The sequence below is a fragment of the Williamsia soli genome (genome assembly GCF_017377795.1).
Taxonomy (GTDB): domain Bacteria; phylum Actinomycetota; class Actinomycetes; order Mycobacteriales; family Mycobacteriaceae; genus Williamsia; species Williamsia soli.
Window position 1 is genome coordinate 515,576 of the sequence record NZ_JAFRDR010000001.1, and the last position, 57,671, is coordinate 573,246.

Sequence of the window (57,671 nt, forward strand, 5' to 3'; positions counted from 1 at the left end):
AGCGCGTCGGTCGGCTGCCCGTGGTCGCGCTGCGGTCTGCTCCTCTGCGGCAGTCGCTCGGCAGGCATGACGCGGACTGGTCGACGAATCCCGATGGCGGCGCGATCGCCCCGAATCGGCGCGCGCGGTTCTACCTGCCCGCCCCTGCGGCGCCCGATCCGGAAGAAACCAGAAAGATTCAGACGCAGAACAGGAAGGTGCTTGCAGGCGCGGTGGCTGCGGCACTCATCGCGATCGGCGGTGCAGCTGCTTGGGCGGCGCCATGGCAAGATGCGGAACACGTCGAATCGCGGCCGCTGAGCATCGAGCGAGTCCTCGAGGGACCGGCCGATCGGCCGTCACCGACAACCCCTGCGCCGCAGACACCTTCACCAAGCCGGATAATTCCGGGGGCGCCGGTCGATCCGCCGACCACTGCGATTCCGCCGATCGACACCGCCAGGGCCCTGGCACCCGCGGTGCAATACGAGGCACCCGTTCCTCCGCCGACGACCCCGCCGTCGGTGACACAGGCACCGCCTCCGCCGCGGCAGGGTCCGCCCGCTCCGGCGCCGAGAACTCTGCCCATTCCGATCCCGGGTCTGCCGCCGATCCTGCTGCCGTAGGGCACGGTGTCAGTGCAGGTGGGTCAGGGAAGGTCCGCCGGATCGACGTCGGCGCGTTCGAGGTAGTCCTTGAGCTGATGCGCGAGATCGCGGTCGAGGGCACGGTCGAGCGCGCTGTGTGCCGAGATGGTCGCGGTGCGCCGCATCTCACTTAGCAGTTCAGCAAGCCAGTCGGTTTCGGAACCGCTCGCCGGCACCCAGCCGTCACCGTGTTCGGCAGCCACCACCGAACGGCCAGCGGAGATCAGAGTTGTCGCGACGGCCGCCATTTCCCGCTCGACGTGCCCGTGCACATCGAGAATCGTGCTGAGCGAGAGCCCGAGCTTGGTCAACCGACCGAAGGCATAGACCGTTTCGCGATCGAGCAACACGTAATCGTCACCGTCGGGCTCGATCAATCCGAACTCTTCGAGCTTGAGATAGTGAGACGGGTTGCCGGAGTTCAGCAAAGACTTGAGGGCTTCGGCCGAGAGGGTCTCGGACTTGGCCTTCGACCAGGGTTCGGTGACCACCTCGCGAATACCCAGCACGTCGGCCAGATCATCGCCTCGCTGGATCCCGAGCAGAAAATCGGCGATGTGCCGGATGGTGAACCCGCGATGCAGCAGGTCGTTGATGACCTTCAGGCGGGCGAGGTGGGTGTCGGTGTAGATGGCGATGCGACCGCGACGTGTGGGCCTGGGCAGCAGTCCGCGGTCCTGATAGCCGCGAACGTTGCGGGTGGTGGTTCCCGCCGCCCGTGCCAGATCGTCGATCCGGTATTCGGTCATCGCTCGCCTTCGCCTTACGCCGTTGCTGGTGGTAGCAGCCGATTCTAGCGAATCGAAATGCGACCTTAATCAATGTCACATTGAGCAGTGATATTCAGAAATCTGCGGAACTCAGTGTGAAGGGGCCGGCGCTGTGGTCGTACGGGGCCGGCAACGAATTCGCACCGCAACCGCGACACCCGTGCGGTGTCAGGGCAGAATGACCCCGATGTACGGGGAATCGGGCAGGTCACGGACGCCGAGTCGCGTGATCTGGTTGGAAGAATCTCTGCTGCGCGACGTTCGTGAGTTGCTCATGGCCACGGTTGGTCACGTCGGTCCGGCGTTCACCCTCATCGATCTGGACGAGAACGGCCTGCGCGGCGCGGCCGTAGACGCCGCGACTGGTCAGTGCCTGATCGAGCTGAACGATCACACCCTCCAGGCGACGGCATTCGATCGGGCGATCGCCGACTACCTGGTGAGGGTCGGCAAGGCTCAGATGCCCGAGACGGCCGAGTGGGCGCGGGAGCTGCTCGATCTCGTGCCCCAGGCCAGGATGTTGCTGAGTACATCGCCGGGCACGTTCGTGATGGGGCAGCAGTACGTAGGCCTGCTTCGTGTGACGCGCGCCGACCTCGACGAGGCGCTGGGGGCGTCGATCGTTCGAGCCGTCAGCGTGGCTCGTTCGGTGTCCATCGCCTCGCCGCTGCCGGTGACGGCCGCGGTGGTCATGCCCAACCACGTCGAGTGGCCTGGACTCCTGGATGGTCTCGGGGTGGCGTTGTCGGGCGCCGTGCCGCCGACCATGGCCGTCGCACCCCTGAAGAACCCCCACTCGACGGTGCGGCCGAGCAGGCACGCTCGGGCTGTGGACGGGGAGGCTGCGGCCGCCGTGCCGCTCCCGGCGACACAGCTTCCGTTTCCACCTCCGCCACCGTCACCGCCGCCTGCCTCCGTCCCGGCACCCGCCATCGAACCGGCGGTAACGGCAGATCGCCGAAAGCAGAACCGTCTGGTTCTCGTCGGTGCAGCGTTGTTGTCGGTCCTGATCTTGGTCGGCGGCACGACCCTGGTGACCACCCCGTGGCGCGACGACGCCACCCAGCCGCAGTCGCAGCGCTATCTCACGACGCCGGACCCGACAGGCGCGACCATCACGACCACCACGGCGCCGAGCTCGACCCCTGCGGTTCCGCCGATCAACACCGCGGCTGCCCTCGCGCCGGTGGTCAAATACACCACGCCGCCACCACCCCCGCCGACCACGAGGCGCCCCGCCCCGCGACCGCGACAGAACACGATCCCGAATCCGATTCCCGGACAACCACCGATCGTCCTGCCCTAGGGGGTCAGGGAGCCACGCCGCGGCTGATGAGATCGAGGGTCTGCTGATAGATGAAGGACCAGTGCGTTTCGGTGCCCGGAGGTCCACTGCTGTCGAGTTCGAGGCTGACGGCTCCGTGCACGCACGCCCACACCTGCAGTGTGAGGTCGAAGGGTTCACCCGCCCGGATGGTTCCGGCCGCCTGGCCGTATCGGATGATCTCGGTGAGTGAACCGAGCGCACTGTCCGCGACGTCGCTTTCGGGTGTGCATTGGCCGGAGAACATCATCCGGTAGAGGGTCGGGGAGCGCAGGGCGAATGCGCGGTAGGCGACGCCCGCCTGCTGGAGTCGTACGTGCGAATCGGTGTCGACGACAGCGGCAACTGCGTTGCGGAGCTGGGCGAAGCCCTCGGTGACCAACGCGGTCATCAACCCGGTCTTGCCGTCGAAATGGTTGTACACACCCATCGGCGCGACGTTGGCCGCGGTCGCGACAGCGCGAACCGTGAGGCCCTTCTCCCCGTTCTCGTCGAGGACGCGCAGGGCCGCTGCCAGCAGCAACCCGCGTACATCTCCGGCCGGAGTGCGGGTTGCCGTACCTGCAGGCTTCGATGCCACGACGTCGATCCTTTCACACGCCTCGGGGATATCCCTTGACATCTTTGTAGCACACTGTTCTTCTTGAATAGAACGTCGTACTACAACAGTGGGACGACATCCTATTCGAGGAGTATCGATGAGAACGACACATCGGATCGAACCCGGCGGCACGTCATCGCCGGACAAAACCCCAGCCGACCGGCGCTGGTGGGCCCTCGTCGCGCTGTGCGGCGCAGTCCTGCTGGTGATGATCGACAACACGATCGTCAACGTGGCGCTGCCGACCATCAGTCGCGATCTCGCGGCGAGCAACTCCGGACTGCAGTGGGTTGTCGACGCCTACACCCTCACGTTCGCGGGCTTGCTCCTCACCGCAGGACACTTTGCCGACCGTTTCGGGCGCCGCAGGCTCTTGGTCATCGGCGTGGTGGGATTCGCTGCGGTGTCCGTTCTTGCCGCGGAGTCGTCGACTCTCGGTCAGCTGATCGCCACCAGGGCCGGCCTGGGCCTCTTTGCCGCGATGGTCTTCCCGGCGACCCTCGCCATTCTGATCGGGTTGTTCCCCGACCTGAAGGAACGGGCGATCGCCGTGGGTATCTGGGCAGGTACGTCGGGCATCTCCGTGGCTGTCGGCCCGGTCCTCGGCGGCTGGTTGCTCGAGCACTACTCCTGGTCGTCCGTGTTCTGGGTCAATCTTCCCATCGCAGCTGCCGTGCTCGCCGGGATCGCTGCCGTGGTGCCCAGTGGCGGGAAAGCCCAGCCGGGACCGTTCGATCTGGTCGGAGCGGTGACGTCGATCGCGGGTGTTTCGCTGCTCGTCTACACCCTGATCGAAGGGCCCAACCACGGCTGGGGGTCGATGCGGACGATTGTGGGATTCGTCGGCGCCGCAGTGATTCTCGCGGTCTTCGTGCTGCGAGAGCTCCGTTCGGCGCATCCGATCCTGAACGTGCGGTTGTTCAAGAATCGTCCGTTCGCCGTCGCGTCGGGCCTGATCGCGGTCGCGTTCTTCAGCCTGTTCGGCTTCATCTTCCTGATCACCCAGTACTTCCAGGCCGTGAAGGGATACGGACCGCTCGACGCGGGCCTGCACACGTTGCCGTTCGCAATCGTGATGGCCGTGTTCTCCCCACTGGCGATGATCCTTGCCCGGACGCTCGGGCCCGGACGGGTGGCCGCACTCGGATCAGCCGTCATGGCATCGGGATTCGCGCTGGTGCTCCTCGCGGGCCGCGACGCCTCGTACTGGGGGTTGATCGTCTGGTCGATGAGCCTGATGGCCATGGGTCTCGCGTTCGTACAGGGCCCGGCGACCAACATCATCATGAACTCCCTTGCGCCGCACGAAGCCGGTGCCGGATCAGCGGTCAACGACGTGACCCGCGAACTCGGCGGAACGCTCGGAGTCGCGGTGCTGGGCTCGGTGCTCTCGTCGGTCTACACCACACAGATCGGCGACCAACTCGATCGCAGCGGCCTACCTGCAGAGGCGGTAGAGGCATCCAAGAACTCGGTGATGGCGGGCGTCCAGGTGGCGACAGGAATACCGGGACCGGACGGGCGGCAGATGCTGATCACCATCCAGGACGCCTTCGTCGACGGCCTGCACAGCTCGGTCATCGTCGCAATCGTCGCGGCCGGACTGGCCGCACCCATTGCCTGGATCACTCTGCGTAACAGGCAACTAGGGGACCCCGTCGTCGCCGAGCCCGAACTCGTCCAGCAAAAAGCTTGACGACAGATGCACACCGTTCAGCCATTTGCACACGTTCAAACGTATGCACATGACTCAACGGTGTGCATCTGCCTTTGTCCACAGTGTGACGCGTGATCCACAAGCACGGCGTCAACAGGGGTTTGCGGTCTGGTCGGTCCTATCGGGCCGGTCAAGATCGGGTCCACGGACTTCACGCCAGATCCCGAGGACGGTCTCGTCCGTCGAAAAGAATTCGTTCACAATGGTGGTGATGCCGCCCAACTTCGGCGTGACCACCGTCGAGGAAGGTTGGTACGCGTCACTCGTGGTGTGTACCGGACGGTCGACCCCGACGAGGACACCGCAGAACCGGTCTACGACGAGGCCTACCGGCAACTCGTGATCGCCATTGCCGGCCGATCCACGGAACGGGTGGTCAGCCATTCGTCAGCTGCGGTGATGCACGGGCTGAACCAGCTGGATCCGGATCAGAGGCGGGTTCACTTCTACGTTCGGGCCGGTGGGCGCCGGGGCCGTGAGGTGCATCTCCACACTGGTTCTCTGACGAGGTCCGATGTGACCGTGGTCGACGGGGTCCTGTTGACAAAGCTGGGGATCACGGCATGCGATGTGGCTCGGCAGGGGTCTTTTCCGCAGGCAGTTGTGGTCCTCGACCACGCGCTGCGTTTGGGGGTCGATAAAGCAGAGCTGACGTCGATCGTCGGGCGATCAGCAAAGAGTTCCGGCATTGCTGTGTTGCGTCGGGCAATGGACGTTGCCGACCGAAACTCGGAGTCGGTGGGTGAGTCGTTGAGCCGAAGCCTGTTCATCGAATGGGCCGACATTCCATTGCCGACGCTGCAGACGGAGTTTCACGACGAGAAGGGAATCCTGATCGCACGAGTGGACTTCGACTGGGAAGGAAAGGTGGTGGGTGAGTTCGACGGCAAGGTGAAGTACGAGAAGCACCGGTGGCCAGGCGAATCCATGTCAGATGCGGTGATCCGGGAGAAACGTCGAGAGGACCGGTTGCGCGAGGAGGGGATCATGGTCATCAGGTGGGTGTGGGACGACGTCAGGACTCCGCAGTTGTTGCGCAGTCGAATTCGGAAGGTGCTCCATGGCGCCGGGGTGATCTGACACAGATGCACACCGTCGAGTCATTTACACACGTTCAAACGTGTGCATTTGACTCAACGGTGTGCTTTTGTGGCATCGGGGTCAGGCGGAGTACTCGTAGCCACTCTTGAGGGCTTTGCGCAGCGAGATGATGGACTCGACGCGGCTCGACGGGCGAAGGTACGGCGAATCACCCTGGGCGTTGATGTAGTAGGTGTTCGAACCGGCGCAGCGCGGGCTCGCAAAGACCGTGCTGCGCACCCTTTTACGCATCTTCTCGACGAACTCGTCCGTCTGTTCGTCGGTGGCGCTCACCCGGTTCGACCCGGCGGCAACCGCCTTGGCCACCACCTGCACGGCGTGCGTGACACACAATTCGATGGTGTCGAACCAGGAGAAGCCGATGACGCCGTACGGTCCCGGTGCCAGGAACAGGTTGGGGAAGTTCGGCACCGTGATCCCCTCGTAGGCGTGCATCCGCTCCGAATCCCACGTCCGCCCCAGATCTTGCCCGCCGACCCCTCGAATCTCGTACGGCAGGTCGAAGATCTTGAAACCGGTGGCGAGGATCAGCGCATCCAGTTCCAGATCGTGGCCATCGGCGAACTCGATTCCGGTGGCGGTGATCTGGGCGATGGGGGAGGTCTCCAGGTCCACGTTGTCCCGGTTGAAGGTGGGGAAGTAGTCGTTCGAGAACGACGGACGCTTGCAGGCGTAGCCGTAGTGCGGCGTGAGCTTCTCGCGGGTCTCGGCGTCCTTGACCTGAGCCCGCAGGTGACGCAGACACAGCTTCTCCATGCCGCGGGTGATCGCGGGAAGTTGCTTGTTGTAGACCACGCCGAGCGTTTCGGCGATCTCGAACGTCGAGTCGATCAGGAAGCGCGGCAGTAGTTGCAGTTTCGGGATCCGGCGGTACACCGACCGGAGGAATCCGGGGACGACGGCGTTCGGCTTGGGCAGCACCCAGATCGCAGTGCGCTGGATGACAGTGAGCTGCTCGACGTCGGGCGCTATGGTGGGGATGATCTGGATACCGGTGGCGCCGGTGCCGACGATGGCGACCTTCTTGCCGGTCAGATCGTAGTCGTGGTCCCAGGACGCCGATCGCAACACCTTGCCGGAGAAGTTCTCCAGGCCGGGCAGGTTCGGGGTGGCAGGCGTCGACAACGCGCCATGGCACGAGATCAGGAACCGGGCGGTCACCGTGTCACCGGCGGCGGTGGTGATGGTCCACACATCCGCGTCGTCATCGAAATCCGCGGCGACGACGGCCGTGCCGAACCGGATGTGTTCGCGGATGCCGTACCGCTCGGCGATGTCGCGGGCATACTGCAGCAGCTCAGAACCCGGGGCGAAAATCTGCGACCACTCGGGATTCAAGGCGAACTTGTACGAATACGTGACCGAGGGGATGTCGACCTCGACTCCGGGGTACCGGTTGGCGAGCCACGTTCCGCCCACGTCGTCGTTGCGGTCGAAGATGACGTAATCGTCGATTCCGCGTTCTTGCAGTTTGATTCCGGCGGCGAGGCCGCCGAAGCCCGCGCCGACGATGGCGACGGTGTGGTCAGGGTTGGTGGCGGTTGACGCCATGGGGTGCTCCTTGGGCTGGGGGCAGTGTGGGCGGAGAACGCTCTAGAGGTCGAGGCGGAGGTGATCGCCCTCGGCCCGGGAGACACAGGTGAGCATCACTCCGGCGTCACGTTCGGGTTCGGTCAGAATGTTGTCGCGATGCTCGACAGCACCCGCGAGGACGCGGACCTTGCACGTGCCGCAGAATCCCTGCTGGCATGAGTACGGCACCGACGGCAGGTCGCGGCGGATCGCGGCGAGTGCTGATTCCGTTGCGCTGACCGGAACCTGCGTTCCGGACGACGCGAGGGTGACGGTGAACGGTCGGCCGTCCTCCACCGGCGGTGGGCTGAACCGCTCGAAGTGCAGTTCCACATCCGCGCGGCCGACCAGCGCGATGCGAATGCCCCCGAGCATCGGGACCGGGCCACAGCAGTAGACAGCGGTCCCGGAGGCCATGGGGCCCAGGAGATCTGCCGGGGTGGGGAGTCCGTGCTCGTCGTCGGTGCGGATCGTGATCTTGTCGCCGTAGCGGGACAGCTCATCGAGGAAAGGCAGGGAATCGGTACTCCGGCCGGTGTAGACCATCGTCCAGTCCAGACCCAGTCGGTCGGCGGCCGCGAGCATCGGCAGGATCGGTGTGATCCCGATGCCGCCTGCGATGAAACGCAGGCTGCGGGCAGGCGATCCGTACCCGGGCAGGGCCAATGGGAACGCGTTGCGAGGACCCTTGATCCGCAGGACGTCGCCCTCGTTGAGGTCGTCGTGGACCTCGATCGAACCGCCTCCGCCGCCGGGGATCCGGCGGACCGCGATGCGGTAGTGGTGGCGATCGGCGGGATCACCGCAGAGTGAGTACTCCCGCATTCGGCCAGACGGCAGCAGCAGGTCGAGATGGGCTCCGGCGTACCACGGCGTGAGCTCTCCGCCGTCGAGTGCGCCGAGCGTGAGTGCCACCACGTTGTCGTCACTGGCAACGACATCGCGCCGGACGATTTTGACCGCGGTGACGCGGCTGATCTGGTCGGGCAGATCGAGGTGGGTCAGTTTGCCCCACAACGGAAACCAGACCTTGCCGATCACACTGGCCAGGCGCATCGCCGGGTCGTGCCGGTACCGGCCCCACAGGTGCGGAGGCGGCGCCGTCATGGTGGTGGTGTGGGGATGGTGACGGTGATCAGAGTGGGTCGGGGAATTCACTTGTGCGCGGCCCTTGCTGCCGGCGACGACGCGAGATACGCCACCGCCTGGGACGTCGACCCGACCTGGCTGGGCCGGAACGACGGCTTGAAGTAGGTGAACGTCGCGAAGATGATGGACCGCATGGTGGGCAGCAGACCTTTGCGGGCACCTCGGAAGTATCCGAACCACTGTCCGACGTAACCGGTCCGGCCGGCAGGGTCGTTGAGTGCGATGAAGCGGGTTCCGCGGTTGATCACGAAGAGCAGGGCGGGAAGCACCGCGAGCATGGCCCGCCCGCGCTTTAGGTAGCTGTCACCGAAATAGCTCGCCACGTCGTGCGCGACCTCCCGGTGTTCGACTTCTTCGGCGCCGTGCCACCGGAACAGATCGGTCATCGCGGGGTCGGCATCGTGTTCGGACCACGTGTTGTTCAGAGCGAAATCACCGAGGACCGCCGTGTAGTGCTCGATGGCGGCGATCAGCCACAGCCGTTCGACGAGGTGCTTGTGCCGCACAGTGGGGTCCGGGTGGTTCGACGGCCCGAGGACCTTGCGGAACACCCATTCCATCTGTCGCTGGAAGGGCGTCGGATCGACTCCGTTGTTCTTCAGGAATTCCCACAGCACCCGGTCGTGGGTCTCCGCGTGCATCGCTTCCTGACCGATGAATCCGCGCATGGCCGAGGCGAGTTCCTCGTCCTTGACCAGCGGCAAGGTCTCGTTGTAGGTCTGCACAAACCAGCGCTCGCCCTCTGGCAGGAGCAGGTTGAGCATGCTGATCACGTTGGACGAGACCGGATGATTCGGGATCCAGTGCAGCGGCGTGTCTTCCCATTCGAACTCCACATTGCGGGCGTGCAGTTCGACAGGACCCGGGTCGAAGTCGTCTGATTCGTGGTGCGCGTAGGCGGCGTTGGACATCGTCGTCCTCCCTAGAACAGTTTGGTGCGCGCCATTCGGCGCGACAGGCCGGGTACGAAGCGGTAGATGCGGTAACCGACCTTCGCTTCGACGGTGACCGGGACGACCGGCGCGTTGGACTCGATCGCGTCGACGATGGCGGCAGCGACGCGGTCGGGCGTGAAGTTCCGCTTGTGGTACATGCCGCTCATCTTGTCCTGCAACTGTTTCTGGCCATCGGCGGAAGCCCCGGCGAACTCCGTTGCCGCCACGATGTTCGTGTCGACGATGCCCGGACAGATCGCGGAGACCCCGATGCGGTGCTCGGCCAGTTCGGCCCGCAGCGATTCGCTGAACATCAGCACGCCCGCCTTGGTCGCGGAGTAGCCACCGAGGCCCTGTTGGGGTGTGAAGGCAGCCGCAGAGGCGAGATTGACGATCTGGCCGCCCAATCCGCGCTCCACCATCTTGCGGCCGAACACCCGGCTACCCGTCATCACACCCATGAGGTTGATGTCGACGAGTCGGCGAATCTGCTCATCGGTGGCGTCGAGGACGTGCCCGGCGAGTCCGATGCCCGCATTGTTGATGACGATGTCGGCGACCCCGTGTCTCTTCGTCACCTCCTCGGCGAATGCTCCGAAGCCGTCGGTGTCGGCGACGTCGAGACGGTAGGCGTGTGCGCTACCTCCACCGGAAGTGATTGTTGCGGCGGTCGTCTCGGCGGCGTCGAGGTTGATGTCGGCGAGAATCACCTCGGCGCCCTGTGCCGAGAGCAGGTAGGCGGTCTCGCGGCCGATCCCGCTTCCTGCACCGGTGATCACGGCCAGTTTGCCGGACTGCGGCTGGTGCGCACCGCGTTGGCGAGCCCGATCGATGATCGGTGATGAATCGGCTCCGCGGATCGACTCGATGAACTGTGTCGCGATGTCCGCCAGGTAGCCCGGATTCGTATAGGGCAGCCAGTGGCCGGTCGGGGTGTCGATACGCCAGAGGAGGTCGGTGTACTCGTGTGTGTTCGCGAAGATCGCCTTCCTCAGTGCGATGTCGCGAGTGTTGACGACCTCGAACACGGGAACCTTAGTGCTGCGCGGGTTCGGAGTGCCGAGGCGTTCACGGATGTTGGCGCGGTAGTAGCGCAGCCCCGACACCGCGTCGGCGCGGAAGGTGGGCGCGAACTCGAGGTTTTTCGGGTCGGTGCCCTCGAGGGTGGTGAGGAACTGTCGCCAGATCGCTGGCCGCATACCGGCGGCGAACAGCACCTTCGGGACAACCGGGAGCTGGAAAACCGCGGTGTATGCCGAGGACAGGGCTTGGGACAGCGCCTGCGCGAGAGCCTTCGGCGTCGGACGTCGCAACTGCCGGCGGGTCCAGGCGCCGAGATGATCGAGGTTGGGCCCCGACACCGACACGAACGACGCGATGCGGTCTTCGGCGCCAGGGGTGGTGACGGCCTCCCAGGTCTGCACCGATCCCCAGTCGTGCGCGACCACGTGGACCGGTTCGTCGGGACTGACCGCATCGGCGACCGCGAAGAGGTCTGCGGCCAACTCGGGCAGCCGGTAGGGCGCATCGCCGTTCGGGGCGTCGCTCTCGCCGTAGCCGCGGGTGTCGTAGGCCACGAGGTGGTAGCGGGATGCGATGGCGTCGGCAACAGGTGCCCACAGCGCGTGGGTATCGGGCCAGCCGTGGACGAGCAGAACGGTCGGACGATCCGCGGCGGGCTCGCCGAGTTCGAAGACGGCGAGCCGGACGCCGTCGCGTTCAACCGTGCGCCGGCGCCACCCGATCTGTGGCTTGTGATCGATTGCGGTCATCAACTCCCCTTTGAGCTCGTGATGGACTAGACGTTACCAGCCGTCACACTTAAATCAAGGGGCGCTGAACTGCGAAAACCCACCCGGAGCGACCTCGCAGGTGGGTTCGGTGGTGAATCGCAGGTACTACTGCTTGTAGCTCGACAAGAAATTGCCCATCCGTTCCACAGCGTCGGACAGATCCCGGGCCCACGGCAGTGTCACGACCCGGAAATGATCAGGGCTCGGCCAGTTGAAGCCCGTGCCCTGCACGACGAGGATCTTCTCGCGCAGCAGCAGATCGGTCACGAACTTCTCGTCGTTGTGTATCTCGTGGACCTCGGGGTCGAGTCGGGGGAAGGCGTACAGCGCGCCCATCGGCTTCACGCAGCTGACCCCGGGAATCTCGTTGAGCTTCTCCCACGTAACGTTGCGCTGCTCGAGCAACCTGCCGCCGGGAAGGACCAGCGCATCGATGCTCTGATAACCGCCGAGGGCGACCTGGATGGCGTGCTGTCCGGGCACGTTCGAGCACAATCGGGTGGATGCCAGCATCTTCATACCGTCGACGAACCCGCGGGCGTGGTCCTGAGGCCCGGTGATCGCGACCCAGCCGGCCCGGTACCCGCATACCCGGTAGGCCTTCGACAGGCCGTTGAAGGTGAGGCACAGCAGGTCCGGCGCGAGCGAGGCCAGGTTGATGTGCTTGGCGTCGTCGTAGAGGATCTTGTCGTAGATCTCGTCCGCGAGCAGCAGCAGCGAGTGCTTGCGTGCCAGTTCGACGATCTGCGTGAGGATCTCGCGCGAATAGACCGCGCCGGTGGGGTTGTTCGGATTGATCACGAGCAACGCCTTGGTCCGAGGCGTGATCTTGGACTCGATGTCGGCGATGTCGGGATTCCAGTCGTTCGCCTCGTCGCACATGTAGTGGATGGCCTTGCCGCCGGACAGGGCCGTCATCGCGGTCCACAGCGGGTAGTCCGGCGACGGGATGAGGACCTCGTCACCGTCGTCGAGCAATGCCTGCATCGTCATGGTGATGAGCTCGGACACGCCGTTGCCGAGGATCACGTCATCGACGTCGAAGTAAGGGAAGTCGGGAAGCAGTTCATACCGGGTGACCACTGCCCGGCGAGCCGGCAGGACACCCATGGATTCGCTGTATCCCTGTGAGTACGGCAGGGCGTGGATCATGTCGCGCATGATGACGTCCGGGGCCTCGAAGCCGAACTGGGCGGGATTGCCGATGTTCAGCTTGAGGATCCGGTGGCCCTCGGCCTCGAGTCGCGCGGCCTGGGCGGTCACCGGGCCGCGGATCTCATAGGCGACGTTGCGAAGCTTCGCCGATTGCTCGAGGGGTTTGAGGTCGCTGTGCACATGCGAAACGTGGGGTCTGCTCACGCCTCTTATGGTGCCAGCACTGGGCAAGTAGGTTTTGGTCCACGGCATTATTGGTAACGAAAAGGGTCCCGCGGACCGCTTTCGTGTCAGGAATTGTCTTTACTTCAAACCTGGGTCACTATAGAAAATCGGCGGATGAGCGGGTCGGGGTCCCAGTTGTCATCAGCACTATTGGAAGCACCACGAGGTCCGATGCCGAACCGTTTTGACGATCTGCAGCGCGAGCAGCGGCATGTCCTCAATCAGATTCGCGTTCGCGAGCGTCTCATCCGCTACAGCATTGCGGCGTTCGTGCCGGTCTTCGGTGCCGTCGCGGTGCTGGCCATGTTCGCCGACGACGGCGAGGCGTCGACACTCCGGATCGTGATCGTGTCCGTGACAGCGCTGTCGACCCTTCCCATGGCCGTGCTCATGAGTCGCGTCGACCTGGGTCCGGTGTGGTGGTCGAAGCAGGCTTCGATCCCGGGCATCAACACGGCCTTTCTCGCCTATGCGGACATCGGCGTCACCGTCATCCTGATCACGTTCGTCAACCCGTCGGTGGCACTGCACGGCACCGCACTGTTCGCGATCATCGGTTGTTACGCGGCGCATTTCGTGACGCACCGGGTGCGCATCGTCCACATGGTCTTCACCAGCGTCGTCGTCTGCGCTCTCGGCCTCGAGATGTGGTTGATCGGGGACGATCTCGGCGGGGCCTGCTACCGGGTCGCGGTGTCGTTGCTGGCGATCAACGGAACCGTCTTCCTGCTCAGCATCTATACGGACGACTTTCAGCACGCCCTTCGCACGCAGTTGAAGTTGGCGAACACCGATTCGCTGACGGGCCTGTTCAACCGCCGTGGCTTCGAGTACTGGGCCGGCTCGATGGTTGTACCCGCGACCCGCAACTTCGGCGTGGTGGTCGCTGACATCGACAACTACAAACTGCTCAACGATCGGTTCGGACACGACGTCGGCGACCAGATCCTCCGGCGAATCGCCGACAGCCTTCGCGGCGTGACCGGAGAGTATGCCGTGTTGGCGCGCGTGGGCGGCGACGAGTTCGCGTTCGCCACCGACCTCGACCGCGATGCGCTCGTGGCACTCGCCGAGCGGATGCGTATGCGGTCCTCGAGTTCTTGGCACGGACAACCGGTCACCATCAGTGTCGGTGTCGCTTCCTGCCTGCTGCAGGGCGCCACCACGCGTACGGACGCGCGGAAGGTCCTCGACGTCGCGATCAACGCCGCGGACGAGGCTCTCTACGTGGCAAAACAGGCCGGCCGCAACCATGTCCGTGTGGTGGACGTGGATGCGGCCGGAAATCCTGCCTGACCTTCGACCTCAGCGTTTGCCGGGACGCTTCTTACCCGCCGCGATTCCGAAGCCCTTTGCCTTACTGGCGCCGGTCTCCGTGAGCGTCGCGGCGTCAGCCGGACCTGAGCCATTGGTGGTCGGCTCCTCGGGTGCAGGCTCGGGCGCTGCTTCGGCTTCAGCCTCGGGCTGGGCCTCCGGTTCTGCAGGCGTGGCCGGCTCTGGCTCCGGCTCTGGGTCGGCCTGCGCCTCAGGCTCGGGCTCGGGCTCGGGCTTCGATTCTGCCTTCGCCGCGGCCTTGGGAGCGCCCGGACGCTTCGCCCTGCCACCCATTGCCAGGCCCTTGACCGGCACTGCCGGCTCCGCTGCAGGCTCGGGTTCGGCAGCCGCCTCCGGTGCACCAGCGCTCGATTCCGGGGTGGCCTGGGCCGCCTCGGGCTCAGACTCGGCGGCCGGCGCCGTTGCCTTCGCGCCGGGCTTGGGAGCTCCCGGACGCTTCGCCTTGCCGCCGATGGCGAGTCCCTTGACCGGGACCGCAGGCTTGTCGTCGACCTGTGCCTCCTCGGTGGCGGGGGCCTGTTCGGTGACTGTGGCGTCTTCGGTGACCGGCGCTTCGTCGGTCGCCGGTCCCGAATCGGCTTCTGGTGCAGCTTTCTTGGCTGCCGCACCCGGCTTCTTCGCCGCGCCTCCCGGTTTCGGTGCTCCAGGACGCTTCGCGCCGCCACCGATGGCGAGACCCTTCACCGGTGCGGCCGGCTTCTCGGCGGCTTCCTCGGTTGCGGTGTCGCTCGCCGCCGCGGTGGCCTCTGTGGTCTCGGTGTCCGCAGGCTTGGCCTCTGCGGCCGGCTTGGCTCCGCCAGGCTTCTTCGCCGCACCACCGGGTTTCGGTGCTCCGGGACGCTTGGCGCCGCCGCCGATCGACAGTCCCTTCGCCGGTGCTGCTGCCTTCTCTTCGGCTGCGGGGGCTTCGGGTTCTGCTACCTTCGCGGCACCAGGCTTCGGGGCTCCGCCGCCGGGCTTTTTCGCTGCGCCACCCGGTTTGGGGGCTCCGCCGCCGGGCTTCTTGGCGCCGCCACCGATGCCGAGACCGCCGCCGACCTTCGGCTTGTCGGCTGCAGGCTTCTCTTCAGTGATCGTCGCCGTAGGCGCTGATGCCTTCGCGGGCTCGGGAGCCTTCTCCGCGGGAGCGGCTTCGGGCTCGATTGTCGGAGCCGACAGGCCCAGCGAGGCTGCGCCGAGGAATCGTCCGCCACGCTTGATCTCGGGGGCGCCGCGCTTGACGGCCTCGAGGATCAACTGGGAGACGTCGACGACCTCGACCTTGCCTTCCTGCTCGGTGCCCGAGGTCTGCGCGGTCACGCCGTCGCTCAACATCACCTTGCAGAACGGGCAACCGGTGGCGACCTTCTTGGGATTGGTGCTCAGCGCTTCATCGACCCGGTCGATGTTGATGCGCTTGCCGATGCTCTCTTCCATCCACATGCGAGCACCGCCGGCGCCACAGCACATGGACCGCTCGCCGTGGCGAGGCATTTCCTTGAGCTTCGCGCCCGACGCCGCCATCAGTTCACGAGGCGCGTCATAGACCTTGTTGTGCCGGCCCAGGAAGCAGGGGTCGTGGTAGGTGATGTCCTCGTTCACCTCGGCGACCGGGATCAGTCGCTTGTCGCGGATCAGCCGGTTCAGCAGCTGCGTGTGGTGCACGACCTCGTACTTGCCGCCGACCTGCGGGTACTCGTTGCCCAGGGCGTTGAAGCAGTGGGCGCAGGTAACGACGATCTTCTTCTTCTGCTGCGGTGCTGTCGCGAACACTTCGCCGAGCATCTCGATGTTCTGTTGCGCGAGCATCTGGAACAGGAACTCGTTGCCCGCGCGGCGAGCGGAGTCACCGGTACAGGTCTCGCCTTCGCCGAGGACGAGGAAGTCGACGGCTGCGATGTCGAGGAGCTCGGCGACAGCCTTGGTGGTCTTCTTCGCACGGTCTTCGTAGGCGCCGGCGCAGCCGACCCAGAACAGGTACTCGAAGCCTTCGAAGCTCTCGACGTCCTGACCGAAGACCGGGATCTCGATGTCCATCTCATCGATCCACTTGGTGCGGTCCTTCGAGTTCTGGCCCCAGGGGTTGCCCTTGTTCTCGAGGTTCTTGAACAGCCCGGCGAGCTCGGACGGGAAGTCCGACTCGATCAGCACCTGGTAGCGGCGCATGTCGATGATGTGGTCGACGTGCTCGATGTCGACGGGGCACTGCTCCACGCAGGCACCACACGACGTGCAACTCCACAGCGTCTCGTTGTCGATGACGGCACCGGTGGCACCTTCGCTCTCGCCGACGAGCTTGCGCTCGGCCTCGAGACGGGCGGCCTCGGGGATGGCGTCGAGCTTGTCCTGGAGGACGTTGCCGTCGGCGTCGACGAGGCCTACCTCGTCACCGCCCAGGTCTTTCTTGCCGCCGGCGAGCAGGTACGGGGCCTTGGCCTGACCGTGGTCACGCAACGACATGATGAGCAGCTTGGGAGAGAGCGGCTTACCGGTGTTCCACGCCGGGCACTGGCTCTGGCAGCGGCCGCACTCGGTGCAGGTGGAGAAGTCGAGCCAGCCCTTCCACGAGAAATCCTCGATCTTGCCTGCGCCGAATGCGTCGACGTCGGGGTCGGCGCTCTCCATGTCGAGGACCTTGCCCGCCGACATCATCGGCTTGGCCGCGCCGAGAGCGACACCGCCGTCTGCCTCACGCTTGAAGTAGATGTTGAAGAAAGCGGAGAACCGGTGCCAGGCGACGCCCCAGTTGATGTTCTGTCCGACGACCGCGAGCCAGATCATGCCGGACATCAGCTTGATCAGCGCGAAGATCGAGACCATGATCGCGCTCGCCGGCAGGAGCTTGGCGACCTGCATCGTGAAGAAGTCGGATCCGGCATTGGCGTGGCCGTACGTGGCGATCTTGCCGGCCTTCACGAAGACCATGCCGAGGCCCTCGAGCAGCACCACGATCTCGACGAAGTACGCCGCGCCGAAGTTGGAGCCGCTGAAGCGCGACAGCCGCTCGGGCACCCGGGGGTGATTGAGCTGGCGGATCACGATGAGGGCCAGGACGCCGATGACGGTGCCGAGTCCCAGGATCTCGTCCAGTAGGTGCCAGGCGAAGGTGTCGCCGAACAGCGGCCAGTGGAACTCAGGATCGAACACCTGACCGTAGGCCTCGAACCACAGCAGCGCGCCGAGGAGGAAGCCGACCATCACCAGCCAGTGCGCCCAGCCGACCGTCCGGAATTTGGCCATACGCGTGTGAGCGATGAACTCGATCATCATCTGCTTGAAACGGGGCCAGATCGGGAAAATCCTGGTGGTGTCCTTCTGCCCCTGGGCGATGGTGCGGATCATTCTCCACACCCCACCGAAGAACAGGGCCCAGCACACCAGGCTGGCCAGGGCGGCAATGGTGCCGATGGTGATCGTCGCGGTCGTCACGGCGTCACGGCCTTTCTCTATGGAACTTCACGGCCAGTGGTACGGCTCTTTCGCACACGGCCGTTCGTTCACCCGGATGGCAGAACACGGCTTGCGCAGTGTTCTCCACTAGGTACGTTAAGGCTTGTCTTCGCAGCACTATTGCGCAGGTTGGCCTAAGTTACTAATCGGTAAGATCGTTTGTGATGTCCGCCATAACTCGCACAAGAATTCTACTGCTGATCGGCGCTTCGATGGCGACCGTCCAGTTCGCGATCGCGAGCGCTGCAACGTGGATCTATGTCATGGCATTTGATCGCGAGTTCGACGTTGCCGATGCCCCCACGGTGCCGGTCGCGCTGGTGCTCGGCTCCAAGGTTTCCGATGGTGAACCCGGGTCGTACGTACGCGGCAGGCTGGATTCGGCGCTCGAGCTGTACCGGGAGGGGCGGGTCCAGCAGATCTTGAACTCGGGTAACGGAGACCGTGCTGCGGGGGACGAACCGCAGGTCATGCGTAGTTACCTGGAGCAGCGTGGCGTTCCCGCAGGCGCGATCATCGACGACCCCGAGGGGTTCGACACTGCAGAAAGTTGTCGGCGCGCCCGCGATGTCTACGACGTCGAGGCGGTGCTGATCGTCACGCAGGACTTCCATCTCGCTCGGGCGATCGGATTGTGCCGGGACATCGGGATCGATGCGCGGGGCGTCTACGCCGAGTGCGAGTGCGCACCGTGGACGGTCGCCCGCAACCACATTCGCGAGACCGTGCTGGCGGGGCCTCGTGCGCTGCTCACCTCACTGACGAACTGAGCTGGGCTCTTCGATCTCGGTGACGACGTCGTCGTCCTGGGTCTCGGCAGTTGTGGGGCGCTCACGCTTCTTCTTCAGTGGCAGGCGGGGGCGGCCGGTCAGGTAGGACGAGCCCGGGAGGCGGCGAAGGATCTCGACGAGAAACAGCGAGCAGGCGATCGTGCCGACGTACATCAGGATGGTCGCCCAGGGTGCGCCGAGGGTGTTGATCCAGGGCTCACCGTTCTTCTGCGGGTACAGGATGAAGAAGATGAAGATGGCGTGGCACAAAAAGACGCTGAAAGACCGGTTGGAGGCGTACTTGACCACGCGGTCGAAACGCGGGGTGCTCTCTCGGTGGCTGTCGGCCCAGTGCTGGCCGATCGCGTAGAGGCACCCGATCGCGACGACGATGAACGGGATCAGCGTCGGCTGGAATGCTGCGCTCGCGTAAATTGCGCGCTCGCCGTCCGCGACCCGCATCAGGTAGGTGACCTGGGCAAACGCGCCGGTCACGACCAACGCGGCGAACAGCCACCAGCCTTTGCCTCGGAGCCAGAGCCGGATTGCTTCTCGGTGCACGGCGACGACGGCGCCGAGGAAGATCATGAACTGATACGGCACGAATGTCGCGTAGTAGTGCCACCAGATTCCCGCGATGCTCGCCGGCGGCTGCCAGTAGGTGATGACCGATGTGACGGCGATGTGGACGCCCAGGCTGGCCGCGAGCAGCGCGACGTGGTGGTTACGCGTTTTTCGGAGAACCCACAGCACCACTGGGAACAGCAGGTAGACCTGGAGCATCACGAACAGGAAGTACATGTGGAAGCCCGACAGGCCCCACTTGAGCAGGTCCCAGAACTCGTCGAGGCTTCCCGGGATGTCGGTTGTACGTCCGTGGGCCCACATGTCCTCGACCGCCCAGTAGACGAACGACCAGATCAGGTACGGGAAGATCACCAGCTTCATGCGGCGGCGCCAGAAGTCCGTCGACCGGAAATCGACCTTGTCGAAGTTCTGGTGCATGAGCACAAAACCAGTCAGCGCAAAAAAGGTGTTGCGGGTGAAATGCAGCAGCAGAGTCGTCGAATTGACGGGGACGCTGTCCCACTCATCCGTCGTCGCAGTCAGGCAGTGCACGAAGATGACCAGTGAAAACGTGGTGGCCCGGATCAGATCCACGTGGTGAAGATAAGTTCGCTTATCAGATTTTCGGGGGGTTCGTGCGACAGATCCTGCGTCACAGGTGCGGGCGGAGGTCGAGGCAGTCATCGCGGTACAGCATGCCGTATAACCCTGAGTTTTCGCTGGGCGGGAGGGGTTCCTCACATCAGGTGGTTACCGTGACCCAGTGCGTTGTGACGGATGTGCCCGATGATCCCTGACTGGGATGTTCTGGTTCTGCTGCTTGCCGCTGCGGGCGTCGCCGGGTGGATCGACGCGGTGATCGGCGGCGGTGGGCTGGTGCTCATTCCTGCGCTGCTGATCGCCTTTCCCGGAGCGCCGCCCGCGAGTGCACTGGGGACCAACAAACTCGCGGCGATCTGGGGGACAGGTGCCGCGGCCATCGCCTACTCACGTGTCACGGCCATCCCGCGCCGACTGGCGCTGATCTCTGTGCCGATCGCGTTCGTGTGTTCGGCGGCCGGCGCGCTGTCGGCGAAAGCGGTGTCGACCGAGATCATCCGACCGGTCGTGATCGTGCTGATGCTCGCGGTGGGCATCTTCGTCGCAGTTCGCCCGTCGTTCGGGAGCAACACCGGCGAGAGCCCGCCCCTCACGCGGAAACAGACCGTTGCAGGATGTGTCGCCTTCGCTGTGATCGGTTACTACGACGGCATTTTCGGACCCGGCACCGGCATGTTCCTGATCATCGCGCTGACGGCGCTGCTGTCTCGGAACTTCATCGAGAGTGCCGCGCTGGCGAAGATTGCCAACACCGCCACGAACCTGGGTGCGCTCGTCGTGTTCTCGATCGGCGGAAATATCTGGTGGGCACTGGGTTTCATGCTCGCGGTCGCCAACACCGGCGGTTCGCTGCTCGGATCACGGACGGTACTGAACCGCGGCACCGGCGTGATCCGAGTCGCGTTGCTCGTGGTCGTGGTGGTGATGTCCGCGAAACTCGCCTGGGATCAGTGGGGCTGACCTGCCGACCGTGCCGAACCAACCGCCGACCGTGCCGAACCAAACCGCCGACCGTGCCGAACCGGCCGTCGATCGTGCCGAACCAGCCGCCGACCGTGCCGAACCAAACCGCCGACCGTGCCGAACCAGCCGTCGATCGTGCCGAAACTCGCTCCGAATGTGCTCTTTTCCCGTTCCGGGGCGCTCGTGGGACCGAGTGGACCGCCGCTACCCGGCTGCTCCGCGCTCCCACATGAGAGGGCAGTATTTCCACGTCCCTGCCTCGCGAACGAAGTTCCAGGTGAAGTTGATATGTTCGGCGTCCGAAGCCGATTCGCCTGGCGCACTGTGGAGGGTCTCTGCGTCGACGCGTGCGTTGGCACCCTCAATCGTGATCACTCGAACGTCGACCACGGTGGTGGTCCTCGGTTCAGGCGGAATCGAAGGTGCCAATTCGCAGGAGAGCGCCTCGATCGTCTGCGTCTCCCCTCTGTTCATTGCGTCGATGAAGGCCGTGAACGCACGGCGTACCTCCTCGCTCCCCGGCGCCGACGAAGCTCGGCTGTCGTCGGTGTTCAGCCTTTCGTCAGGTGAGCAACCCACCAAGAAGGACGCGGTAACAATCGCGACACCCGTCATCGCTCCGAGTGGTGTATCCCTCATGACCTGAAGTCTCTCATCAGATCGCGATCAGCTGGTCGATTCTGGCGTCGCCTGATTGTCGGAGGGTGCTGATAGAAATATCTCATGAGCACGGGCATGGCTGATCTGATCGGCCGCATCGAGGGCATGGCTCTCGACGCGTTGGAGATCGTTGCTGTCCGTGAGGTGTTGTCGCGCAAATTGATCGACGTCCCATTGGCAATGATGTCGGACAAAGAAGCCGTGGAGTTGGCGCAGACCGTCGAGATGCAGACCCGCCGTGACGAGGCCGTCAAGATGAGGCTGTCGGCCGAGCTGACGGAGCGCAGGGTTGCTGCCAAGTTAGGACACAAGCACAACAATTTCCTGCGATTGGTGCTACGCATCTCAGCTGCACAGGCGTCCGCCAGATCGAAGCGGGCTGAGCGAACAGGGATCTGGCACAGCATCACCGGTGAAGTAACCGAACCGAGGTACCCCCACACCGCCAAAGCCCTGCGGGACGGTGCTATTGGCCTCGCGCACGAGAAGGTCATCTTCGAGACGATGACCGCGCTGCCGGCGAGTATTCGCAGCGATCTCGGGTTGTGGGCGAAGGGCGAGAGGTCGATGGCCGATGCTGCCCGGACCATGGACCCTGACGAGCTGAAAAAGGTCGGATTGCACCTCCACGCGTATCTGAATCCCGACGGAACGTTCGACGATGTCGACCGCAAGCAGAAGCGAGAATTGAACACCTCCAAGCAGGGTGCCGATCACATGGCGGGGATCAAGGGCAACCTCGATCCGGCGACGAAGGCGTTGTGGGACATGGTCGCTGAGAAATGGGCGGCGAAAGGCATGAACAATCCGGAGGACCCGCAGTCGCCGAGCGGAAATGTCGACAAGGCCGACCCGCAAGCCATCAAAGAAGCTGCAGCGCGCGACAGTCGCAGCCAGGGGCAACGCAACCACGATGCGTTCCGCCGATTGCTGGAAATGGTCGTCGGGCAAGGAAAACTCGGTCAGCACCGCGGATTGCCCGCTCGGGTGATCGTGACCATGACCCTCGAGCAACTCGAATCCGAAACCGGCCTCGCTACCACTGCGTCCGGAGGCGTGATCCCCGTTCGCGATGCGCTCGCTCTGGCTGGGGTGACGCGCAAGTTCTTGGCGCTGCTCGACAACAAACATCGTCCGCTGTTCCTGGGCCGCCAAGCCAGGCTGGCGTCAGCCGACCAGCGGCTGGCATTGATCGCCGCCGACCGCGGGTGCAGCCGCCCGGGGTGTGACCAACCCGCCACCCGAACAGCGGTTCATCACCTCACGGAATGGTCCAAGGGCGGACGGACCGACATCACGGCGCTCGCCCTGGTCTGCGACGGCGACCACGCACAAGTTCACGACGGGGATGATGGCTGGCTCACCGAGATCATCACCAACCGCACTGGACCACCGGGCTGGCAAGGCCGGATCGGATGGCGCCAACGCGGCACAGCCGATCCGCCGCGTCCCAACAACACACACTTCTCGGAGCTGTTCTTCACGCATCCGGAGATGTGGAATCCCGACGGTGAAGACGATGTCGCATGGTTCAAAGAACGCGCGCGTGAGGCTTTCGGAGCACCACGGTTGGAACCACGCATTCGCACCGTCGACTACGGATGGCGACGGCCGCTGGCTGCCTGAACATGGCGGTACGAGCAATAGACTCGCCCCATGGCGATGAGCCCTGGGGAAGATCAGAACCGGCGGCTGCTCCGCGCCCGCGACACGATGGACCGCGACTATGCGCAGGAACTCGACATCCCGAAGCTGGCCGCCATCGCGTACATGTCACCGGCGCACTTCACCAGGACGTTCCGCGCCACCTTCGGGGAGACGCCCCATCGTCATCTGCAGCGGCGCCGGATCGAACGTGCGATGGCATTGCTGCGAGGGACGGACACCTCGGTCACCGACGTCGCGCGCCTGGTCGGGTTCGAAAGCCTCGGAACCTTCAGCCGCACGTTCAGGGCGGTCACCGGTAGTTCGCCCAGCGAGTTTCGGCGCGGGACCGAGGCAGTGAATGTGCCGGTGTGCTTCGTGAAGAGCTGGTCGAAGCCGAGCAGTTTCGGAGAAGCCTCATCGACGCACAGCAACTAGCGTCAGCGGCATGTTCAACAAGATCACCATTCACTCCATCCAGGTACTCGACCAGGACGAAGCGCTCGACTTCTATGTGGACAAACTCGGCTTCGAGATCGCCGACGACGTCGACATGGGCTTCATGCGCTGGCTGACCATTGCACTGCCCTCTGATCCGGACCGGCAGATTCTTCTCGAAGTCCCGGGACCTCCCGCGCTGACGGAAGAGGTGGCCGCGCAGGTGCGCGACCTGGTGACCAAGGGTGCGCTCGGGGCCGCCGCGATCCTCACCACCGACGACTGCCGGAAGACCTTCCAGGAGCTGTCGACGAAGGGCGTCGAATTCACAGAGGAGCCCGTCGAGCAGCCCTACGGCATCGACTGCGCACTACGAGATCCCTTCGGCAACCACATTCGGATCACGCAGCCCGCGACAGGTCCGGTCGAGATCACCGACGCCGACAAGGCCAGGTGGGCGGGCGAGAACGCCTGACGCCGTCACCACCATTCGGACAAGGTGTCTCGCATGCTCTCCTCCAGCGCCGGCACGAGCGTGCGCATGAAGCTGGTCGTCAGGTGGTGGAAGTCGTGCCACACCAGCACGTTCCCGACGATCGCGGGGCACGTTGTGTCATCGCACATGGCGTCTGTGAAGTCGAGGAAGGTCATGTTCGGGAAGTCGGCTGTCACCTCCGCTGTGGGGTCGGCGGGGGACAGTGCGTGCTCTCTGTCGACACCGCACTCGGACGCGGACCGACCTTCCGCGAGGCACTCCGGCGGAGTGAGCGTCGGCCCGAGGGCCCACGGGGTGTCGCGTACCGCGATGACCTGCTGGCCGCGGTCGCGGAACTCGGCGAAGATCTCGAGGTAGTCGCCGGGGATGTGGTCGCCGGACCCGTCTCCCTCGGTCGGTCGGGTGCTCGTGGTGAAGACGACGTCCGGCCGATCGATGGACAAGCGGTCCATCACGTCCCGCGACCACACGTTGCACTCCGGATACGGGGTGCCGATGGGCGCCAGGATCGTGGTGGTGATCAGTGGGCAGCCGGCCTTCAAGTAGGTCTTGACCTGGAAGCCGCGGTCGCGTCCGATCTCGTCGAGTGCGGTCAGCCAATGCTCGGAATGCGATCCGCCGACAAGGGCGACGGTCCGCGCCGCTCCGGGAGTGCCGTAGACACCGATGCGCACCAGCGGATCGTCGAAACCCGACACGTATCCCTGCTGCGACGAGATCGGCCAGTCGTCCTTGACCGCAAGCGGATCGGGCTGCGGATCCACCAGCGGCACAGGTGCATCCGCCCAGAACGCCCGGGCGCCGGGGTAGAGCTCGGGGTCGAGCGCCGCGGCATCGACCTTGATCTGCTGACCTTGGGAGCGCCAGTCGTTGACGACCCAGCCCGCGGTGACGGAGGTCGCGAGGAGGAGGCACGTCATGACGGCTGCGTACGTCGGCACGAACCGGCGCGTCCGGTGTTCGGCCAGTCGACCGGACCGCAGCGGAACTTCGACGAATCGCGTTGTCAGGTATGCGAGTACTACTGACACCGCGATGATGGCCGCGCCTTCGAGGAAGGTCACGTCTCGCTGGTAACGCCAGGCGAGATAGAAGATCAGAAGCGGCCAGTGCCAGAGATAGAGCGCGTAGGCGATCGAGCCGAGCCAGACCGCCCACGGGTGTGCCAGCCAGGAACTCGCCATGGATGGCCCCACGTCTGAGGTCGCCGTACGCGTTGACCCGACCCAGATCAACACCAGGGCGGCGCCGACCGGCACCAGTGCCATCGCGGACGGAAACTGTTCCACTCCGGCGATCCACCACCCACTGGTCACGATGACGGCCAACGCCGCCACGCTCAGCGCGGTCCGCAACCATTGCGCCATCGCGAACCGTGGCATCCAGAGTGCGAGCAGCCCGCCGGCCAGCGGTTCCCATGCGCGGGCGACTGTGTCGTAGTAGTTGAACGGCTGATCGACGCCGTGGCGGTGGACGGCCCATACAAAGGACGTCACCGCGGCGGTGCCGAGTACCGCAGCGAGCACACCGCGGATCACCGCCGGATTGCGGAACGCCGTAGCTCTGGTGCCGAGCGCTTTCAGAAGTCCGCCGACCAGCAGCAGCGCGACGAGGGTTGCGACGAAGAATTGACCCTGCACCGACATCGACCACAGGTGCTGCATGGGACTGTTCGCAGAATCAGCTGCCGCGTAGTCCTGAGACTCGAGCGCCAGATGCCAGTTCTGGTAGTACAGCGCGGAGGCAATCATCTCGCCGCTCAACGATTCCCACCGAGCACGCGGCAGTATCAGCAACGTCAACGCGACGATGGTCGCCAGCACGACGAGCAAGGCAGGCACCAGTCGTCGAGCAAGGCGCCACAGGCGGGCACACGGATTGATCGCCGACATCCATGAGGCGTCAGGGCGACTGGTCGCGATCACGTGCTTGCACAGTGATGCGACGAAAAAATATCCGGACAACGTCAAGAAGACATCGACGCCGCCGGAGACGCGATCGAACCAGACGTGGAACACGACCACCAGGGAGATGGCCAGGCCTCGCAGGCCGTCGAGGTCGGTCCGGTAGGTGGTGCCCGGAGCGGCGTGTGAAGCGATCACCACCAGCCGGGCAACGCCTTCTGCAGGTCCACGGTCAGAGCCGGGATCAAGCTGCGGACGAAGGTGGCGGTCAGGTGGTGAAAGTCGTGCCACAGCAGGATGTTGCCCACCACGGCGGGGCAGTAGGTGGCGTCGCACATGGCGTCGGTGTAGTCGAGAAAACTCATGTTCGGGAAGTCGGGAGCGATCGCCAGGGCGGGGTCGGTCGGGGCCATCACCAGCGACCTCTCGACGCCGCACACCGACGGTTTCTTCCCCAGGGCCAGGCACTCGGGTGGGCTCTCCTGCCCCACCGACCACGGGTTGTCGCGTACTGCAACGACTTTCTGGCCGCGGTCGCGGAACTCACTGAAGACGTCGATGTAGTCCTTGGGCACGAAATCGCCGGTGATCTGACCCTCGACCGGGCGAGTGCTGTTGGTGAAGACCACATCCGGTTTGTCGACGGCGAGGCGTGCCATCACGTCGCGGGACCACTCGTTGCACTGGTAGTACTTCTGGCCGAACCAAGTGAAGACGTGATCTGTCGTCAACGGACACCCGACCTTGAGGTACGTGGTGACCTTGAACCCGTGGGCCTTGCCGATCGCGTCGAGCGCGGTGATCCAGTACTCGGCGTGCGATCCACCGACCAGCGCGACTGTGCGGGTCGCGGTGGGGTCGCCGTACTGCCCGACGATGATCGAGCCGTCCTTCCAGCCGGAGATCACCGAGTCATACGACGTGATCGGCCAATCCTTGTCCACCACCTGGGGGCTGGGTTCGGCTTCCACCCGCGGCACCGGAGCATTGTCGAGGAAGGCGCGGGCGCCGGGATAGAGCCGCGGATCGAGGTTTTCGGTATCGACGGTCAGATTCTTGACATGGTCGTTCCAGCGCCAGATCCCGACGCCGGTGACCGCGGTCAAGACGACCAGAATGGAGGTGAGCACCGTCGCGTAGCTGAGCCAGCGCGGGTTCCGATTAGGTGTCTGGGCGGACGCGGCGGGCTTGCTCTTTCCTGATCGCAGCGGCGACTCGATGTACTTGGCCGTCGCCCACGCCAGCATCAGTGAGACGGCGATGATGCCGGCGCCCTCGATGACATTCGCCCGATCCTTGTACTGCCAGGTCAGGTAGAAGATGAGCAGCGGCCAGTGCCAGAGGTACAGCGCGTATGCGATGGAGCCCAGCCAGACGATCGACGGATGTGCGAGCCACGAACTCACAGCGCCGGGCGCTGCGGCATCTCCGGGCGCGGTCTGGCGTGATCCACTCCAGATCAGCAGCAGGGTTGCGCCGACGGGCACCAACGCCATTGTCGAGGGATACTGCTGCACGCCGACGATCCACCAACCACAGCTGATGATCAGCCCCAGTGCGATCAGACCCAGCAGGTTGCGCATCCACTGCGGCATCCGGACGCGCGGCATCCACACCGCGAGCAGACCGCCGACGATGGGTTCCCACGTGCGGGCGATGGTGTCGTAGTAGTTGAAGGGCTGATTGATGCCGTGTCGGTGGTGCGCCCAGGCGAAGGACACCGCGGCAACGGCGAGCAGCGCCGCGAAGACGATGCCGCGGATCACCGGCGGCCTGCGGAAGACGGCGAATCGCGTCGCCAACATCTTGAGGATCCCGCCGAGCGCAAAGGCGGCCAGCATCGTCACCACGAAGAACTGACCTTGCACCGACATCGACCAGAGATGCTGCATCGGGCTGTTGGCGGAATCGGCAGCCGCGTAATCCTGCGAGGCCAGAGCGAGATGCCAGTTCTGGTAGTACAGCGCCGAGGCGATGGCCTCATTGCCCAGCGGTGACCAGCGGGTCCGCGGCATCAGGATCAGGCACATCACCACGATGAACAGCAGCACGGTCAGCAAGGCGGGCAACAGCCGTCGGGCCAGTCGCCACAAGCGCGGCCCGGGGTTGAGCGCTTCGGCCCAGTTCTCGGTGGTCGGATTGGTCGCGAGTACGTGTTTGAGCAGCGACGCCACGAAGAAATAACCTGACAGCGTCAGGAAGACATCGACACCACCAGAAACCCTTCCGAACCAGATGTGGAAGACCGCGACGAGCGTGATCGCGATACCACGCAAACCGTCGAGGTCCAGGCGATAGTCGCTACCCGAGGAGCGCTTGAGAGGGCTGGACTCGACGACGGGGTCGGTCACAGTCGCGCTCACCGGTGAGATTGTTCCAGACGAAGCTGTGGATTCCGCTGTCGACGCACGCGTTTATGAGGCAGATCTCTGTGGCTCGGCGAGGGCAACGGCCAGCTGATCCATCGATAGGGACAGTTCCTCGGCCAAGGCCGCGATGGTGAAGAAGGCCGGTGTCGGGATGCGTCCGGTCTCGATTTTCCGCAGGGTCTCCACGGAGATGCCGGCGGCAACCGCCACCTGACCCATGCTGCGATCGCCACGCGCTGCGCGCAGAACTGCGCCGAGCCGGCGACCCCGGTCGACTTCGCCGGGGGTGAGGGGTACGCGGACCATGACCCGTATAGTAATACCGGTATTTTAATTCGCGCAAAGGACGGTGTGGGCGTGGTCGACCTCAAGACTCCCGGTGAGATCGAGATGATGCGTGAGGCGGGCAACATTGTTGCCCGAGCGCTTGCCGCGGTGAAGGGTGCAGCCGTCATCGGGACAACCCTCAAGGAGCTCGACGACGTCGCTGCCGCGGTCATCTCCGGTGCCGGCGCTGAGCCGGTGTTCCTGAACTACCACCCGAAATGGGCGCCGACACCGTTCGCCGGCGTCATCTGCGCCAGCGTCAACGACGCTGTGGTGCACGGGATACCTGATCAGCGGGTGATCAGAGACGGTGATCTGGTGAGCATCGACTGCGGCGCACGACTGGACGGGTGGTGCGGCGACGCCGCGATCAGCTTTGTCGTCGGAGAGGCGGACCAAGCGGACCTCGACCTCATCGCCGCGACCGACGCCGCCCTGATGCGGGGTATCGAGGCTGCACAACCCGGCGCCACGATGGGCGACATCGGGCACGCGATCGCCGGTCCGGCCCGGATCGCCGGTTACGGAATGCTCGAAAGTCACGGGGGACACGGCATCGGACGCACCATGCACGAGGCGCCGCCCGTTCCGAACGAGGGACGCGCCGGGCGGGGGCTGACGTTGAAGCCGGGACTCGTGATCGCCATCGAACCCATGCTGATCCGCGGGGGGACCGACGAGTACGTCCACGCCCCGGATGGCTGGGAACTGCGCACTGCCTCCGGCGCCCGCGCGGCGCACTCGGAACACACCGTCGCGATCACCGAAACCGGTCCGCAGATCCTGACGACGCTCTGATCGGCCTTCGGACCAATCGTGCCATTTGTCCTGTACAGCTGACGCAAGGGCTGTAACTTCTCTTACACTTCAGCAGAGAGGGCATATCGCATGGCGCGAGCGGCGAAATCGGCAGGCAGGCACAAGAAGTCGAAGTCGGTTCGCCGGCGGCAGCGCGCGGCGGTTGCCACCTCGGCAATGGTGACCGCTGCGTTGGGCGCGACGGTGACGCTCGGGGCGGCGCCGGCGTCGGCGGTGAGTATCTGGCCAATGGTCGAATGCGCGGCGGGTGAGGCTTCCGAGTACTCATCGGTCGACTGCGAGGGCGCGTCCCCGCCTCTGCTACTCGACGTTCTCGATCAACTCGGTATCTCGCTGCCACTGACAAGCACTGCAGCCGCCAGGCAGCCGTTTCTCCTCGATCCGGGAGCGACCGCCACAATCTCCGGCCCAGGAGTTGCGATAGCGAACTCCCAGCTCGGCTTGGGACATGCTGAAGCAAACGCCTTGGGTTTCGTGAGCGGTGCGGTCGCGATCAAGGTCCCTCAGAATCCCTTCAAGCCGGGCGGATCGGCGACGGCGACGTCGTTGCCACTGGGTCTGACGATCGCTGTGTCCGGTGAAGGGACTGCCAAAGCGGTTGCGCTGGGCGGAGTTGCCACGGCAATCGGCGATCTCGGTGGGTTGATCGAAAACGTCAGTTGCATGGCCCTGTTCGCCCAGGCGTCGCATACCGACGTCGGATCCTGTACAGGCTTGCTTTTCATCTTCACCGTCTCGCAGGAAAATGGCGTACCGGGATACGTCTTCGCGATCGCTGACCCGACCTCACTCGAGATACTCGACAACCAGGGTCTGATCCCGCTGCCCATTCCGAACTTCGCCCGCGACATCCTGCGAATCAAGTTCGGTGGGCCAGGTGGTATCTCGTTCGAGAGCGACCTCGTGCCGCCGTCCACGCCGTCCACGACGTCCACGACGGCTTCTGCCAGGGTCGCCGCGCCGCAGCCCAATGTCACAGCTGTCGCGGATGAGTCTGAGGTCCCTGCCGAACCGGAGCACGAGTATGTCGGCAAGCACCGGGCGGCCGAGCCGAATGCTGCCGTAGAAGAGGAACTGGCCGAGTCGGCACCTGCGGCTGAAACCGAGCCCGCACCCGAGTCGGAACCGGTGGTCTCGGAGAAGCCCGACACCGCGGTCTCGACCTCGACGCCTGTCCCGTCGGCCACAGAAACCTCGCCCGACGCTCTGGCCGACAAGGAAACCCCGGAACCAGACGCGTCAGTGGAGGAAACGGCCTCAGACGTGGAGTGACAAGTGCTCGCGCATCGTTTGGAGTGTCGCGCATCGGATCAATCCGGTGCGCCACGCACCAGCCAGTGCGGGAGCGATTGGCTCGCGGGTCAGCGAGGAGCCGTTGGACCGTAACCGGCTGCTCGGAGCATGGAAAGCATCTCGGACCGCGATCCTGCGCCGATGCGCCGCCTGATCCGTGCCACGTGATGCTCGACGGTCTTCGCCGAGATGTACAGCGCTGCACCGATCTCGCGGTAGGTGTGGCCGAGGAGCAGGTGCCGTGCGACCTCTGCTTCTCGTTCGGACAGCTGGCTGGCAGTGGCCTGATCAGTCGGCCCCGCCGCCGGCGCAGGGGCAGCTGAGCCCGAGGGCCCCGACACCAGACGAGCGACCTGCAGCAGTGTCGTGGCCGACTGCGTGTCCCCGACCCTGAGGGCGGCCTCGCCCGCCAACCGGGCGGCGTCCCAGGACAATCCGGCGGTCTCGAGCCTGCGGGCGGCCGATTCGACCTCGACGACGTCGGGGCTCCCCTGCATCACTCGCAGCCACGCCCGGCCGGCGTCGGCGAGCGCTGCGGCGAAAGCGTCATCGCCTGCTGCCTGGCCGAGCATGCGGGCGTAGGGAACCAGGGCGGCCGGATCGTCGGACAGGATCGCAGCCTGCACGCCGTACCAGCTCCACGACGTGGCCCACGCCGGCGGCGACCCCAGGTCGGTGAGCAGACGATCGGCCTCGTCGACGAGATGAGTGAGCCGGGTGATCTCGTCCAATCGCACTGCGGCGAGCCAGAGTTCACCGACCGGTAGGAGGTTGAAGAGGTCGACCTCCATCTCCGCGACAACAGGTGCAGCATCCTTCCAGGCGCTGCGCAGGCCACCGGCGTCGCCGCGCCGTCGGGCGATCGCCACGGTGAGAGCATGAGCCACCACGTCGTCCCGGAACTCCTTCGGCTCGCAGGATCGGACGATGTCGGCGGCACCGGCGAGGTCGCCGCCGAGCATCACGGTCCAGCCGTACAGCAGCTTTTCGCGGGTCGTGCCGGCGTTGGCGGATCGGGTGAGCGCGGAGCGGGCGCCGACGAGGTCACCGCCGTGTAGCGCAAGGAGGGCTGCGATCGCGGTGGCCGACTCCGGCTCTGCCCGGTCGTGCGGGCGGGACAGGGACGCGGACCGCAGCACGCTGCCGATCGCGGCGGCTCGAGACGTGGTCAACGAGGCCACCAGTCCGGTGGACAGCAGCAGCGCCCTCGAGTTCTCGGTGGTCGGAGGTGCGCTGGCCGCTGCGGCAGTGAACTCGTCGGCGCCGGTCCGGTCACCGGTGGCGATCAGGGCCAGGGCACCTAGCGGGGCGTCGGCGCCCGCTTGCGCGGGCCCGAGCCACCGATAGAGCGCCGCGCATCTGGAGTAACTGCCGCGCCTCGCGGCCACCGACGTCGCGATACGCACGGCGTCACGTCGTGTGTCTGGGGAGCCGTCGGCGAGGACCGTGTCGACGAGAGCAGTTGCGGTGTCGAGGTCTCCGGCACGTACAGCGGCATCGGCAAGGGGGAGTTGGGCGACGCCGGGGTCGGTGCCTGCGGCGAGCGCGGCCGTCCACAGCGTGACGGCTCGAGGGGCAGGTGCGAGGGCCGCGGCGTCCGAGAGCATCTGCGCGAGGGCAGGCGTGGTGATACCAGCGTGCGCCGCGGTGATGGCGGTGTCTTCGCGCAGCACACCGTGGGCGAGCAATACGTCCACCAGGGCCCGGTGGATCGAGGCCACGACGTGCTCGCCTCGCACCACCCGAAGTCTCGGCGCCGCCGAGGCGAGCAAGGCGTCTGTGGCACCGAGAAATCCACTGCCACGCGCCCGATCGACTGCGCTGCACGCGCTCTCGAGGTCGATTCCGAGGGTTTCGGCGACCGTGTTCGGGTCCGGCGCGGGATGGAGGCCGGCGATGGTGAGCACGTCCAGGGTGGTCGGATCCAGTTCCCGGAGGCGTCGCTGTTGCCACTGGGAGATGGCCTCGCGGGCGGCCACTTCGGGCTCTCCCGAACCGTCCGCGGCCGATCGGGCGGCAACCAGGGCGGCATTCACCGCGGCCCGGACGCCACCGCTCTCGACCCGGATCGCTTCGGCGACAACAGGGGTGATCGTCCCACCGGCGCGCGCGACGATTTCCGTACGCGACAAGGGTGCGAGGGTGAAAGCGGAACCGGCCGTGCCGATCGTGCGGCGCAGTTCCTTCACAGCGGGGTCGTGGAAGCGCGGTTCGGAGGCGACGATCACGGTCGCTTGCGAGGATTCGGCGAATCGGGCTATGCGACCCAGTGTCTCGGGGTCGCGGCTGTGGGCGTCGTCGACGACGATCGCGGAACCGGCCTGTTCGTCGGGTGTCGGCGACACCGGGGTCCCGGCTCGTTGCAACACCGATCGACACGCGTCGAGCAGTTCGGTTTTCCCGCTACCGGACACCCCGGTCACGAAGGCGACCGTTGGTTTACCGGCTTGCAGTCGCGACAGCAACACCTGCGGGGCCGGAGACGACGCGGAGCGGAGATCGACCGATGACACAGGCATGCCTGCCGTTGTCACCCGAGGACGCCGCCGAGCAGTCCGCCGACACCGTCGCCGACGCCACCGACCACGCCGCCGACGCCGTCACCGACACCACCGACCGCGCCACCGACGCCGTTGCCCACATCGGCTGGGGTCCCGCCGACCCCACCACCGCCGGTGTCTCCACCGGGCGCCTGGCCGCCGCCTGACGTGTCCCCGCCGGTGCCCCCGCCTGAGGTGTCTCCGCCTCCCGAGGTGTCACCACCGCCGGGCTGTGCGGGTGGGGCGCCCGCGACCGGTGCGTTCTCGACGGGCGCGGAACCGGTTTGACCTGCGGCCGGCGGTGCGCCTCCCGCGGTGTTCGCCGGCGCACCCGAGGTGCCCCCGGCACCGGGGCGGCCGGGAGTCGAGGCGGTTCCGGGGGTGCCGTCAGGATTGCGAGCAGCAGTTCCGGTGGTAGCACCTGCCGTGGTCGACGGCGACGACACACTCTTCGCCGGGGCCGTGGACTCCGAGGAACCGGCTGTCGGCTTGTCGTTGTCGGTCAACGCGGTCCCGACCGACAGGCCGCCCGCGGTCAAGAGGGCGATGGCGGCGGCGACTCCGACGACGACGGCGATCCGTTTGGGGCGCGACATGGTCTTTGGCTCGGCGACAAGGGTTCTCGGGGCGGGGGTGATCGCCCGGGTCGCCGACGGGACCATCTCTGCCGACGCTGCGGCGGGTGCGGCGAGTGCAACATTCGCCTGTGCAGCAACAATATTTGCCGCCGCGATCGTCGCAGCGCCGGTGGCGGAGGTGATGGTGGGATCTGCGTTGACGGCCACCGGTAGTCGCAACGTCGACGACACCAGTTCGCTCACCAACGGTGTTGCCGAACCGCCACCGATCAGGACGATGGTCGAGACCCCGGCCAAGTCGGTCTCTGCCAGGTGAAGGGCTTCGCCGATCAGCGACATCGACGAGGTCAGTGGTCCGCGCAGCAACTCCTCGAGTTCGGAACGCACCAAGCGGGCCTCGGTGCGCAGACCGGGCAGGTCGATGGAGACGACTGTCTCGGTGTCGACGGACAGAGCCTCGCGGGCAGCTGCGCAACGGGTGCGGAGTTCGGTCAAAGCGGTGATCGTGGCGGGATCGAACGGATCGATCGCGTCCGCGGCACCGACCGAGGCGAGCACGTGGCCCAGCACCAGATGGTCGAACTGCGCGCCGCTCACCTCTTCGGAACGCAGTGGCCGTCCGAGGATCCGCGAATCCGGTCCACCGGTCACGACCGCGACGTCGAGAGCAGAACCGCCCAGGTCGTAGACGACCTGCACGCCGTCGACAGGTCCGCGCCGGGCCTCGAGGGCGGCGACGGCCGCGACAGCTTCGGTGACAACGGTGACCGGGGGAAGGGCCTGGTCGTCGGCGGCTGACCGGAGAGCCTCGATCGCGTGCGCCTGCCAATCGTTGGGGATGGCCACCACGATCTGGTCGGCGTTCCAGCGGTTGGCCTCGGCGGCCAGCGAGCTCATCGCAGCGGCGTAGAGGTCCTGACCGGTGTACTGCGTGCCGTCGTCGCTGAGGAGCGCCACCGGATCGCCGACGCGATCGGCGAAGCCGGTGATGCGGTGCGCGCCCGCGGTGTCGGCAAGGCGGGGCTCCTGGTCGGGCGTGAGGTCGAGATACGGCCCGGTGACCACGACGTCACCCACAGGTCCGGCCTCGTCCGCCGGTGCCGCGACACACGTGGTGCTTCCGATCTTCAACCCGAGCGCGGTCCCCATCTGCGATGTGGCCATGTCGACGACTCCCTCTGCGAACGTTGCGTATGCGTCGGCGTGCTGTGATGCCGTCCCCCATTGTGTCGCTGCAGGTGAGGCCGGTGTTACCCATTCGGGGAATCGGTTCATCAGGAAGGGGGCAATGCACCGATCCCCGGTCCCCGTACGCCCCGGATCCCCTAATGCCCCGGCACCCGATCCCCTATGGAGGGTTCGAAAAGCCTGGGGCATCAACCCGTTGGGCACGGGGCCCGGACTTCGTAGCGTTGTAGTCACTCACCGCGGATCCGATACCTGGATCTGCCCGGATACAGGAGATCCCATGGCCAGCAACGCAGTACTCGATTTCATCCTCGGGCTCCTTCGCGACGATCAGGCGGCCTCGGCCTACTGCCTCAATCCGCAGGGCGCACTCGACGCGGCCGGTTTGCCCGACCTCAGCCACGCAGACATCGTCGCTGCCGCTCCGCTGGTGGCCGACTCCGCTCTCTTCGACGGTGGCTCCAGGCTCACCCAGATCGTCAACGCCGGCGGAGGCGCAGGCGTGGTCAACGTCGTGAACATCGGCAACATAGGAACCATCGGGGCGATCGGTGGCGGTATCGCGGCGGGTGGCCTCGAGTTCGGCAACGTCGATTTCGGCGACCTGGTCTTCGGCGGCATCGACTTCGGCAACCTCGAGTTCGGCAACCTCGGTGGCATCAACCTCGGTGGCATCGACCTGGGTGCCATCGATCTGGGTGCCATCGACCTCGGCTCGCTCGACCTGGGCGCCATCAACTTCGGTGATCTCGACTTCACCGCCCAGTTCGCGGCAATCCTCGCCGCGAGCCTGTCGGCCGCTCTGACCGTCGGCGGCGAGCTCGCGGCCGGCTTCGGCGCGGTACTCGGCGGCGTGATCGAGGCGGCCCTCGAACTCGGTGGCGACCTGACCGGCGTCCTCGACCTCGACGGCGTCCTCGACATCGGCGCCACGGTCGCCGCGATCATCGGCGGCGGACTGGGTGTCACGGCCGGCCTGACCGGGCAGCTGGCCGCGGCCATCAACGCGGCGCTCGCCGCGGCCGGTGGTCTCGACCTCGATGCAGCACTCGCTGCCGGCGGCGCGATTTCCGCGGCGCTCTCCGGGGCTCTCGCGCTCGGCGGCGATGTCGCAGCTGCGGTCGGCGCGACCTTCGGTGCGGTGCTCGGTGCCGGTATCGGCGCGAGTGCCGACCTCGTGGGTGACCTCGCCGGTGCCCTGATCGCCGGAGTCGACGTCGGTGCCGCCATCGGTGCTGTCGTGGGCGGCGCGATCGGGGTCGGCGCAGATCTCGCAGGTGGATTCGGTGGAACCCTCACCGGCCTCCTCGGTGCCACCGGCGCTCTCGAAGGAGCCCTGGCTGCAGTCCTCGACGCGGACGTCGTCGCAGGACTGGTCGGCGGGTTGACCACCACGTTGCAGACCACCTTGGCCGGTGTACTGGCGGCCGGCGGTGAGATCGGGGCGGACCTCGGTCTCGCAGTCGGTGCCCTCCTCGGCGGCGCACTCGATCTCGACGTCCTCGATCTCGAGGCGATACTGGGTGCCGACGCCACGATCGCTGCGGTGCTCGCCGGCGCCCTCGAGCTCGGTGGCGGCGTCACCGCGGGGTTGACCGGTGCCCTGACCGCGATCATCGGCGCAGGCGGCGGGATCGACATCGATGGCGTCCTCGGAGCCGGTGGCGACCTGGGTCTCGCGGTCGGCACGGTGCTCTCGGGGGCGCTCGCGGCCGGTGGCGACCTGAGTGGACTGTTCGGTGTAGCACTCGGCGGAGTCGTCGGCAGCGTCCTGACGGGCGACCTCGGCGCCCAGCTGACCGGCCTGTTGGAGGGCGGCGTGGATCTCGGTCTCGCACTGGCGACAGTGTTCGACGGCGCTCTCGATCTTGCCGGGGCGGCCGATCTCACCGCAGGCCTCACCGCTGCATTCGGCGGGGCACTGGCCACAGCGCTCGGCGCGGGCGGCCTGCTCGACGTCGACGTCGCCGGACTGCTGGCCGGCGGGCTCAGTGCTCAACTCGCCGCCGCGCTGGCCACCACTCTCGCGGCAGGCGGCGACCTCGCCGCAGATCTCGGCGCGTCGCTGAGCGCAGTTCTCGCAGCGACCACCGGACTTGCTGCCGCAACTGATCTTTCCGGGTTGCTGAACCCGGAACTCGGGCTGGGCCTGGCCACCGACCTGGTCGGCGCCCTAGGTGTCGGCGGGGTCCTGGATACCGATCTGGACCTCGCCGGCATCCTCTCCGCAGGCGGCGACGTGGCAGCAACCCTCGGCGCCACCGTGGGAACGACCCTGGGTGGCGTCCTCTCCGGTGAACTCGGCACGCAGCTCCTCGGCGTCCTCGACGGGGGCGTCGATCTCGGGACCGGCCTCGGCGTCGTCCTCGAGAGCACGCTCGCGCTCGACGGTGGCCTGGCCGCAGGGCTCGGCACGCAGCTCGGCGCTGCGCTCGCTGCGGGCGGTGTGGTCGCAGCTGACGTCACCGGACTCCTCGAAACCGAACTCGAGACCGGCCTCGACACCTCGCTCCTCGCGGCCGGCGCGCTCGCCGGAGGCGCCGGCACTGTGGTCGACGGTGGACTGGCGGGCACACTCGGCGCCGCCGGGGCACTGGCAACCGGCCTGAACACCGCGGTCGACGGCGGAGTGGGCGGCGGCCTCGCAGCAGCAGGAGCGGTCGCAGGCGGACTCGAAACAGGTCTCGGCGCAGCGATCTCCACCGGCGGTGGTGTGATCGCCGGGGGCGACGTCGTCGCAGGTGGCGTCCTCGACACCGCACTGGACACCACGGCGGGCCTCGACACCGGCATCGTCGGTTCGGTCACCGGAGGACTCGCCGGCACCGCGGGCGGCGGCCTGGACCTGGGTGGTCTCGGCTCGGGTGGTCTGGATACGGGCCTCGGTGGCGGCGCCACGACCGAATTGCAGGGCGCCCTGGATGATCTCGCCCCGACCGCTGACGTCACCGGCGGACTGGCCGACCCGACAGCACCTCTCAGCGGCACTGCAGACATCGCTGCGGACACTGCTGGGGGCCTGACGGGATCGCTGACCGAGACCACCACCGGTGTGGTCGGCGGGAGCACCTGGTCGGACATCGATGCCGACAACACCTTCGGCGCCGGAGGCGGCACCGACACAGGGCTCGACGCAGGTGGCCTGACCGGCAACCTCACCGGTGGTCTGCTCGGCGGAGCGGGAGTCGGTGGCGACACCGACGCCGGCGCGACCTCGACGGTCGACGACGGTATCGACGACTAGTGCTTCGAGCACAGACACGAGGGGTGTAGTTGTCGAGAGACTTCCGCGCCATCGGTCCCGATCACGGTGCCTCATCGAGATACTGTGAGCGGGACCGATTGGCGTGTGCCCCGAACCCGGCGGGTGTGGCCACATCGGGTTGCTCTCGTTGACGAACAGGTCGGATGCCGGATGAAAAGCGAAGTGGCCACAGTGCCCGAGACCACGGGCGAGCTCGGGGAGCTTCTCGGTCGGATGGGTGAGATCGCGTCCCGGTCGGGTAGGCAGGATCTCGTGGCGCGTCTGGACGGCGCCCGGACCAGGGTCACCGACCCCCGGCTGCGCATCGTCGTCGTCGGACCACTCAAGCAAGGTAAGAGCCAGTTCGTGAACTCGCTGCTCGGCATCGACGTCTGTTCGGTGGGCGACGATGAGACGACGGCCGTCCCGACCTTGGCCGCGCATGCCGCCGAGGCGTCGGCGCAACTGGTGCTCGACCGCCCCGGCTCCGAGCCGGAGCGGGTGACGGTGCCGCTCGATCAGGTCAACGCGATCACCCCGGACCATCCGCTGGCGGGTGGGTCGACCGTGTTGCGGCTCGAGGTGAACGTGCCGAGTCCGCTGCTCGCGGACGGTCTCGTCCTCGTCGACACGCCCGGCGTCGGAGGGCATGGGAATCCGCATGCGGCAAGCACTCTCGGCCTCCTCCCCGCAGCAGATGCGGTTTTCGTCGTCTCGGACGCCAGTCAGGAGTTCACCGAGCCCGAGGTGGCGTTTCTCAAACAGGTTGTCGGTTTGTGCCCGACCGTGGCGTGCCTGATCACCAAGACCGACCTGTATCCACATTGGCGGGCCATCGTCGACGCCGATCAGGCGCACCTGCGCCGTGAAGGCGTCGACGTTCCGCTGCTGCCGGTGTCGTCGCTGCTGCGCTCACATGCCCTGCGGCTCAAGGACGATTCGCTCAACGCCGAGGCCGGGTTCGTCGAGGTCTACCAGTTCTTGCGCGATCGGGTGGTCGCCAGAGCGGCCGAGTCGACGAAAGCTTCCGTGGCACTCGATCTACGGTCTGTCTCCGAGCACCTCGCCCTGACGTTGGGTAGCGAGCTCGCGGCGTTGCGCGATCCGGAGAAGGCGGCCGCGGCGGTCGCCGAACTGCAGCGGGCCAAGGCGACGGCCGACGAGATGAAGAAGCGGACGGCCCTGTGGCAGCAGACGCTCTCCGACGGCATCACCGATCTCGCCGCCGATATCGACCACGACCTTCGCGACCGACTCCGGGCCGTCACCAGGGAAGCCGAGGAAGCCGTCGACCAAGGCGACCCCGGTAAGGACTGGGCGCAACTCGGTGAATGGCTCGAAGACCAGATAGCGGTGGTGGTCGGCGACAACTTCGTCTGGGCACACGATCGCGCGATCTGGCTCTCGGAACGGATCGCCGAGCACTTCGCCGACTCTGCCGAAGCGCATCTGCCCTCACTCGACATCACCGACATCGACGGCGTCTTCGACACCGTGACCGAACTGTCCGAACTCGAATCAGGGCGCGTCGGGATCACCCAGAAGGTGCTGATCGGGATGAGGGGCTCCTACGGTGGAGTCCTGATGTTCGGGCTCATCGGCACCTTCGCCGGCCTGGCCCTGATCAACCCGATCTCGGTCGGCGCCGGACTGTTGCTGGGTACCAAGGCATACAAGGACGACAAGGAAGCCCGGACGGTCGATCGGCGGCAGAAGGCCAAGGCCGCGATCCGCAAGTACACCGACGACGTCAGCTTCCAGGTGGGCAAGGAATCCAAGGATCGGCTGCGCCACGTCCACCGCGCGCTGCGCGATCACTTCACCGAGATCGCAGAGCAGTCCGCGCGATCGATCAGCGACTCGCTGCAGGCCGCGCAGGAAGGTGCGGCACTGGCCACGTCTGAGCAGCGACAGCGGACCGCGCAGCTCGAAGGAGAGATCAAAGCGGTTGCGGCGCTGCGGAAACTGGCCTTGCAACTCGACCCCGCGGTCTCGCAGGGAGAGCAGTCGTGACCCCGAGCACTCTCGATCGTGCCCGGGAATTGATCAATGCCACCGAATCGGTGTGCGCGGGTGATCGCTGGGCTGCCGAGCGGCTCGCCGAGTGTTCCCATCGGCTCGAGGAGCCCCTGCGGATCGCCATCGCGGGGTCGCTCAAGGCCGGGAAGTCGACGTTGCTCAACGCGATGGTCGGCCAGGACATCGCGCCGACGGACGCGACCGAGTGCACCCGCGTGGTGACCTGGTACCGGCGGGGGATCAATCCGAAGGTCACCGCCCACTACGACGGCGACCGGTCTGCGGGCATCCCGGTGTTGCGCCGCGACGGGCACCTCACCTTCGACTTCGGGGAGCTGACCGCCGAACGAGTGGACCGCCTCGACGTCGAATGGCCGGCCCGGGCCCTGCGGACGACCACGATCATCGACACCCCCGGCACTGCGTCGCTCTCGCGGGACGTCTCCGCTCTGACTGTCGACATGCTCACCCCGGACGACGCGGAGTCCGGGGCGGACGCGGTGGTCTACCTCCTGCGGACGCTGACCAACACGGACACCTCGTTCCTCGGCCGGCTCGGGGATTCGATCGGCGGGGACTCCGGACCTCTCGGGGTGATCGGGGTGGTGTCGCGGGCCGATGAGATCGGTGCCGGGCGGATGGACGCGATGATGTCCGCGAAGCAGGTGGCGGCGCGGTTCGCCACCGAGCTCGAGCGCACCGGTCTGTGCCAGGCGGTGGTACCGGTCGCCGGGCTGCTGGCCTTGGGTGCGCGAACGTTGCGCCAGGTGGAGTTCGTCGCCTTCGAGGCGCTCGCGGCCGTGCCGCCGGAAGACCTGCAACTCGCGATGTTGTCGGCAGACAGATTTGTACGGGCCGAGACGGCGCTGCCGGTGGAGCCGCAGCTGCGCGCCGAAATCCTCGATCGGTTCGGTATGTACGGGATACGGCTGGCCGTCACCCTGATCAGGCTGGGTACTTCCGATTCGCCCACGCTCGCAACGGAACTGGTCGATCGCAGTGGCCTGACCGAGCTGCGCCAGATCATCGACGTCCAGTTCGGGCAGCGGGCCGATCAGTTGAAATCGCACACAGCGCTGATCGCACTCGATCGGATTCTGTCCCACTACGATTCGGCGGACACCGCTGCGTTGCGACGCGCCACCGCACACCTGCTCGCCGACACCCACGGGTTCGCCGAACTCCGGTTGCTCGGCAGGCTGCGAGCTGAGGAAACCGCATTGCCGCCCGCCGAACGCGATGATCTGCAGCGGATCATCGGTGGACAGGGAACCCAGCCGTGGGCCCGGCTCGGGATCGCCCCCGACGATCCGCTCGACTTGCACCGCACCGCCGCAATGGACGAAGTTCGACGCTGGCGCACCAGGGCGGCGCATCCGTTGTTCGACCGGCAGACCTCGGTGGCCTGCACCGTCGCCGCTCGCAGTGCCGAAGGCATTCTCGCGGAACTCGGTACATGAGCAGGTTGCGCTTCGACGGCGACATCTCCGGCATCGGGACCACGAGCGGCACCCGGATCGTCATCGGTCATTGGCCGCGCTCGCACCTCGGTGAGTTCGCCGACGCGATGGTCGAGTTCGCGGACGGCGAGCGGCTGTTGATCGCGCCGAGCGAGGATGTTCGCGAATTCGTCACGGCCACCTACACCTTCGACCGGACCGTCATCGCTGAGGTGACCTACCGCTCCGAGGGAACCTGGACCCATGTGGTGGCAGGGGAGTTGAAGGTGGCCTTCGAGGTCGGATCCCCCACTCTGCTCGGCCGACTGCTGTCGATCATGCCGAGAGCGGTGGTCACCGCGCCGTGGTTCTGTGCGATCAGCGATCCCATCGCCCGCGTCTTCCTCCGCGGGGTCCGGACCCGGGGAACAGCCGGTGGTGGCAGGCGTGAGTATTACGGCGCCCGCGGTCAGCGGCGCATCACAAGGGCGACGGTGACGTGGCAGGGGAAGGATCTCGGCGTCCTGACACCGGTGGATCCGCCCGTCCGGTTCGGGTTCGGCTCCACCCCGAAGGCCCCGTCGACGACCCTGATCACGACGACGATCGATCAGGAATAAGCCGGTCCCTGGATCAGCGTCGCGGCGGTGCGGCTTTGAGCCACGTGCCGACGCCGGGCGCATAGAGCAACGCGGTCCCGATGAGCGCGGCGCCGGCCGTCACCAGGGGAAGAATCGAGATCACCGGTCCGACGGCGTCCCTGGCAGGCTCGGCCACCAGCCAGAACTGGATGCCGACGGCCACCGCCAGCGCACCCACCACCGTGAGCATCGTGCGACCCGAACTGATTCGGTCGCGGACCCGGATGATCCCGACCACCGCGACGGCGAGGATCACCAGCGCTGCGGCGCCGTTGCCGACCATGATGATGGTGACGGTGTCGTCGATGTCGCTGCGCTTGGTCGCGGGGTGGTCGGCGGCGAGTGAGTCGCTGATCGCGGCGCGGACGGCGACGTGATTGAACGCCTGCCAGATGGCGGCGATCGCCAGAGCCGCGAGCGCGACCAGCCACACGATCACCGCGGTGTCGACGACGCGGGGTCGCTCATCGGCGACGGGCTCACGCAGTGGGACGATCCGGATCTCCGGCCGGCCCGGACGCGGGGGCGGGGGTGGCCGTCCGGGTTCGGTCATAGCGCGATGTTACGCCGGGGAGCCCCCGGCACCCCCGATGATGTGCTGTTTTGGCGATGCCGACCTGGGCTTCCGTTCGCCAGAAGGGCCCATTTCCGGGGGTGGGGGAGCGTCCAATCTCGACTTGAGTGGACTGCACTCAAGTTTTTTGAGGAATCGGGAACACTTTGCGACCGGGGCCCGTTACACCTCTCGAGAGACCTGAGCGGCCAAGACTCAAGCCGGTTTGACGGAAGGTACCGTCGGTCGGTAGAAGTTGAGTCGATCGCGCTGAGGTCTCAGACAGAAACCACAAACGTGAACACACCGTGCCCCCGCCCGTAGCGGCGGCACTGCTTATAGGAGGCAACAAATGGCTCGTGCTGTTGGAATCGACCTGGGCACCACCAACTCGGTGGTCGCAGTGCTCGAAGGTGGAGAACCCACCGTCATCGCCAACGCCGAGGGCGCCCGCACCACCCCGTCGGTGGTTGCTTTCGCCCGCAACGGCGAGGTTCTGGTCGGACAGCCGGCCAAGAACCAGGCAGTCACCAACGTCGATCGCACCATCCGTTCCGTCAAGCGCCACATGGGCGAAGAGTGGAACCAGTCGATCGACGACAAGAACTACACCCCGCAGGAGATCAGCGCTCGTACGCTGATGAAGCTCAAGCGGGACGCGGAGAGCTACCTCGGTGACGAGGTCGTGGACGCGGTCATCACCGTGCCGGCCTACTTCAACGACGCCCAGCGTCAGGCGACCAAGGAAGCCGGTCAGATCGCCGGCCTCAACGTGCTCCGCATCGTCAACGAGCCGACCGCTGCCGCACTGGCATACGGCCTGGACAAAGGCGAGAAGGAACAGACCATCCTGGTCTTCGACCTCGGCGGCGGCACGTTCGACGTGTCCCTGCTCGAGATCGGCGACGGCGTCGTCGAGGTCCGCGCGACCTCCGGCGACAACCACCTCGGTGGCGACGACTGGGATCAGCGCGTGGTCGACTGGCTCGTCGAGAAGTTCAAGGCTCAGAACGGCATCGATCTGACCAAGGACAAGATGGCTCTGCAGCGTCTGCGTGAGGCTGCCGAGAAGGCGAAGATCGAATTGTCCTCGGGACAGAGCACCTCGATCAACCTGCCGTACATCACGGTCGACGCGGACAAGAACCCGCTCTTCCTCGATGAGCAGCTCACCCGCAGTGAGTTCCAGAAGATCACCAACGATCTGCTCGAGCGCACTCGCGCCCCGTTCCAGGCCGTGGTCAAGGACGCCGGCATCTCCGTCGGTGACATCGACCATGTCGTGCTGGTCGGTGGCTCGACCCGCATGCCCGCAGTGAGCGAACTGGTCAAGGAACTGACCGGTGGACAGGACCCCAACAAGGGTGTGAACCCGGACGAGGTCGTGGCCGTCGGTGCCGCCCTGCAGGCCGGTGTTCTCCGTGGCGAGGTCAAGGACGTTCTGCTCCTCGACGTCACCCCGCTGTCCCTCGGCATCGAGACCAAGGGCGGCGTGATGCACAAGCTGATCGAGCGCAACACCACGATCCCGACCAAGCGGTCCGAGACCTACACGACGGCAGAGGACAACCAGCCGTCGGTGCAGATCCAGGTCTATCAGGGCGAGCGTGAGATCGCTTCGCACAACAAGCTGCTCGGATCGTTCGAGCTGGCCGGGATCGCTCCCGCACCGCAGGGCGTCCCGCAGATCGAGGTGACCTTCGACATCGATGCCAACGGCATCGTGCACGTCACCGCGAAGGACAAGGGCACCGGCAAGGAGAACACCATCCGGATCCAGGACGGCTCGGGCCTGTCGAAGGACGAGATCGACCGCATGATCAAGGATGCCGAAGCACACGCCGACGAAGATCGTCAGCGTCGTGAAGAGGCCGAGACCCGCAACCAGGCGGAGTCGCTGGTGAACCAGACCGAGAAGTTCCTCAAGGACTCCGACGACAAGGTTCCCGCCGAACTCAAGACCAAGGTCGAGGGTTCCATCGAAGGTGTTCGCGAAGCGCTCAAGGGCACCGATCTCGGTGCGGTGAAGTCGGCGGTCGAGAAGTTGACCACCGAGTCGCAGGAGCTCGGCCAGGCGATCTACGCCAACGCCGGTGCTGAAGAGGGCGCAGCGACGCCCGGTGGAGCCGACGACGTCGTCGACGCAGAGGTCGTCGACGAAGGTGCAGACGACAACGCCGAGGACAAGAAGTGACCGGTCCGGGATCCGAACCGGTCACGGAGACAGACACGGAAGCTGCGGACGTACCGGAAACGGAAGACGTCTTCGCACAGCCGGATTCGGAAGACACCGTGGACGCTGCCCTCGACGAGGCCGTATCGGACGCGTCCGGTTCGGATCGGGAGACCGAGCTGATCGCGGACCTGCAACGAGTGCACGCCGAGTACGCCAACTACCGGCGTCGCGCCGAGCGGGACAAGGTCTCGGCACAGCAGTACGGCAAGGGCGATCTGATCAGGTCGCTGTTGCCGGTGCTGGACGACCTCGACCGGGCCCGCGCGCATGGTGACCTGGAAGCGGGCCCGTTGCGTGCGGTGGCCGATAAGATCACGGAAACCCTCAGCAGCGCGGGCCTTGCGTCCTTCGGAGCCGAGGGAGACCCGTTCGACCCGGCACTCCACGAAGCCGTGCAGCACGAAGGTGAGGGATCGCGTCCGGTGATCGGGACCGTGTACCGACAGGGTTTCCGACTCGGTGACCGCGTCCTACGCACCGCCATGGTGGTCGTCGTGGACGGACCGGACACCCCGGCCGCGGCCACCCAGGAATGAGCTCCTCGGCCCAGGCGCACCGCGCCTGGGCCGGGATCTCTCCACCCACGAACACATATATGGACGAGAATGACAAAGAGAAGGAGGTGACGCCTGGTGGCTCCACAACGTGAATGGCTCGAACAGGACTTCTACAAAGCGCTGGGCGTTGCACCCGATGCGTCCGCCGACGAGATCAAGAAGGCCTACCGCAAGCTGGCGCGGGAACTACATCCCGATGCCAACCCCAACGACCCCGCCGCCGAAGAGCGCTTCAAGCTGGTTTCCGAGGCGCATAGCGTGCTGGCCGATCCGGCGAAACGCAAAGAGTACGACGACACCCGGCGCATGTTCGCAGGCGCCCGGGGCCGCGGAGGCGGCGCAGGCTTCCCAGGTGGTTACGGCACCACCGCAGGCGGCCAGGAATTCAACATCAACGACCTGTTCGGCGACAGTGCCACCGCCGGCGGCGCCGGCGCGGGCGGTAACTTCAGTGACCTCTTCGGCGGTCTGTTCAACCGGGGATCGGCTCCTCGGGGCAACACCACCACCCGCAACAGGCGCGGAAATGACCTCGAGACCGAAACGACGCTGAGCTTCAAAGAGGCCGCGCTGGGGACCTCGAAGACAATCACCGTCACCAGTTCCGCGCCCTGCACCAACTGCCACGGCAGCGGTGCCAAACCCGGTACCAGCCCGCGGGTCTGCCCGACCTGCAACGGCGCCGGCGTGGTCAGCCGGAACCAGGGCGCGTTCGGTTTCAGCGAACCGTGCTCGGATTGCCGTGGCACGGGCTCGAAGATCGACGATCCGTGCCCGGTTTGTGACGGCGACGGCGCCACCGTGCGCACCCGCCCGATCACGGTCCGGATCCCACCGGGCGTCTCTGACGGCGGCCGGATCCGGCTCGCAGGTCAGGGTGAGGCCGGGCTACGCGGAGCACCCTCCGGCGATCTCTATGTGGTCGTGCACGTCTCACCCGACCGCACGTTCACGCGCAGCGGCGACGACGTCAAGGTCACGCTGCCGGTGAGCTTCGCCGAACTCGTTCTGGGCACCACGGTGTCCGTGCCGACCCTGGACGGGTCTGTCGGGTTGAAGATCCCGGCGAACACCGTCGACGGCCGCACCCTGCGGGTACGCGGACGCGGTGTCGCCAAACGGGCCGGCGGAGCGGGCGACCTGCTCGTCACGGTGAAGGTGGCTGTGCCATCGAAGCTCGACGACGCCGCAGTCGAGGCGCTCAGCAAGTACGCAGCCGCAGAGAAAGCGAGCGGCTTCGACCCACGAGCGAATTGGGGCAAGTCATGACCTCACCGCGCGATGGCCGGGAATCGGCCGAGCAGACGGCCAGGATGTTCGTGATCTCGGTCGCCGCGGAACTCGCCGGGATGCATGCACAGACGCTGCGGACCTACGACCGGCTCGGTCTGGTCACCCCGCAGCGTGCGGCAGGAGGAGGCCGCCGCTACTCCTCGCGCGACGTCGAATTGTTGCGCGAGGTGCAGCGGCTCTCTCAGGACGAAGGCGTGAACCTCGCGGGGATCAAGCGGGTGATCGAGCTGACGAATCAGGTGGACGCACTGCAGAGCCGGGTTCGTGAACTCGAGGCAGAACTCGCCAACTCCCGCGGCGGACGGCCGGGCGACCTCGTGCCGATGCCCCGTACCAGCGCTCTCGTGGTGTGGAAGCCCCGCCGCGATCGTCCGAATCGGTAACGAGCGACCAGTGCCGGGCGATACGCGGGTATGAGTCAGGTACTCGGGATCTCCGTCACAGACGTGGAGATCGCTTCGGTCGTGGCCGAATCCGGTACCGGTGACATTCTCGCCCGCAACTTCGTCGAGCTGCCCGGCACCGGTCCGGACGTGGCTTTCGATGCCATTTACCAGCTGATCGAGTCGGCTCCCATCGAGCCCGCGGCGATCACCATCGCGTGCTCGGACAGCGGTATGCAGCTTGCCATCGCCGACATCATCGCGGCCGGGGTGGTACCGGATTTCCTGGCGCCGCCCGACCCGACGGAGCCCACGCCCGCGCGAAAGCCGAGCTGGTTTCCGCGGACAACCGTGGTCGGCACTCCGGTCGCCTTCGCCGAGATCGCTGCCGGGCCGTACGGCTCCCCGCAGTTCGAGTCGCGCGGCGTGGTCGCGGTGGCGGCGCTCGACACCAGCGGCGCGCTCTTCCCCGGACAGTCCGTGGCACTCGTCGACACCGCCACTCGGACTGTCGTCGGGGCCAGCGCCGTGTCTCCCCTGGGTGACCGTCTGGCGGTGACCGAACCGGATGGTGCGCAAACGCTCGCCGACGCCATCGGCGTGATCGGAAACCCCACCGGCGGGTTGTTCGGTCTGCTCGTGATCGGACCCGGGGCTCAGATACCCGGTGTCGCACCATCTTTGGAGTACGCACTACAACTGCCGGTCCAGATCGCCGAGGATCCTCAGTACACCTCGGCACACGGTGCCGCGCTGGTCGCGGCTGCCGCAGCAGGGGGCAGCCGCGACAACAGTCGTTGGGTGCTGCTCTCCGCGGCCGCCGGCGCTGCTCTCCTGCTCGCGATCGGTGTGATCGTCGCAGTGGTGATGACCGGCGGTAACAGCACCCCCGAGACGGCGGTGGACGAGAATCCGGTGTCCGGGATATCTGCGAGTTCGAGCACCAGCACCGCGGTGTCCACGTCGACGGGCCAATCGCGCATCTCCTCGCCGACAGTGGCGCCCCCGACGACGACCACCACGACCACTGTCGCGCCGCCACCACCTCCGCCGCCGACCAGGACGATCACCCAGGTGCCGCCGCCGGTGACGGTCACCCAGGCGCCGCCGCCGGTCACGACGACCACGCCACCGACGACCACCACCTCTTCAACCACAACATCGCCGGTTACGCCGACAACTACTGATGCGACGACCACGACTACGACGAGCTGAGTCTCGCTCAGACCGGGTCGTGCTGCATCTTGCTCGCCGGAAGTCCTGCGATCAGCAGTCGCCGTCGCGTGTTCGCGATCATCTCCGGAGACCCGGCGAGTAATACCTGATGCTGCGTCCAGTCCCTGCCGTATCCGAGTACGGCGTCGGCGAGTTGCCCCTGTACTCGCTCCAGCGTGATGCGGCCGGATTCGTCACTGGCAGTGCTCCACCACGGATCGGTGTCGTCTTCGACCACGGTCGTGACCGTCAGCCACGGATTGGTGGCGACCATGCGCCACAGCCGGGACAGGTCGTAGAGATCCGCCGGGTATCGCGCTCCGTAGAACAGGTGGACAGCCGGCGCGTCGGCGCGGAACGAGAGTTCGATGAGCAGCGCCCGCAGCGGCGCCAGCCCGGTGCCACCGGCGATCATCAGGACGTCACGGTCGGTGTCGACGGTGAGGGTGCCGTGGCTCTGTGCCAGCTGCCAGACGTCGCCGACCTGGGTCTCGGTGACGATCGAGTTGCTGATGGAACCACCGGGGACCGCGCGTACATGGAACTCGAGCTCGCCGTCGGGATTCGGCGGGATCGACGGAGAGAAGTGTCGCCAGATCCGCGGCCACTGCGGAATCTGAACCTCGAGGTACTGGCCTGCTGCAAATGTCAGTGGCTGCGCCGCTTTCAGTCGCACCACGGCCAAATCTCGCGACAGTCGGTACTTTTCGGCCACAACGGCCTGCCAGGTCGCAGGTCCGGGCGCGGAGTGGGCGGCACCGCGCATGACGCCGGTGGTGAGCATGAAGGCCTGCGACACGACATTCGCGAAGTCTTCGTCCCAGCGGTCGCCCATCGTCACCGCGATCTCACGCATCAGAGCGGCGAAGAACTGGTGATAGTTCTCTTCGGTGACGCCGTACTTGCGGTGGTCCCGTCCGAGTTGCCCGAGGAACTCGAGGAGTCGTGGGTGGTTGTCCCGGTCGGGGACGGTTTCCAGCACGTACTCGATGACCCGGAACAGCATCGCCCGCTGGTGGCCCATGTTTGCCGGGAAGAGCTCACGCAACTCCGGATTCGTCGCGAAGAGCCGTAGGTAGAAGTTCGAGGTGAACCGATCAGGATCTGCGTTCAGCACATCACGCACCTGCAAGAGCGCGTGACGTGTATGCGTTCCCACTTCGAGCCCGACCTTCCCCTGTGCGGCCTCGTGCGGCCGGCGCGTTCGCTCTCCCGGACAGTTTATTGCCCAAGGCCTGTATATACGCCCAGGCGACAGTGGATGGCTGGGTACAGTTGTCAGATGGCAGAGGAGCGTGCCAAGCACCAGGTGCGCCGGGGCGCACACGCCGGGTCGGGTGAGGATGGGTCCGGTGTACTGGCACGTGGTTTGCAGACGGACGAGAAGACCATGGGGGCGGGGGAGAAGCAGCGAGTGGGGGAGTCGCTATTGCCGGTGTCCACGGGAGCACTGGCGGGGGTGATCTCCGGGATCGTCGACACGCACGTGCATCAGTGGGATCCGCTGCGCTCTCCGCGGGAGGCGTCCAAGCGGACGCGGCTCTACCGCGCGGCCCCGGTGTTCGGCAGAGCAATATTCCGGTATGCGGTGACACAGAAGGATCGCGAACTCGTCCTGGATCCGAAGTTCGTGACCAGGCCGTATCTGCCGAAGCACTATCAGCACGACGCCGCGGCGGTGCTGCTGACCGCCGGCGTTCCGGTCGAATCCGTTGTCCACATGCAGGCGGATTGGCGGACGGAAGAACCCATGGCGGCGGCGGCCGAGACCAGGTGGGTCGCAGGCCTGCCGTTCGGTGTGAACGGGACGCCGGAGTTGGGCGCCATCGTTGCGCGCGGTGATCCCCGGAGCCCGTTCTTCGCGCAGTTGTTGGACGTGCACCTCGACATCTCCGACCGCGTCACCGGCATCCGTGCCATGGCTGCCCATCATCCGGACCCGAAGGTGCGCAGTTGGGCCGAGGCTGAAGGACTGCTCGCGGACCCCGACTTCCTCCGCGGCTTCGCCGCGCTGGCCGAGCGAGATCTGGTGTTCGATGCCTGGGTGTACTCGCACCAGTTACGCGACGTCCGGACGTTGGCGCGCGAGTACCCCGAGACCACGATCGTGCTCAATCACTTCGGCACACCGGTCGGTCTGTTCGGGCCGATGGGGCAGAGCACCGGTCACACGGCCGCCCAGCGTCATGAGCTGATGCGCGCCTGGCGTGAGGACATCTCGGCAGTTGCCCAGTGCCAGAACGTGGTCGTGAAACTGTCCGGCCTGGCCTTCCCGCTCCTCGGCTACGGACACCAGCGTTCCGGCAACATCGGCACCCAGCAGACCCTGACCAGCATGACCGGTCCACTCCTCGAACACGTGGTGTCGGTGTTCGGCCCGGACCGCATGATGTTCGGATCGAACTTTCCCGCCGACAAACCGAATGCCACGATGGCCACCATCGTCGGCACGGAGCTCGACGTGCTCGAACCATATGGAGACGAATTGCTGCGAAAGGTCTTTCGCGACAACGCCCGCAGGGTCTACCGGATCGACTGACCGCCGGTGCGCCGCGATTGCTAGTGCCTGGGCGTCAGATTCGCCAGCCGCACCCGCTGTAGATGCTCGTGCACCAAGGGCACCGCCGAGGCGCCCTCACCGCTCGCCGATGCGACTCGCTTCATCGATCCGCTCCGCACGTCGCCGACCGCGAAGATCCCCGGCACGGTCGTCTCCAGGAACGCCGGTGGAACGCCGTCCTGCCAGTACTGCTTCGGCATCGAGCGGCCGGTGACCAGGAAGCCGTGCTCGTCGCGCTTGATCGAGCGAGGTATCCAGTCACACGTCGGGGCGGCACCCAGCAGCAGGAACAGTCCTGACGCATCGACCCGCTCGGATATCCCGGTCGTGTTGTTGCACAGTTCGAGCCATTCGAGGTGGCCTTCGCCGCCGCCGTCCACCACTTCGGTGTGGCCCTTCACCGTGATGCACGGGCTCGCCTCGATCTCTCGGATGAGGTAGTCCGACATGGTCTCGGTCAGCGACTCTCGCCGGATCGCGATCGTCACCGACTTGGCGAACCGCGACAGGTGCATCGCGGCCTGCCCGGCGGAGTTTCCGCCGCCGACCACCACGACATCGCGTCCGGTCATCTCGCGGGCAGCGCTGGTGGCGGCCCCGTAATAAACGCCCGACCCGACGAGGTCCTCGCATCCGCGGACGCCGAAACGGCGGTAGGCGACGCCGGTGGCGATGACGATGGCGCGGGCGCAGATACGGGCGTCGCCGACCCGGACGTGGTGGTGGTCGTACTCGTCGTTGATCTCGATCTCGGTGACGCCCTCACCGGAGAAGAACTGTGCCCCGAAGCGGCTGGCCTGGATCCGGGCGCGCTGGGCGAGGCGCATGCCGGAGATGCCGCGGGGGAATCCCAGGTAGTTGCGAATCATCGAGCTGGTGCCCGCCTGTCCACCGATGGCACCCTGCTCGATGACGGTGGTGGTGAGTCCTTCGGAGGCACCGTAGACGGCCGCGGCCAACCCGGCAGGCCCGGCCCCGATCACCAGGAGATCGGCGACCGTGCCCTCGGGGATCTTGTCGGGGGTGCCGTAGATGGTGGCCGCGACCTCGCCGACCGTCGGACGGGACAGCGGTGGTTTGCCGAGCCGGCTCAGCACCGGCAATTCCGAGTCGCCTTCGACAGACGCCAGGATGTCGCGCCCCACTACGGAATCCGGGTGATGGATCTCCACCGGCATGCCCATCCGGTCGAGGAAATCGCGGATCGCCGAGAGCTCAGGTGATGGCCCGTCGGCAACGATCTGCAGGTACGCGACCTCGGGGGCGGCCACCGACCAACCCCAGTCCGACAGGTACTCGACGATCGCGGTATGGAACTCCTCGTCGCGTTGTCCGCGCGGGATGCCGAGGTAGGTGTCGTAGCGACCCTCTGCGACGCCGGTGCGCAGCTCGTCGAAGGAATCGCCGAACCGGATCGCAGGTATCAGTGCCACGCGCCGCGCCGAGGGGACGACGAACCGCAGCTTCTGGAGCAGGGCGTCGCCGTGCCAGTCACCGAGATCACCGAGTTCGATGAGGAACAGGGCGATCGGCACCTTCTTGGCGAGCAGGCTCTTGGTCAGTTCGAGGCATTCGCCGCCGGTCGCGGCGAACTTGATGGTGTAGTCGCGGCCGTAGCGGCTGCGGATCTCGTCGATGACGGTGTTGCGGGCGCCCTCGGTCGCCGAGAGGATGATCGCCGGGGTCAGACGCTCGTTTGCATCCGCGACATAGAGGGCGGCGTCCGCCTGGAGATCGAAGGAAGAGTCAGAAGTCACCCGTCAAATCTAATGGCCCGTTCGGGTCAGCGTGAGCGCAAGTGTTTCCGGCACCGCCCGGCCGCCGGAAGATCGGTCGGGTCCGGGGTATCCGTCGTCCTTCCCGGCGAGAGGTTGGCATCGATGTCGCGCACCATCCGGTTCAACGCGTTCGACATGAACTGCGTCGCTCACCAGTCCCCGGGGTTGTGGCGCCACCCGGAGGACCGGTCGTGGGACTACAACACCCTCGACTACTGGGTCGACCTCGCCAAGGCGCTGGAGGTCGGTGGGTTCGACGGTCTGTTCATCGCTGACGTCCTCGGCACCTACGACGTCTTCGCGGGCACGGACGAGGCCGCGATCCGGCAGGGCGCGCAGATCCCCGTGGCGGATCCGCTGCTGCTGGTGTCGGCGATGGCCCACGCCACCGAACACCTCGGCTTCGGGATCACCGCAGGCACCGGGTTCGAGCATCCCTACCCGTTCGCCCGCCGGCTCTCGACCCTCGATCATCTGACCCGCGGTCGCATCGGTTGGAACATCGTGACCGGTTATCTGCCGGCCGCAGCCCGGAACATGGGTGAGGTGGATCAGCTCGAGCACGATGCCCGCTACGACCACGCCGACGAGTACCTGACCGTCCTCTACAAACTCTGGGAGGGTTCGTGGGAGCGCGACGCCGTGCGCCGCGACAAGGATCATGGAGTCTTCGCCGACCCGGCCAAGGTCCACCACATCGGTCATCGAGGCGAGCACTTCAGCGTGCCGGGTATCCACCTGTCCGAGCCGTCGCCGCAGGGTTCGCCCGTGATCTACCAGGCCGGGGCGTCGCCGCGCGGGGTGAAGTTCGCGGCCGAGAATGCCGAGGCGATCTTCGTCGGAGCGCCCACGAAAGACATTCTGCGCAAGCTGGTCACGAATATCCGTGAGCAGTTGGTACGCGCGGGGCGCGGCGCCTACGACGCCCGCATCTACACGTTGCTCACGATCATCACGGCCGAGACCGACGAGGCTGCCCGCACCAAGGCGGAGGAGTACCAGCGCTACGCGAGCGCCGAGGGCGCGCTTGTGTTCATGTCGGGATGGATGGGCATCGACCTGTCGCGCTACGACCTCGATGAACCGATCGGCAACGTCGAGAGCAACGCCATCCAGTCGGCCGTCGCCGCGTTCCAGCAGGCCTCCGACACCGGCAAGGAGTGGACGATCCGCGACATCGCGGCGTGGGGCGGCATCGGTGGGATGGGACCAGTCCTCGTGGGATCTGGTGACAGTGTCGCCGAACAACTGCTGGAGTGGGCCGAGGAGACCGACGTCGACGGTTTCAACCTCGCCTACGCCGTGACTCCCGGAACGTTCACCGATGTCATCGAGCATGTGGTGCCCGCCCTCGAGGCGCGTGGCGCCTACGACCGCGAGTATGTGCCCGGCACGCTTCGGCACAAACTCTTCGGCCAGGGCGATCTACTGCCCGATCACCATCGAGGTGCGAGTTTCCGGGTGGGCGGGGCGAACTCGACCGTCGATGATTCCCTGAGGCACGGGGCCGGGGTGCAGGCCTGAGAAAAATCCGAGAACCACCGGCAGACGATCATGGCGATGACAGATGATCGGACGGAGGCAACCGCCGCATTCTTGGATTACGAGCACCGGAGTATCGACGACGATGACGCTTGATCTGTTCGACGTGAGTGGTAAGACCGCCCTGGTCACCGGCGGTACCAGCGGTATCGGGGCGATGATCGCCCACGGGCTTCTCGAACGCGGTGCCCGCGTGGTCATCGCCGGCCGCAAACCCGACGCACTGGAAGAGGCACGCGCTGCGGGTCTGACCGCGCTGCAGGCGAACCTCTCCACGCCCGAAGGCTGTCGTGAACTGGCAGAACAGGTCGCGGCAGAGGTGGACGGTCTGGACATCCTCGTGAACAACGCAGGCGCGACCTGGGGTGCGCCGCTGGACGAGTTCCCCGACGCGGCCTGGGACCGAGTGCTCAAGCTCAACGTGCAGGCACCGTTCACCTTGACCCAAGCGCTACTCCCACAGCTGAGTCGTGCTGCGACGGCAGAGAATCCGTCGCGGGTGATCAACATCGGCAGCATCGACGGGATCCGGGTGCCCCGTACGGCGTCTTATTCCTATTCGTCGAGCAAGGCGGCCATCCACCAACTGACCCGGCACCTCGCCCGCGACCTCGGCCCTCGCAACGTCACCGTCAATGCCATCGCACCGGGACCGTTCGAGTCCAAGATGATGGCCCCGATCCTGGCCGAGCTGCGGGACGAGGTGGAAGCAGCATCACCGCTCGGCCGCATCGGCAGGCCCGACGACGTGGTCGGCGCCGTGGTGTATTTGTCCAGTCGAGCAGGTAGCTACCTCACCGGTGCGGTGATCCCGGTCGACGGGGGCATAGCCACCACCCTTTGACCGGGCGGGCGTGATCGTCACCCGGTGGCGCGGGTCTCCGCGGTCTTGAGCTGACGATCGCGACCCTTGGGCGAGCGGGGCACGGCTTCCTTGTCGCCGAGGGTGGCCTTGTACCGATGCATGAACTCGGCGGCGATGGCACTGCCCTCGGCGTCACTGGTCACCGTGTCTCCCAGCTTCTCCTGCCATTCGTGTAGCCGGTTCTCGAGCTCGTTCTGCACCTCGGCGTACGCGGGGTCACCGGCGAGGTTGTTCACCTCACCCGGATCCGAGCGCAGGTCGTAGAGTTCTTTGGCACTGCGTGGACCCAGGTGTGAGCCACCGAGCGCCCGGCCCGAAGGACTGTCAGCGATGTCGAGAGGTAGCTCCAGGGCGCTCCGGGACGCGAAGTTCTCGATGAAGCTGTAGTCGACCGTACGAATCGCGCGGATCGGGTCGTAGCTGTCGTGATAGTTCTTCTGCGTGAAGACCGCATCGCGGACCACGGTCTCCCGGTCGGCGCCGGAGAGGACGCCGGCATGGGAGACACCCTCGACCTCGTCTGGGACGTCGACCCCGAGGAGGTCGAGCAACGTCGGGACGAGGTCGACGCCGCTGAAGAGTCCTTCGTAGCGCACCGGTGCGATCGACCGCGAGCGTGGCGGGCGCACTATGAATGAGATGCCCGTGCCACGGTCGTACAACGTCGATTTCGCGCCGGGGAAGGCCTCGCCGTGATCGGTGAAGAAGACCACCCAGGTGTTCTCTGCGAACCCGGACGCGTCGAGCGCTTCGAGGAGGCGCCCGGTCGCGATGTCGGCGACCTCGATGCTGCCGTGGAACGCCGCGAGGTCGCCGCGGACCTCTGCGGTGTCGGGTAGGTAGTCGGGGACGTCGAAGCCGTTGGGGTCGGGCACGGGGTAGCGGTCGGGTGAGTACGGCCGATGCACCTCGAAGAAACCCGTGTTCAGCAAGAACGGCGTGTGGTCGCCCGAGTCGCGGGTTTGCGCTGTGGCCTTGAGCCATTCCTCCGCGCGGTCCACTACGTAGTCGCAGTCGGAATCGGTGACGTCGTAGTCGTCGTACCCGAGCCGTCCGGGCACCGCGGATTCGTGCTGCATGCCGAAGAGTGCACTTGTCCAGCCGTTGGCGCCCAGGATCTGAGGCAGCGTTCGGACACCTTCGCGGTACTCCCAACCGTGATGCGCGAGCCCGACGACACCGTTGCTGTGTGGATAGCGGCCGGTCAGCAACGAGCCGCGAGACGGTGAGCAGAGCGGTGCGGTCGCATGCGCCGCGGTGAGGAGGACACCCTCCGCCGCGAGTCGCTCGAGATTGGGGCAGTGGGCCCCGGACGCCCCGTAAAGCTCCAGATGGCGGCCCAGATCGTGCCAATGGACCAAGAGAACGTTCTCTTTACCTGCGGAGGCTTCATCGCCTGTCATACACGTCAACCCTTCGGCCGTGAACCCGGCCTCCTGCACGCTGCCGCTGCTTGGCCGCGTTTCTCCTCGAGGCTATCTCTCGTATGTTTCGTGGTCGATTTGCGATCGCGATGATCGAAAGTAGCTTTCACGCACGGGTGGTCGGTGCCCTGGTTTCCAACACCGCCAAGATCTGCGTCACCAGTGCGTCGAGATCTGCACCGGTGGTGTCCACCACGAGGTCGGGATTCTCGGGCACCTCGTAGGGCGCATCGATGCCGGTGAGGCCCTTGAGTTCGCCCGCGCGGGCCCGCTTGTAGAGGCCCTTCGGGTCGCGGCGTTCGCATTCGGCGAGTGGGGTCGCGACGTGGATCTCGATGAAGGGCAGTCCGGCCGCGTCGTTGAGTGTTCGCGCGATCTCGCGGTCTGATTCCAGCGGTGACACCAGAGACGCGATCGCGACCACACCCGCGTCGGCGAACAGCCGGGTCAGGTGCCCCACACGGCGGATGTTCTCGGCGCGATCTCCAGGGGAGAAGCCCAGATCGTCGGACAGTCCGTGGCGGACGTTGTCGCCGTCGAGCAGGTAGGCAACTCTGCCGGATTCGACGAGCGCGCGTTCGAGGCCGACCGCGAGGGTGGACTTGCCAGAGGCGGGCAGGCCGGTGAGCCACACCGTCGCACCGCGCTGCCCGACAGTTGTCCAGCGATGGCCACGATCGAGCGACGACGGATGCCACTTGACGTCGTTACGCGTGCGCTCACCTGGCTTGACCTCTCGGGCCTCCAAGATCGTGCCGGCACCCACGGTGTCGTTCGAGTTCTCGTCGATCAGGATGAACGCGCCTGCGTCCTGGTTCCCGGCGTATCGGTCGGCGACCACCACCGAGCTGGTGCGCAGGGTGACGGTCCCGATGTCGTTCAGCGACAACTCGATCGGGTTCTGGTCGATCTCCAGGGTCTCGGGATCGAGCCGGCTGTGCAGCTCCTGGACCGTGGCGCGGACCGTGCGGGTGGTGTGCTTGAGTGCCAACCGGTCCCCCGCGCGCAGTGGACTGTCCGCGAACCAGCAGAGA

Annotated in this window: 44 protein-coding genes (2 of these 44 running past the window's edge); 25 read left to right on the forward strand and 19 right to left on the reverse strand. The window is 66.1% G+C overall.

The features are described from left to right. Window positions 1-605: the 3' portion of a hypothetical protein gene (locus J3S28_RS02270; protein WP_207837018.1), read on the forward strand. 583 nt of this gene lie to the left of the window's left edge; the window shows 605 of its 1,188 coding nt (coding positions 584-1,188); the start codon falls outside the window, past its left edge; it ends in the stop codon at window positions 603-605. Window positions 606-628: 23 nt separating this feature from the next. On the opposite strand, the gene J3S28_RS02275 is transcribed toward J3S28_RS02270, so the two are convergent. After that, on the reverse strand, window positions 629-1,375 hold the full coding sequence (locus J3S28_RS02275; protein ID WP_207837020.1) for a MerR family transcriptional regulator: 747 nt from the start codon (window positions 1,373-1,375) through the stop codon (window positions 629-631). 208 nt (window positions 1,376-1,583) lie between these two features. Between J3S28_RS02275 and J3S28_RS02280 the strand changes: the two genes are divergently transcribed. After that, on the forward strand, window positions 1,584-2,702 hold the full coding sequence (locus J3S28_RS02280) for a hypothetical protein (protein ID WP_207837023.1): 1,119 nt from the start codon (window positions 1,584-1,586) through the stop codon (window positions 2,700-2,702). Window positions 2,703-2,706: 4 nt separating this feature from the next. Here J3S28_RS02280 and J3S28_RS02285 read toward each other — a convergent pair whose 3' ends face one another. Beyond that, a complete protein-coding gene (locus J3S28_RS02285; protein ID WP_307796768.1) occupies window positions 2,707-3,300 on the reverse strand; it encodes a TetR/AcrR family transcriptional regulator in 594 nt (197 codons plus the stop codon). Window positions 3,301-3,418: 118 nt separating this feature from the next. On the opposite strand from J3S28_RS02285, the gene J3S28_RS02290 reads away from it, so the two are divergent. Beyond that, window positions 3,419-5,017: an MFS transporter gene (locus tag J3S28_RS02290; protein ID WP_207837027.1), complete on the forward strand. Its 1,599-nt coding sequence runs from the start codon at window positions 3,419-3,421 to the stop codon at window positions 5,015-5,017. Between the two features lie 291 nt (window positions 5,018-5,308). Then, entirely contained in the window at window positions 5,309-6,118 is an 810-nt protein-coding gene (locus J3S28_RS02295; protein WP_207837029.1) for a hypothetical protein, read from the forward strand. Window positions 6,119-6,199: 81 nt separating this feature from the next. Here the strand turns inward: J3S28_RS02295 and J3S28_RS02300 are convergent, their stop codons facing one another. From J3S28_RS02300 to J3S28_RS02320, 5 genes are all read right to left on the reverse strand, one after another. Further along, window positions 6,200-7,690, reverse strand: coding sequence for a flavin-containing monooxygenase (locus J3S28_RS02300; protein WP_207837031.1), 1,491 nt, complete (start codon window positions 7,688-7,690; stop codon window positions 6,200-6,202). A 42-nt stretch (window positions 7,691-7,732) separates the two neighbouring features. Beyond that, window positions 7,733-8,818 carry a PDR/VanB family oxidoreductase gene (locus tag J3S28_RS02305; RefSeq protein WP_207837033.1) on the reverse strand — a complete coding sequence of 362 codons (1,086 nt, stop codon included), beginning with the start codon at window positions 8,816-8,818 and terminating at the stop codon, window positions 7,733-7,735. A gap of 47 nt (window positions 8,819-8,865) precedes the next feature. Beyond that, a complete protein-coding gene (locus tag J3S28_RS02310) occupies window positions 8,866-9,771 on the reverse strand; it encodes a metal-dependent hydrolase (protein WP_207837035.1) in 906 nt (301 codons plus the stop codon). A gap of 11 nt (window positions 9,772-9,782) precedes the next feature. Continuing rightward, on the reverse strand, window positions 9,783-11,567 hold the full coding sequence (locus J3S28_RS02315; protein ID WP_207837037.1) for an SDR family oxidoreductase: 1,785 nt from the start codon (window positions 11,565-11,567) through the stop codon (window positions 9,783-9,785). 126 nt (window positions 11,568-11,693) lie between these two features. Continuing rightward, on the reverse strand, window positions 11,694-12,947 hold the full coding sequence (locus J3S28_RS02320; protein WP_084893224.1) for a pyridoxal phosphate-dependent aminotransferase: 1,254 nt from the start codon (window positions 12,945-12,947) through the stop codon (window positions 11,694-11,696). Between the two features lie 192 nt (window positions 12,948-13,139). On the opposite strand from J3S28_RS02320, the gene J3S28_RS02325 reads away from it, so the two are divergent. Next, window positions 13,140-14,264 (forward strand): GGDEF domain-containing protein, encoded by a 1,125-nt coding sequence (locus J3S28_RS02325; protein ID WP_207837041.1) that lies wholly within the window; start codon window positions 13,140-13,142, stop codon window positions 14,262-14,264. A 9-nt stretch (window positions 14,265-14,273) separates the two neighbouring features. Here the strand turns inward: J3S28_RS02325 and J3S28_RS02330 are convergent, their stop codons facing one another. After that, entirely contained in the window at window positions 14,274-17,711 is a 3,438-nt protein-coding gene (locus J3S28_RS02330; protein ID WP_207837043.1) for a (Fe-S)-binding protein, read from the reverse strand. 185 nt (window positions 17,712-17,896) lie between these two features. Between J3S28_RS02330 and J3S28_RS02335 the strand changes: the two genes are divergently transcribed. After that, window positions 17,897-18,502 (forward strand): SanA/YdcF family protein, encoded by a 606-nt coding sequence (locus tag J3S28_RS02335; protein WP_207837054.1) that lies wholly within the window; start codon window positions 17,897-17,899, stop codon window positions 18,500-18,502. On the opposite strand, the gene J3S28_RS02340 is transcribed toward J3S28_RS02335, so the two are convergent. Next, on the reverse strand, window positions 18,488-19,663 hold the full coding sequence (locus J3S28_RS02340) for an acyltransferase (protein ID WP_307796770.1): 1,176 nt from the start codon (window positions 19,661-19,663) through the stop codon (window positions 18,488-18,490). The two genes, J3S28_RS02335 and J3S28_RS02340, sit on opposite strands and share 15 nt — an antisense overlap. Window positions 19,664-19,855: 192 nt before the next feature. On the opposite strand from J3S28_RS02340, the gene J3S28_RS02345 reads away from it, so the two are divergent. The 5 genes from J3S28_RS02345 to J3S28_RS02365 all read left to right on the forward strand — a co-directional run bounded on the left by J3S28_RS02345 (window position 19,856) and on the right by J3S28_RS02365 (window position 23,849). After that, window positions 19,856-20,629: a TSUP family transporter gene (locus J3S28_RS02345; RefSeq protein ID WP_207837077.1), complete on the forward strand. Its 774-nt coding sequence runs from the start codon at window positions 19,856-19,858 to the stop codon at window positions 20,627-20,629. Window positions 20,630-20,999: 370 nt separating this feature from the next. Continuing rightward, window positions 21,000-21,278 carry a hypothetical protein gene (locus J3S28_RS02350; protein ID WP_207837079.1) on the forward strand — a complete coding sequence of 93 codons (279 nt, stop codon included), beginning with the start codon at window positions 21,000-21,002 and terminating at the stop codon, window positions 21,276-21,278. Between the two features lie 77 nt (window positions 21,279-21,355). Continuing rightward, entirely contained in the window at window positions 21,356-22,918 is a 1,563-nt protein-coding gene (locus J3S28_RS02355; RefSeq protein WP_207837081.1) for an HNH endonuclease signature motif containing protein, read from the forward strand. A 30-nt stretch (window positions 22,919-22,948) separates the two neighbouring features. Beyond that, window positions 22,949-23,374: a helix-turn-helix domain-containing protein gene (locus J3S28_RS02360; RefSeq protein WP_237340927.1), complete on the forward strand. Its 426-nt coding sequence runs from the start codon at window positions 22,949-22,951 to the stop codon at window positions 23,372-23,374. Window positions 23,375-23,384: 10 nt separating this feature from the next. Then, a complete protein-coding gene (locus tag J3S28_RS02365) occupies window positions 23,385-23,849 on the forward strand; it encodes a VOC family protein (RefSeq protein ID WP_207837084.1) in 465 nt (154 codons plus the stop codon). Between the two features lie 5 nt (window positions 23,850-23,854). Here J3S28_RS02365 and J3S28_RS02370 read toward each other — a convergent pair whose 3' ends face one another. From J3S28_RS02370 to J3S28_RS02380, 3 genes are read right to left on the reverse strand one after another with little or no spacing between them, the layout of a single operon-like run. Continuing rightward, complete coding sequence (locus J3S28_RS02370) at window positions 23,855-25,975, reverse strand: acyltransferase family protein (protein WP_307796772.1); 2,121 nt, start codon at window positions 25,973-25,975, stop codon at window positions 23,855-23,857. Continuing rightward, window positions 25,969-28,137, reverse strand: coding sequence for an acyltransferase family protein (locus J3S28_RS02375; RefSeq protein WP_207837087.1), 2,169 nt, complete (start codon window positions 28,135-28,137; stop codon window positions 25,969-25,971). The genes J3S28_RS02370 and J3S28_RS02375 overlap by 7 nt, the downstream gene beginning before the upstream one ends. Window positions 28,138-28,188: 51 nt before the next feature. Then, window positions 28,189-28,449 (reverse strand): helix-turn-helix domain-containing protein, encoded by a 261-nt coding sequence (locus J3S28_RS02380; protein ID WP_207837090.1) that lies wholly within the window; start codon window positions 28,447-28,449, stop codon window positions 28,189-28,191. A gap of 51 nt (window positions 28,450-28,500) precedes the next feature. On the opposite strand from J3S28_RS02380, the gene map reads away from it, so the two are divergent. Both map and J3S28_RS02390 read left to right on the forward strand, forming a co-directional pair. Continuing rightward, a complete protein-coding gene (gene map / locus J3S28_RS02385; protein WP_207837098.1) occupies window positions 28,501-29,268 on the forward strand; it encodes a type I methionyl aminopeptidase in 768 nt (255 codons plus the stop codon). A gap of 90 nt (window positions 29,269-29,358) precedes the next feature. Next, the gene (locus J3S28_RS02390) at window positions 29,359-30,561 is read left to right on the forward strand and encodes a hypothetical protein (protein ID WP_207837101.1); all 1,203 of its coding nucleotides are present in this window, start codon (window positions 29,359-29,361) and stop codon (window positions 30,559-30,561) included. An 89-nt stretch (window positions 30,562-30,650) separates the two neighbouring features. Here J3S28_RS02390 and J3S28_RS02395 read toward each other — a convergent pair whose 3' ends face one another. Together J3S28_RS02395 and J3S28_RS02400 are read right to left on the reverse strand one after the other, a co-directional pair. Beyond that, window positions 30,651-33,101, reverse strand: coding sequence for a LuxR C-terminal-related transcriptional regulator (locus J3S28_RS02395; protein WP_207837103.1), 2,451 nt, complete (start codon window positions 33,099-33,101; stop codon window positions 30,651-30,653). 11 nt (window positions 33,102-33,112) lie between these two features. Next, the gene (locus tag J3S28_RS02400; RefSeq protein WP_207837105.1) at window positions 33,113-34,864 is read right to left on the reverse strand and encodes an Hsp70 family protein; all 1,752 of its coding nucleotides are present in this window, start codon (window positions 34,862-34,864) and stop codon (window positions 33,113-33,115) included. 304 nt (window positions 34,865-35,168) lie between these two features. On the opposite strand from J3S28_RS02400, the gene J3S28_RS02405 reads away from it, so the two are divergent. The 4 genes from J3S28_RS02405 to J3S28_RS02420 all read left to right on the forward strand — a co-directional run bounded on the left by J3S28_RS02405 (window position 35,169) and on the right by J3S28_RS02420 (window position 42,210). After that, a complete protein-coding gene (locus J3S28_RS02405) occupies window positions 35,169-38,132 on the forward strand; it encodes an IniB N-terminal domain-containing protein (protein ID WP_207837107.1) in 2,964 nt (987 codons plus the stop codon). Window positions 38,133-38,303: 171 nt separating this feature from the next. Then, the gene (locus tag J3S28_RS02410) at window positions 38,304-40,145 is read left to right on the forward strand and encodes a dynamin family protein (RefSeq protein WP_207837122.1); all 1,842 of its coding nucleotides are present in this window, start codon (window positions 38,304-38,306) and stop codon (window positions 40,143-40,145) included. After that, a complete protein-coding gene (locus J3S28_RS02415; RefSeq protein WP_207837125.1) occupies window positions 40,142-41,611 on the forward strand; it encodes a dynamin family protein in 1,470 nt (489 codons plus the stop codon). The genes J3S28_RS02410 and J3S28_RS02415 overlap by 4 nt, the downstream gene beginning before the upstream one ends. Further along, on the forward strand, window positions 41,608-42,210 hold the full coding sequence (locus J3S28_RS02420; RefSeq protein WP_207837126.1) for a hypothetical protein: 603 nt from the start codon (window positions 41,608-41,610) through the stop codon (window positions 42,208-42,210). The genes J3S28_RS02415 and J3S28_RS02420 overlap by 4 nt, the downstream gene beginning before the upstream one ends. Before the next feature lie 13 nt (window positions 42,211-42,223). On the opposite strand, the gene J3S28_RS02425 is transcribed toward J3S28_RS02420, so the two are convergent. Continuing rightward, entirely contained in the window at window positions 42,224-42,784 is a 561-nt protein-coding gene (locus J3S28_RS02425) for a hypothetical protein (RefSeq protein WP_207837129.1), read from the reverse strand. Between the two features lie 352 nt (window positions 42,785-43,136). Between J3S28_RS02425 and dnaK the strand changes: the two genes are divergently transcribed. The 5 genes from dnaK (at window position 43,137) to J3S28_RS02450 (ending at window position 48,468) form a co-directional block, all read left to right on the forward strand. Then, on the forward strand, window positions 43,137-44,978 hold the full coding sequence (gene dnaK, locus J3S28_RS02430) for a molecular chaperone DnaK (RefSeq protein ID WP_207837131.1): 1,842 nt from the start codon (window positions 43,137-43,139) through the stop codon (window positions 44,976-44,978). Then, window positions 44,975-45,556 carry a nucleotide exchange factor GrpE gene (grpE, locus tag J3S28_RS02435; RefSeq protein ID WP_207837133.1) on the forward strand — a complete coding sequence of 194 codons (582 nt, stop codon included), beginning with the start codon at window positions 44,975-44,977 and terminating at the stop codon, window positions 45,554-45,556. The genes dnaK and grpE overlap by 4 nt, the downstream gene beginning before the upstream one ends. A 96-nt stretch (window positions 45,557-45,652) precedes the next feature. Then, complete coding sequence (gene dnaJ / locus J3S28_RS02440) at window positions 45,653-46,846, forward strand: molecular chaperone DnaJ (protein WP_084893205.1); 1,194 nt, start codon at window positions 45,653-45,655, stop codon at window positions 46,844-46,846. Beyond that, on the forward strand, window positions 46,843-47,253 hold the full coding sequence (locus J3S28_RS02445; protein ID WP_207837139.1) for a heat shock protein transcriptional repressor HspR: 411 nt from the start codon (window positions 46,843-46,845) through the stop codon (window positions 47,251-47,253). Before dnaJ ends, J3S28_RS02445 begins: the two co-directional genes overlap by 4 nt. A gap of 30 nt (window positions 47,254-47,283) precedes the next feature. Next, window positions 47,284-48,468: a DUF7159 family protein gene (locus J3S28_RS02450; protein ID WP_207837140.1), complete on the forward strand. Its 1,185-nt coding sequence runs from the start codon at window positions 47,284-47,286 to the stop codon at window positions 48,466-48,468. Window positions 48,469-48,475: 7 nt separating this feature from the next. Here the strand turns inward: J3S28_RS02450 and J3S28_RS02455 are convergent, their stop codons facing one another. Then, window positions 48,476-49,627: an FAD-binding oxidoreductase gene (locus J3S28_RS02455; protein WP_207837143.1), complete on the reverse strand. Its 1,152-nt coding sequence runs from the start codon at window positions 49,625-49,627 to the stop codon at window positions 48,476-48,478. A gap of 123 nt (window positions 49,628-49,750) precedes the next feature. Between J3S28_RS02455 and J3S28_RS02460 the strand changes: the two genes are divergently transcribed. Further along, window positions 49,751-51,007: an amidohydrolase family protein gene (locus tag J3S28_RS02460; RefSeq protein ID WP_207837146.1), complete on the forward strand. Its 1,257-nt coding sequence runs from the start codon at window positions 49,751-49,753 to the stop codon at window positions 51,005-51,007. Between the two features lie 20 nt (window positions 51,008-51,027). Here the strand turns inward: J3S28_RS02460 and J3S28_RS02465 are convergent, their stop codons facing one another. Then, complete coding sequence (locus tag J3S28_RS02465; protein ID WP_207837153.1) at window positions 51,028-52,785, reverse strand: NAD(P)/FAD-dependent oxidoreductase; 1,758 nt, start codon at window positions 52,783-52,785, stop codon at window positions 51,028-51,030. 123 nt (window positions 52,786-52,908) lie between these two features. Here J3S28_RS02465 and J3S28_RS02470 point away from each other — a divergent pair, with 123 nt between their 5' ends. Together J3S28_RS02470 and J3S28_RS02475 are read left to right on the forward strand one after the other, a co-directional pair. Further along, on the forward strand, window positions 52,909-54,330 hold the full coding sequence (locus J3S28_RS02470) for an LLM class flavin-dependent oxidoreductase (protein ID WP_207837156.1): 1,422 nt from the start codon (window positions 52,909-52,911) through the stop codon (window positions 54,328-54,330). Window positions 54,331-54,433: 103 nt separating this feature from the next. Beyond that, window positions 54,434-55,192 (forward strand): SDR family oxidoreductase, encoded by a 759-nt coding sequence (locus tag J3S28_RS02475; protein WP_207837159.1) that lies wholly within the window; start codon window positions 54,434-54,436, stop codon window positions 55,190-55,192. 17 nt (window positions 55,193-55,209) lie between these two features. On the opposite strand, the gene J3S28_RS02480 is transcribed toward J3S28_RS02475, so the two are convergent. Both J3S28_RS02480 and cysC read right to left on the reverse strand, forming a co-directional pair. Beyond that, window positions 55,210-56,616, reverse strand: a complete 1,407-nt coding sequence (locus tag J3S28_RS02480) for a sulfatase family protein (RefSeq protein WP_207837162.1) — start codon at window positions 56,614-56,616, stop codon at window positions 55,210-55,212. A 127-nt stretch (window positions 56,617-56,743) separates the two neighbouring features. Then, a protein-coding gene (gene cysC, locus J3S28_RS02485; RefSeq protein ID WP_207837165.1) for an adenylyl-sulfate kinase crosses the window boundary here: on the reverse strand, window positions 56,744-57,671 show its 3' end. The gene runs 1,001 nt beyond the window's last position; 928 of the gene's 1,929 nt are visible here — the last part of the coding sequence; its start codon lies off the right edge, out of view; its stop codon occupies window positions 56,744-56,746.

Excerpts from the sequence above, each read along its gene's own strand:
- J3S28_RS02470 (WP_207837156.1), top strand. The coding sequence starts at position 52,909 with ATGTCGCGCACCATCCGGTTCAACGCGTTCGACATGAACTGCGTCGCT.
- J3S28_RS02450 (WP_207837140.1), top strand. The coding sequence starts at position 47,284 with ATGAGTCAGGTACTCGGGATCTCCGTCACAGACGTGGAGATCGCTTCG.
- J3S28_RS02420 (WP_207837126.1), top strand. The coding sequence starts at position 41,608 with ATGAGCAGGTTGCGCTTCGACGGCGACATCTCCGGCATCGGGACCACG.
- J3S28_RS02425 (WP_207837129.1), bottom strand. The coding sequence starts at position 42,784 with ATGACCGAACCCGGACGGCCACCCCCGCCCCCGCGTCCGGGCCGGCCG.
- dnaK (WP_207837131.1), top strand. The coding sequence starts at position 43,137 with ATGGCTCGTGCTGTTGGAATCGACCTGGGCACCACCAACTCGGTGGTC.
- J3S28_RS02460 (WP_207837146.1), top strand. The coding sequence starts at position 49,751 with ATGGCAGAGGAGCGTGCCAAGCACCAGGTGCGCCGGGGCGCACACGCC.
- J3S28_RS02310 (WP_207837035.1), bottom strand. The coding sequence starts at position 9,771 with ATGTCCAACGCCGCCTACGCGCACCACGAATCAGACGACTTCGACCCG.
- J3S28_RS02380 (WP_207837090.1), bottom strand. The coding sequence starts at position 28,449 with ATGGTCCGCGTACCCCTCACCCCCGGCGAAGTCGACCGGGGTCGCCGG.
- J3S28_RS02365 (WP_207837084.1), top strand. The coding sequence starts at position 23,385 with ATGTTCAACAAGATCACCATTCACTCCATCCAGGTACTCGACCAGGAC.
- J3S28_RS02475 (WP_207837159.1), top strand. The coding sequence starts at position 54,434 with ATGACGCTTGATCTGTTCGACGTGAGTGGTAAGACCGCCCTGGTCACC.
- J3S28_RS02395 (WP_207837103.1), bottom strand. The coding sequence starts at position 33,101 with ATGCCTGTGTCATCGGTCGATCTCCGCTCCGCGTCGTCTCCGGCCCCG.
- J3S28_RS02335 (WP_207837054.1), top strand. The coding sequence starts at position 17,897 with ATGTCCGCCATAACTCGCACAAGAATTCTACTGCTGATCGGCGCTTCG.
- J3S28_RS02280 (WP_207837023.1), top strand. The coding sequence starts at position 1,584 with ATGTACGGGGAATCGGGCAGGTCACGGACGCCGAGTCGCGTGATCTGG.
- J3S28_RS02300 (WP_207837031.1), bottom strand. The coding sequence starts at position 7,690 with ATGGCGTCAACCGCCACCAACCCTGACCACACCGTCGCCATCGTCGGC.
- J3S28_RS02345 (WP_207837077.1), top strand. The coding sequence starts at position 19,856 with ATGATCCCTGACTGGGATGTTCTGGTTCTGCTGCTTGCCGCTGCGGGC.
- J3S28_RS02405 (WP_207837107.1), top strand. The coding sequence starts at position 35,169 with ATGGCCAGCAACGCAGTACTCGATTTCATCCTCGGGCTCCTTCGCGAC.
- J3S28_RS02445 (WP_207837139.1), top strand. The coding sequence starts at position 46,843 with ATGACCTCACCGCGCGATGGCCGGGAATCGGCCGAGCAGACGGCCAGG.
- J3S28_RS02305 (WP_207837033.1), bottom strand. The coding sequence starts at position 8,818 with ATGACGGCGCCGCCTCCGCACCTGTGGGGCCGGTACCGGCACGACCCG.
- J3S28_RS02410 (WP_207837122.1), top strand. The coding sequence starts at position 38,304 with ATGAAAAGCGAAGTGGCCACAGTGCCCGAGACCACGGGCGAGCTCGGG.
- J3S28_RS02325 (WP_207837041.1), top strand. The coding sequence starts at position 13,140 with ATGCCGAACCGTTTTGACGATCTGCAGCGCGAGCAGCGGCATGTCCTC.
- J3S28_RS02360 (WP_237340927.1), top strand. The coding sequence starts at position 22,949 with ATGGCGATGAGCCCTGGGGAAGATCAGAACCGGCGGCTGCTCCGCGCC.
- J3S28_RS02290 (WP_207837027.1), top strand. The coding sequence starts at position 3,419 with ATGAGAACGACACATCGGATCGAACCCGGCGGCACGTCATCGCCGGAC.
- J3S28_RS02275 (WP_207837020.1), bottom strand. The coding sequence starts at position 1,375 with ATGACCGAATACCGGATCGACGATCTGGCACGGGCGGCGGGAACCACC.
- J3S28_RS02390 (WP_207837101.1), top strand. The coding sequence starts at position 29,359 with ATGGCGCGAGCGGCGAAATCGGCAGGCAGGCACAAGAAGTCGAAGTCG.
- J3S28_RS02315 (WP_207837037.1), bottom strand. The coding sequence starts at position 11,567 with ATGACCGCAATCGATCACAAGCCACAGATCGGGTGGCGCCGGCGCACG.
- J3S28_RS02400 (WP_207837105.1), bottom strand. The coding sequence starts at position 34,864 with ATGGCCACATCGCAGATGGGGACCGCGCTCGGGTTGAAGATCGGAAGC.
- J3S28_RS02355 (WP_207837081.1), top strand. The coding sequence starts at position 21,356 with ATGAGCACGGGCATGGCTGATCTGATCGGCCGCATCGAGGGCATGGCT.
- J3S28_RS02480 (WP_207837162.1), bottom strand. The coding sequence starts at position 56,616 with ATGACAGGCGATGAAGCCTCCGCAGGTAAAGAGAACGTTCTCTTGGTC.